This window comes from Pseudoalteromonas sp. PAST1 (genome assembly GCF_021532515.1).
Taxonomy (GTDB): Bacteria; Pseudomonadota; Gammaproteobacteria; order Enterobacterales; family Alteromonadaceae; genus Pseudoalteromonas; species Pseudoalteromonas simplex.
Genome location: NZ_JAKGBH010000005.1, coordinates 1 through 57671 on the forward strand (window position 1 = coordinate 1; position 57671 = coordinate 57671).

The following is a 57671-nucleotide window of genomic DNA, read 5'->3' on the forward strand; positions in this document are numbered from 1 at the left end:
CAAAACTGTATTTTCCCGCCTCAATTTACTCCTGTTTTTAGAGTAAATTCCTCAAAAACTGTTACCACTCTTTAAGTCAATAAATACGGGGTGGTAACAATTTTTCATTTGTCGAAAACGACATTATCTACACCCCAAGAGATATTGTTGAGCTAACAACCTCTTTGCTTTTCACCAACGAAGATGACCTAACCAGTTCGGGCCTAGTGCGCTCAATTTATGATCCTACCGCTGGTACAGGTGGCTTCTTATCAACGGGTATGGAGTATGTTCATAACCTTAATGAAAAAGCCTCGTTATCAGCGTTCGGGCAAGAGCTAAATCCTGAATCCTACGCAATCTGTAAAGCGGATATGCTTATCAAGGGGCAAAAGGTCGATAACATTAAGTTAGGTAATACGTTATCAAACGATCAGCTTCGTAATGAAAAGTTTGACTACATGCTGTCAAACCCACCGTTTGGTGTAGATTGGAAGAAAATACAAAAACACATTAATGACGAGCATAAAAACAAAGGCTATGAAGGCCGATTCGGCCCTGGTTTGCCAAGAGTCTCTGACGGCTCATTACTCTTTTTGATGCACCTTATTAGCAAAATGCGCCCAGAAAACGAAGGTGGTTCACGTATTGGTATCATCTTGAACGGTTCGCCACTCTTTACTGGTGGTGCAGGTAGCGGAGAAAGTGAAATTAGACGCTACATTCTCGAAAGTGATCTGCTAGAAGCCATCATCGCTTTACCAACCGATATGTTTTATAACACAGGTATTGCCACCTATGTTTGGGTGTTATCCAGCCATAAACAGGCCAATCGTAAAGGTAAGGTTCAGCTTATTAATGCCTCAAAAGAGCGAGCCAAATCAGGCGGTCGTGGTCGCAGTAGTGGCGGTGAAGTGGAAGGTGATGATGAGAACGTATTCTATGCAGCAATGCGTAAATCACTGGGTAGCAAACGTAAAGAACTGACAGAAGACGGCATCAAAGAAATAGTTAAAACCTATGGTCAGTTTGCTGAAAACGAATTTAGTAAAATCTTCGACTACAAAGAATTTGGTTACCGCCGAATTACGGTGGAGCGCCCGCTGCAATTAGCAATTTATCCTAAAGACGAACTGCGTCTTGAAGCCCTACAAGCCGATAACGCTTGGGCGAAAATGGATGAGACTACCCAGCAAACTATTTTGGATTCACTCTCTTCCTTTGAGCAAGATAAATACTTATCTCGTGACAAGTTCCTTAAGCAACTAAAAGTTAAAGTGGAGCGAGAAAGCGCAGAAAAAGCCGTTAAACTCAGCGCAGTTCAACTAAAACTTATCGTCAAACATCTTGGCGAGCACGATGACGAAGCAGAAGTATGCAAATCAAAAGACCAAATTGAAGCCAACCCAGATTTGCGTGATAACGAAAACGTGCCACTGACTGAAACGGTTACTGATTACTTTGCTCGTGAAGTGCTACCACATGTGCCGAATGCGTGGATTGATCAAAGCAAAACCGACCCTAAAGATGGCGAAGTAGGTATTATTGGTTATGAAATCCCATTCAACCGCCATTTCTATGTATACGAACCACCAAGAGCATTAGAAGAAATTGATGCGGATTTAGATGCAGTATCGGCTGAGATTATGCAGCTACTTAACGAGGTGCATTCATAATGACAGGTCGTTATAAAGCATATACAGAATATAAAGATCCTGACATCAAATTTGTGAGTGCTATTCCATCACATTGGATTACAACTAAAGTTAGACATATATCTGCCTTTGGCAGAGGTTTAGCAATAACAAAAGCCAACCTTCAAGATACCGGTATACCATGTGTTAGCTACGGTGAGGTTCATTCAACGTTTGGCTTTGAAGTTGACCCTAAGAAACACCCCCTCAAATGTGTAAGCGAAGAATACTTAGTTTCATCACCATATGCCTTGTTATCAAAAGGTGATTTCGTTTTTGCCGATACTTCTGAAGATATAGATGGTTCTGGTAACTTCACTCAGCTCGTTAGTAATGAAACTTTGTTTGCAGGATACCATACGGTTATCGTTCGCCCTTCGCCAGATAACTACTACAGGTTTGTGGCATACCTCTTCGACTCTCCTGAGTTTAGAACTCAGGTTCGAAATGCAGTTAAAGGTGTGAAAGTGTTTAGCGTAACTCAAGCTATTTTGAAGAACGCTAACGTGTGGCTCCCTTCATTTGAAGAACAACAAAAAATCGCCAATTTCCTCGAATACGAAACAGCTAAGATTGACACCTTAATCGCTAAACAAGAAAAGCTGATTGAGCTGCTAAAAGAAAAACGCCAGGCAGTGATTTCTCACGCAGTGACCAAAGGACTAAACCCAGATGCCCCCATGAAAGATTCTGGTGTGGAATGGTTAGGTGAAGTGCCAGAGCATTGGGTTGTTAGTCAACTGAAGCATCACGTAAATACAGTGAATGGATTTGGTTTTAGTTCAAATGACTTCCAAGATGAAGGCGTACCTTTCATTAGAGCTGGAAATATCAAGAACAAAACAATTGTTAAGCCTGACATACATCTACCTCAGTCGGTTGTAGACAAATATCAACGGGTAATTATGAATGCTGGTGAACTAGTCATCAGTATGGTTGGAAGTGATCCTAAAATCAAAGCCTCTGCGGTAGGACAGGTAGGTCTTGTCCCTTCGTCTTTGGCTGGCTCAGTACCGAATCAAAACGTGGTTATTCTTCGAGAAAAAAGCTCATTAATTAAACAGTTTCTCTTCTACGTTGTTTGTGGGACACCATATAGATATCATTTAGACGTATTTAGTCACAAGTTAGCAAATCAATCCATAATTAGTTCATCTCTGATTATCAATGCCCACTTCGCATTTCCGACATTAGAAGAACAAATGCAGGTTGTTGATTTTTTAGATACACAGCTAAAAAAATATGATGCTCTTGTAGAAAAGGCAATTAGTTCGATTGAGTTAATGAAAGAAGGAAAAACGGCTCTAATTTCAGCAGCAGTAACAGGCAAGATTGATGTGCGGGATTGGATAGCATCAGGTGAGGCAAATAATGGGTGAACCTAGAAAGATAGGTGCGGTTTCTACGTTTGTAACTGAAATTGCCAAAATAAAGCCAAGGAAGGGGTATTCACTATTCTTTCGTGGACAAACAAAGGAAAGTTATCAACCTATTCCTTCTGTCTTTCGTAATACCGACCCGAAAGATAAAAACAGCGCTTTGTTCTCTGAAAGAGAGCACATTATGTTTGAGCAGCTAGTCGCTTCATGCCCAAACGACTTTTTGAGCTGCCAATCAGCATTCGACCATCTTGTAAAAATGCAACATTACGGGCTTCCTACACGTTTACTTGATATCACAAGTAACCCACTTGTTGCACTCTACTTTGCGAGTAATGCTCACTCTGGTCGAGGAAAAGATAGTGCTGATGGTGAAGTTATTATTTACGAAATTAAAGATGAGCACATCAAGTTTCACGGCAGTGATACTGTCTCTGTTATCAGTAACCTAGCAAAAATGGATGAACAATTTGTTTACCCCAACGCAACCAAAGAAGAAAGAACGCGCGAAGAGAGCAATATGGTCGGTAAGCTATTACACTCCATTTATGCTGAAAAACCTTATTTCAAAGATGTGATTGTTCCTGAACACACTTCTTCGATTCAGGCAGTAAAACCCAAACTAGATAATCCCCGAGTAATACGTCAAAACGGTGCATTTTTGATATTTGGAATGGGCGATAATAAAGTAATGCCTTCGCAGGAAATATATAACTTGTACAAAGACGTAGAAGTCAGCTCTGGTTATTTCACTCATACGCAAGACCGTGGGTATGTTTTAAAAATTAATGCTGAAGAGAAAACTAAAATAATTCAATCCCTTGAAGGCTTAGGAGTATCAAAGGCCACTCTGTTTCCTGAAATTGATGAAGTTGCTCAACATATCAAATCTCAAACAGCAGATTACCTAAAGGACTAACCGATGGCAGACTCAACACAAGAAAAAATATTCCAAAATGATATCCTTGATCAAATGCAGTCTCACGGTTGGTTGCTGGGCGAGTCAAACAAGTACAACAAAGAACAGGCTCTTTACCCTGAAGATATAATTGCTTTTGTTAAGGCAACACAGCCTGAACAGTGGGATAAGCTAGCACAACATTTTCCTGCGACAGACCGTAACCCAAATGCAACGGCTGATGCTCTACTCAAGTCACTAGAACAAGAACTAAAAAACGAAGGTACATTATGGGTTTTGCGGAACAAACTCAATAACCGTGGTGCCAAGTTTGACCTGTGCAGCTTCAAGCCCGATCATGATTTAAACCCAACAGCAACAGCACGTTATCAGCAAAACATTTTGCGAGTTGTGCCAGAGCTGGTTTATTCCCCTAATGGCTATGATGGACGTTTAGATTTAACGTTATTCGTAAACGGAATTCCTGTTGCGACTTGTGAGCTTAAATCTGAGTTTAAACAGTCGGTTGATAATGCCAAAGTCCAGTACATGAAGGACAGACAGCCGAAAGATCCGAAAACTCGTAAACCAGAGCCGTTATTAACCTTTAAGCGTGGTGCATTGGTCCATTTTGCTGTGAGTCAGTATAACGTAGCGATGACAACTCGTTTAGCTGGCAAGAAGACCTTTTTCCTGCCGTTTGACCAAGGCACAAGTGAAGGTGGTAAAGGTAATGATGTTCCAGCCTCTTTATCTGCTGAAGGCTCTGACAGCTATGCCACGTCGTATCTTTGGAATGAGATTTTCCAAAAAGATAACCTGCTGCTCATCCTTAGCCGCTACATTCACCTTGAAGTGAAAGATGTTGAAAATCTAGACGGTTCCATCACTCAAAAAGAAACAATGATTTTCCCTCGCTATCACCAGTGGGCGGTAGTTTCTAAGCTCCTTAAAACAGTGGATAGCGAAGGCACAGGGCATAAATACCTTATTCAACACAGCGCTGGTTCAGGCAAATCAAACTCGATTGCCTGGCTATCTCACCAATTGGCTTCAAAGCATTACTACACCGATCACCCTGAGCTTCACAAACAAGCAGGAGATAAGGTTTTCGACTCTGTAATAGTGATCACGGACCGGACGGTTCTTGATAGCCAGTTACAAGACACGATTTACCAGTTTGATCATAATGAAGGGATGATTGCTCGTGTTAACCGAGAAGAAGCGCAAGGCTCTAAATCAGGGCAATTAGCTGGGGAGCTACGGGCCAGTACATCTATCATTATCGTGACTATTCAGACCTTCCCGCACGTTTTGGAGGCTATCCGGAAGGATTCCACACTAGCTGGCCGCAGCTTCGCAGTTATAGCGGATGAAGCGCACTCAAGCCAGACAGGAACGACTGCTCGCAAATTGCGTGAAGTGTTGATGGCGGAGCAGTTAGACGGTGATGAAGAGTTGGACAGTGAAGATATGCTGCGTTTATCACTAGAAGCCCGTAAAGGCTCAAACAAACTCAGCTACTTTGCCTTTACCGCTACACCAAAAGCTAAAACATTAGAGCTTTTTGGACGCAGACCAAACCTTGATGAACCTGCAAGCGACACCAACAAGCCACAGCCTTTCCATGTTTATTCAATGCGCCAAGCCATTGAAGAAGGGTTTATTCTGGATGTTCTACAAAACTACACCAGTTATCGTGTCGCTTATCAATTAGCCCATGAAAATCCTGATCTAGACCGAGAAGTGGACAGCAGAAAAGCCGCTTCAAAAATGGCAAAGTGGGTACGCTTACATCCGTATAACATTGCTCAGAAAGTGGAAACTATCATTGAGCACTTTAATGAAAAAATTAAACACTTGTTGGGCGGTGAAGCAAAAGCAATGGTTGTTACCAGTAGCCGGCTAGAAGCTGTACGTTACAAACTTGCCTTTGAAAAATACGTACAAGAAAAAGGCTATACCAACGTTAATGCAATGGTGGCGTTTTCCGGTGAAGTGAATGATCCTGATTTACCCGATCACCCATTTACAGAAAATAATATGAATCCGGGTCTGCGTGGCCGTGATATGCGTAAAGCATTTGATACCACCGATTATCAAGTGATGCTGGTTGCGAATAAGTTCCAGACGGGCTTTGACCAACCCAAATTGGTGGCGATGTATGTCGATAAACCATTAAAAGGCGTTGAGTGTATCCAAACCCTTTCGAGGCTAAACCGCACCTACAAAGGCAAAGATAAAACCTTTGTGCTCGACTTTGTGAATGACCCTGAAGAGATATTGGCTGAGTTTAAGGTTTACTTTCAAACCGCCGAATTAGCTGGTGTGTCTGATCCTAATATTGTTTATGAGCTAATGAAGAAGCTCGATAAAGTAGGTATTTACCAGTGGCGAGAGGTTGAGGCATTTGTTGAAACTTATAACAACAAACAAGCGAATCAAGCCAAGTTAGCCAATTTGTGTAAACCCGCTGTTGACCGTTTTTCCGTTCGTTATAAAGAAGCTACTCAGGTGCTTCAATCGGCACAGGCTGAATTGTCTAAAGCGAAGATTGAACAGAACGATAAGAAAATAAAGTTTGCCGAAAACAGCGTTAAACACGCAAAGGAAGCACGAGATATTCTGGAAGTGTTCAAGAAAGATTTAATGTCCTTCTATCGCTTCTACGAGTTTACGTCTCAAATCGTCAATTTTGATGATCTTGAGCTAGAGAAGCTAAGTATTTTCGCCAAACATCTTTACTCAATGCTTCGCCTTGATGTGGTGGAGGACGAGATTGATTTATCTGATGTGGTAATGACGCACTACCGTTTACACGAGCAGCGAGAGGCTGACTTGCAACTCGGTATCAAAATTGGTGAAGAACCAAAATCGTATTTGCCTGATGCAAAAGAAGGTTCTGGTGCGGTTCCGAAAGACCCTAAAACTGAACTTCTTAATGAGATCATTCAACGAATGAACGATTTGTTTATTGAAGATGGTTTATCTGAAAACGATATGCTCAATTATGCCAACACCATTGCAGGCAAAATTTCAGAAAATGAAGTCGTTATGGACCAGCTTCGCAGCAACACCAAAGAACAAGCGATGCTCGGTCAATTCCCAGAGTCAATCAACAACGCGATCATTGAAAGTATGGATGTACATAACGAAATGGCGATGAAACTTCTGTCGAATGAAGCAATCGCAAAAGGCTTTGCTGGATTGATGTTTGATGTATTGATGAAAGGGCTTGGTAAGTCTAATGAGGACGGCGCTCGCTAATTGAGCGCCGTGTAAGGAATGGGATAAGTTATTGCAACGAATTTAATTTAAACGCCTTAATTAAACTCCTGCTGAAAATTCATCTTAGATATAAGTTATGCTAAGTGTTTATCGACTATTATATTAAATTTTTCAGAATCTAATACGGATGAACATTCAAATTCAAATACTGAAAAAGGAATATATCTTTCGGACACTTTCCAGTGTGTATACATAACGAGCACTGCGGCTAAAGCTGCTTTAGGATCTAGAGGGTTTTTAGTTACTCTATCTCCCTCTAATTCAATTAGAGTTTCAATGATTAACTCAATTGGCATATCTTCAGGTATAGTTTCAAATTTAGATATATATTCATCAGAGATACTTACAACATTTTCTTCAACCCTTAAGAGTTTTTTTGCTTTAAACACCTAGCCTGTTTTGCCTTAATTTTAGATCTTTGTTTACGTTTTGTTTTATTACTCATTTTTAAATCCCAAATGCTTTAGGTTGTAGTGAGGTTAAAGTTATGGGTTTGCCTGAATAATATCCTATATAAGCATTTGATTGTCCATTAATTTAATTTTAAACGCATACTTAAATAAATTAGTTTGAATCATAAAAATTCTGTTAAATGCTCACTCCACCACTCCATCATCTCCCGTCTACGAGCTAAATATTGAGCTCGGTTATATGCTCGTCTAACCTCATTTTTATCAATGTGGGCCAGTGCGCTTTCAATTAAATCAGGGTCGAAACCCTTTTCATTTAGAATTGTGCTACCTAAGGCTCTTAAGCCATGAGCTACTAGAATGTTTTGAAAGCCCATTCTTTTTAATGCAGCATTTGCCGTTTGTGGATTGGTATGAGTTCTAGGATTTCGGTCCGCAGGAAATATATATTCTAAATGAGCACTTATTGGTTTCATAAGATCAAGCAAGTGTAGTGATTGCTTAGTTAAAGGAATTTTATGCTCCTTCCTTGCTTTCATTCTTTCTGCAGGAATAGTCCAAATTGCATTTTCAAAATCTATTTCAGACCACTTAGCACAAGCTGCTTCTGATGGCCTGCACAATGTGTGTAATTGCCACTCGATAAGGCATCGCGTTGTATATTTTATACTTGCACGATTTAATCGCTCTAATAATTCAGGTAATCTTTCTGGCTCAATGGTATTCATGTGATTACGTTTAGGAGACTGAAAGGCACTTTTAATTCCAGCTAATGGATTTGCATGGATAATTCCCGTATTGACGGCATACGTCATGATTTCATTTACACGTTGGCAAAGACGTCTTATTTGCTCATAAACTCCTCGGGCTGCTAAGGGTTGCATCACTTCAATAACCAAAGGAGCTGTTAAGTCTCTTATTGCTCTATCTCCTAGTCTAGGAAATAAGTGGTTTTCTAAAGAACTCCATAAATCCTCAGCATAGCCTTCTGTCACAGTAGTCTTTTTTATTTCGAACCACTTTTGAGCCACCAGCCTAAAAGTGTTTTGAGCTTCGCTTATTTCAAATGCCTCTGCCTGTTTTTTGTGCTCTTTTGGATCAATGTTTTTTGCAAGCAATGTGCGAGCTTCTTCTCTTAATTGCCTAGCTTCTTTTAAAGTAATTAGTGGGTAAGTACCAAAGCTAATATTTGTTCTTTTTTTGGTATAGGGAGGACTATATCGAAAGATCCAAGATTTAGTTCCTGATGTAAGAACTCTTAAAATTAAACCTTCGCCATCTGATAACTCATAATTTTTATCTGATGCTTTAGCTCTTTTTATTTGAGTATCATTTAATCGAGTTGCTACTTTAGGCATTGTCTGCACCTGCTGAATGTGGTCACTTTGAATTTATGGCCCATGGCTTTTGGCCTATCAATTTGGTGGGCCACTCTATGGTACATCGTAACCCGAAAAGTGCAAAACAACGTCGAACAGTACAGATACAAAAAACCCCTCAAACCTAGAAGATTTAAGGGGTTTCAGGTCGTCTTCGGTGGTAACCGAACACTATATTGGTGGAGCTGGGGGGATTTGAACCCCCGTCCGAAAAGCCTCGACCTTTGGTACTACATGCTTAGTATCGTCTTTTAGTTAACCTTATACAGCTCGGACGAACACGATCTGCAAAGGCGAGGCCGCTTAGTTTTAGCCCTTCAACCCCGGCCAGGGTTTCCGTAGCGAGTCCGTGTAGGGTGACACTTCAGAACCGGGTCCACAGACATACACCGGAGAAGTGCTAGCGGGCTATTATGCCGCTAGAGCGTAGTTATCGTCGTTTGCGATTACTTTAAATTGCGGCTTTTTTACGAGGCCAACCGCACCTCGACATGCACCTCGGGCGTCTTGAATTCCGTCGAATCCTAATCAGCCCCTGAATTTGGTATCTCATTCAGAGTGTTCGTGCAGTATAACTGAGTAGCCTGTTCAGACTCAAGGCATTAATCGGGAAATTTTTGCTAAGTGCCTTTGACTGCTGAAATTTCAAGCAGGAAAAGTCAGTTTTATACATATTTTCACATTTTAATCATACAAATCCTTAACATAGTACAAAAGTTGTGCTGAAATAGGAAACGTTGTTACCCTTCTCCAAAAATAACCTGTAACAACACATAACTATAATAACAGGCAGTTTTTTACAGGGCTTTTCAGATGTCGATGTTTTCATTCGATGAACAAAGTGGCTATGTCTCTTTGTGTGAGCATCCTAGGGATGCGGGTTTTCCTACTACGAGTTCTCAATTAATTGAATTACTTGAGCAGTCGCCTTATGCCAACTACGAATATATTGATGCCAATATAGGTAAGCTGTTCATACCTAGCAGCCAATATCAAAACCAATCTTTAGTGGTTGCTAAAGCCGTTGATGCTCACCTTGAAGTAAAAGTCGATGCTAAAAACATGGTGGTTGAAGCAAGCTTAACAACAGCCCGTGGCGGTAAAATTGTTAGCATGGATATGGCGCAAGAGGTGCTTGCAGAGGCGGGAGTGATTAAAGGCATTAGTTTACGTGCCCTTGATACTTTTTTAGGCCAACAATTTAAGCAACCACCCGGCGCCCATTACAGCGCAATTGTTGCCCATGGCAGAATGCCTAAAGAAGGCACTGATGCTAAATTTGTACGCTTATGCTCTACAGCACAAGACCGCGTTCTTAGCCCGCAAGCGACCTCTGGCGGTAAAGTCGACATGCGTAATTTAGGTGCCATTATTACCGTTAAACCCGGCACGCCATTAATGCAACGAGTGCCTGCAACACCCGGTGAAGATGGCTTTACGGTGTTTGGTGATGTGATGCCAGCTAAGTCCGGTAAAGACTTACCTCTTGAGCCATTTGAAGGAACGCGTATCGATCCAAACAATAGCAATATGTTAATTGCCGATGCTAAAGGCGTGCCTGTTGCCCTACCCCGCGGTATGCGCGTGGACGATGTATTGTGCTTTCATCATGTTGATGTAAGTACAGGCCATGTCGAATTTGATGGCAGTGTCATTATCAGCGGTGATGTAAAAGATGGTATGCGCGTCAAAGCAACGGGTGATATCACTGTATTAGGCTTTGTTGAATCAGCCACAATTGAAAGTAAAAGTGAAGTCACCGTGATGCTTGGGGCTGTTGGCAGAAAACGTGAAAACGTTGAAAACTTTACCTGTAACATCACGGCTTCGCGCACTATCTCTGTTGGTTATGCTCAGTACTGCCATATAAAAACAGAGCAAGATTTATTCATTGAACGTCAGGCTTTGCATTGTGATTTAAGTGCTCGCCGCCTTATTCGAGTCGGCAAAGCTAATAACCCGCGAGGCAAAATCATTGGTGGCAATATTTTAGATGCGATGCGAATTGAAACCGGTGAGCTTGGTGCGCCGTCAGGCACTAAAACACGGGTTTTCATTGCTCAGTACTGGCATGATTTACGCCAAAAGCAGCAGCAAATTAATGACTTTGAAAAACTATTAATGACGAAAGCAGCTGCCTTACAGCAAGCACGCAAAAAGGCCAATAAAATACCCGACCCAGCTCAACGGGCGCATTATATTAAAAAGATCACTGCCAGCGAGCAGCAGATTAAAATTAAAACAGCCAACACAAAGAAAAAGAAACACTTAGTGAAAATTAAGATTGCGCGCTTATTAGCAACAAGTCGCTTAAAAGTGAATGAATTAATGCATCCAGGGGTGGAGCTTAAGATAGCGCAAGAGAGTAAACAGTTTTCACGTATTTACCCTCCTAACATGGTGCGTTTTTTTGAAGGTAAGATCACTCAGTCGTTTTAACGGCTGAGTCTTGCTCCTCTTCTGTCGCTTCAGTTTCAGGCAATGGCCAACCGCCGAGTTGTTGCCAGCGATTAACGATTAAACAAAACAGTTCTGCTGTGCGCTCAGTATCATATAATGCTGAGTGAGCTTGTTTATTATCAAACTCAATCCCTGCCGCCCTACACGCTTTAGCTAATACTGTTTGCCCTAGTGCAAGGCCTGCCAATGATGTGGTATCAAAGCTAACAAATGGATGAAATGGCGTGCGCTTAATTTTACAACGCTCAATGGCGGCATTTAAAAAGCCGTGATCAAACGCTGCATTGTGTGCTACTACCACTGAACGCTGACAACCCGCTGCTTTTTGTGCCTTGCGCACAACCTTACAGATTTCTTTAATCGCTTCTTCTTCAGGCACTGCACCACGCAGCGCAGAAAAAGGATCAATACCATTAAACTCAATGGCCGCTTGTTCAATATTCGCGCCTTCAAATGGCTCAACATGAAAATGCACCGTATGATCAATACTTAACACGCCGTCGTCATCCATTTTAAGTACAGATGCAGCAATTTCTAATAACGCATCGGTCTCTTTGTTAAAACCTGCGGTTTCAACATCAATCACAACAGGAAAAAAGCCACGAAAGCGTTTTGCGAAAAGAGTTTGTTCAGTATTTTCCATAGTCTTCTTGGTTTGCCAGTGTAAGCTGGCTATTATGTCAAAAACCACGGCTACTCTGCTAGAGTAAATAGTGTGAAATCGCAGATTCTTACTGAGTTTTTAGGCACATTACTTGCTTTATATTAATCAGCTAGCCCTGTGTTTAGTATGCTGAAGCAATTAAACACAAAAATTGCCAATTATTTGGCATTGATGATTTGTTGGAGAATTACCGTGATGAAGCTTTCATTACTTCCTTTAAGCCTAGGCCTATTAACCTCAGTTGCAAGTATAAATGCGCATGCAGCCATGCGTGAGTATACCGCTAATGCTGATATGTCGAACTGGCAAATGGTTAAAACATCTCGTTTAGAATGCCAATTAAATCATGAAGTTCCTTACTATGGTGAAGCAATTTTCAGCACCACTGCCAGTAAAAATAAAGACGTAAACTTTAACCTTGATATGGTCGTACGCCCAGACAACTACAGTATTGCTGGTCTAAAAGCCGTACCACCTAGTTGGCGTGCAGGTATGCCTGCTCGCGACTTAGCAAACATGAAGCTATTACGTAAGTTTGACGGCGAGCTTGGTAACAAAACTGCTTGGGAAATGCTCACCGAACTAGAAAAAGGTTACCAACCGACATTTTATTACCAAGACTGGCAAAACAGTGCCGATAAAATTGCCGTTGGTTTATCGAGTGTCAACTTTAAGCAAGCCTATTGGGCGTTTTTACAGTGCCGAGATGCAATGCTGCCATACAGCTTTGAAGATATTTCGTTCACAGTGATGAACTATGAGCCTAATACCAGCAAACTGACTAAATCATCACAAAAACGCTTAGATAAAATTGGCGAATACTTAAAGTACGACACCAACATCGAATCTATTTCAATATCTTCTTACACCGACAGCTACGGTGGTCGCTGGAACAACCTCGAATTATCAAAAAAACGCGCTAAAGCGATTAAGGATTACATTGTTAGCTTAGGGGTCGATGAAAGCAAAGTAGATACCGATGGTTACGGTGAAAAGCGCCATGTTGCTAGCAACGACAACATTTTAGACCGAAAAAAAAACCGTCGTTTAGTCATTCAAATTGCAAAAATGTAGCCGCCGAAGCGGCTACTAGCCTTAACTCATTTCTACCGACTTCACACGTTTAAAGCGCTTAAGCCACTTATCGCCAAACTGAAAAAACGCGAGACTAATCATAATGATGATCGCGCCAACAATCAGAGCTTGGTCAATGGGCTCATCATTAAGCAAACCACCTAAAGCAATTGCAAAACTTGGTGTGATCAAGGTTGTTAATGCGACCGTGCTGGCGTTCAACTTTTGCAATACATGAAAATACGCCAGCGCACCAATTAATGATCCAAACACGCCTAAGTAAACAATTGAGTACAGTGATTTTGCACTCCACATCTGGCTATTAAGTTGGCCATCTACCAGCAACCAAGTAATAAAAAACAGCGGGGTTACAAAAACCAACGCACCAAATGTGGTGGCCATTGGATGAATAGCAATTCTTACCCGTTTGATCATCACACCGCTCAAACTAAAAAAGCACACTGCCATAAATACATATAACAGGCCACTAAGCTGCTCTACTCCCCCTTGAATATGGCGCTGGCTTACTAAAAATAAACCAATTAAGGCACAGCCAAGTGCGCCAAGCTTAATGGCGCTGAACTTAGGTTCGTTCAAGATCTTTTGCGCAAGTAAACCCGATAAAATTGGTGCAAGGCCAAACATTAATGATATTAACCCAGAAGGCACTGTTTTAGCGGCCATGTAACTTAATAACATACCGCCAAAAATACCTATGCTTGAATAGCCATAAAGGAATAAAGCTCGGCGATGCCAAGGCACTCGGATATTGGCAACAGCAACGACAAACGAAGCCAACACCAGCCCCACCAGCATGCGTAAAAACACAGCCAGGGTTGGTGCTACCGTTTCACTACTCCAAACAATACCCAGTGGTGTTGTTGACCAAATCACCACCATTAAAAAATATGAGGCTTTAACAGGCACTAGCTTATTCCTTTAAAAAGGCGAAAAAAGCGGAAGAAAATTTAAAAGGGAAATAACCAACCGCTTAGAACGCGGTTAGTAAAACTTACTTAATTAACCGCAGCAAATAACAGACCATGCGACTGATGAGGTCAGGCGCATACAATTGTTTGTTGGTCGTTGGTTTAGCTGCATCATGGTATTTAATAAAGTAAGTTGAAGAAGCTTAAGAATCCGCCTAAATGGTGATTTTGTCAACACGAATACTCATGCTATTTGGCAAAAAGTTTTTTGCTGATTTCAACAGCCTGTTTGCACATGTAAATCATAGGTTACATTTAATTTCTTTGATTTATAACAAAACTATTTAAGTTTTGTTAAACAAGTTATATCTTGCTTGCCTCTCACGAAGTTTAAGGGGCAAAAAGTGCTTAAAAATAAAACAATAGGTAGCATGTTAATTGTTGCTGGCACCACCATAGGTGCAGGGATGCTGGCATTGCCTATCGCCTCCGCAGGGCTTGGTTTCACAACAGCGTTATCACTTATCTTACTTACATGGGTTTTAATGACCTACACAGCATTACTGATGCTAGAGCTACATCAATATGCCGACAGAGATGCAACCCTCAATACGTTAGCTAAGTCATGGTTAGGTAAACGTGGGCAATGGGTCGCTAACTTTTCGGTGATGTTTTTGTTTTACGCATTATGCGCTGCGTATATCGCAGGTGGTGGTGCGCAATTACAAGAAAAGCTCAACAATGGTTTATCGCTTTCTTTAGCGCCGCAAGTTGGCTCAGTTATTCTGGCTGTTGTGATTGGTACTGTAGTGACACTCGGTACCAGCAAAGTCGATAAGCTTAACCGCGTACTGTTCACTATTAAAGTATGCGTACTAGCCAGCTTATTTTATATGCTTACACCTTATGTTCACGGTCAACACTTACTTGAAATGCCGATTGAACAAGGTCTGATTTTATCTGCAATCCCGGTGGTGTTTACCTCGTTTGGTTTTCATGGCTCTATTCCATCGATTGTGAAATACGTAGGTTTAGATATCAAAACACTTCGTAAAGTAATGGTGGCAGGTGCAGCATTGCCTTTAGTCATTTACATTTTTTGGCAATTACTTAGCCAAGGTATGATGAGTCAAAGTGACTTACTACAAAGCCAAGGGTTACCCGGTTTTGTAAGCAGTGTTGCTAGCATTGCTCACAGCCCACACGTTGCCACTGCTGTGAACATTTTTGCTGATTTAGCATTAGCCACGTCTTTCTTAGGGGTGAGTTTAGGTTTGTTCGACTTTTTTGCTGATGCATTTAAAAAAGGTGATGGCAGTAAAGATCGTATCAAAACAGCCTTGATCACCTTTATTCCACCGCTAGGCTTTGCGCTATTCTATCCACAAGGGTTTATTATGGCACTTGGCTACGCCGCCATTGCGCTGGTTATTTTAGCGGTATTTTTACCGGTTGCTATGGTCTATAAGCAACGAAGCAGCAAACCTGATGTGGGTTACCAAGTTAAAGGCGGTAATATTGGCTTAGCACTGGCCGCCCTGTTTGGTGTGCTTATTATTAGTGCTCAAGGTTTACAAATGGCGGGGCTTATTCCAGCGATTGGTTAAACAGCTCATCAAAAAAAGCACCCTCGGGTGCTTTTTTTTGTACCTGTGTTTAAGGTGTAATGCCAATTCGCTTAATTAAGTAGTCTATTTTGAGGCAAGAAAACCTTGTTGATAACAAGGCAAAAATTTCGTTATTTAGTTGTTCTAAATGAGAAATTTTTAACGCAGGTAGCGACAGGTTTAATCCCTCAAAATGATTAAGTATTATTGCGGATTGGTATAATTAAAACACCATCGCCTTACCTCGGCCTGATGCTTCAGAAGCTGCATCTAATTTACCGTCTTTATTGATGATCACATGCATATCACCAAAATGGCGTTCATCAAGTGTATAACCCATCTTCTCAAGCGCTTTAACAACCTTTGGTTCAAGACCTGTGTGGTATCTAATCACATTTTTAGGCCATAACTGGTGATGGAAGCGTGGGCTGTCTACCACTTGCTCTGCAGTCATATCAAATTCAACCGCATTTAAAATTGACTCATACACAGAGCTAATAATCGTGGTACCACCCGGAGAGCCAGTTACCATTTTAACTTTGTTATCCTGAAGTAGAATGGTGGGTGTCATTGAGCTCAACATGCGTTTATGAGGTTGGATTTCGTTAGCTTTACCACCAATTGCACCAAATACATTCATCACACCGGGTTTGGCACTAAAGTCATCCATTTCATCATTCAAAATGAACCCTGCACCCGATACAACCACGCCGCTACCGAAGCTTAAGTTGATGGTCGTGGTATTCGCAACGGCATTGCCCCACTTATCTAGAATAGAAAAATGCGTTGTTTGCTCACTTTCGTGTAAACCTGGTTTGATGTTCTCGGTAGTTGAAATGGCATCTGGGCGAATTGTACTTGCACGATTACTAAGATAATCATCTGCAAGTAGAGCTGTTTTTGGCACCTCATAAAAATCTGGGTCACCTAAATATTCAGCTCTGTCGGCAAATACGCGTTTACCTACTTCAGCCAAAATATGAACATAGGTGGTCGAGTTGTGCTCAAGCGTTCCTTTTGGCTTTGCCAAGTCGTACATTTTTAGCCATTGTAAAATAGCAATACCGCCTGAACTTGGCGGTGGCGATGTGAGCACTTCGTAACCGCGCCAATTACCTTTAATCGGTGTACGCGATTTAGCTTGATAAGCTTTTAAGTCTTGCTCAGTAATAATGCCGCCGTGCTGCTTCATAAATGACGCTATGATCTTTGCTGTCTCACCTTCGTAGAAACCAGCTTTACCTTGATCACGAATACGTTTCAATGTGGCGGCAAGTTCCGGCTGCTTAAATACCTTATTTGCTTTGGCATCGGCAAAGTAATCAGCAAAGTTAATGTTCACCGACTTTTTGGCCATTCGCGCAATGTAACGCTCGATACTCGCAGCTAACTTAGGGTGCACAATAAAGCCCTGTTCAGCTAATTTAACTGCAGGTTCTAGCAGAGTCTTCCACTCTAAGCTGCCGTGCTTTTGATGGGCAAGCCACATTCCAGCAACACTGCCCGGTACACCACTTGCGTGAATACCATACACAGACATGTTATCAATAACATCGCCTTTATCATCAAGGTACATATCGCGATGAGCTGCAGCAGGGGCTGTTTCGCGGTAATCAATAAAATCACCTTTACCATCTTTTTGGATCAGCATAAAGCCGCCACCACCAATGTTACCGGCTTCAGGTAAAGTAACCGCTAATACAAACTGTGCCGCAATTGCCGCATCAACGGCGTTACCGCCTTGCTCTAAAATAGCGCGCGCCGTATCACTGCTATAGCTATCTGGCATAGCGACGGCCGCTTGCTTTGCAAAGCTTGATGGATGAAAGAATATCGCGGTAACGATAAATAGATGTGCCGCGTATTTGACTAAACTTGCCATGGTACTTCCTTTTTCTTGATGTTATTTTAACCATTTAGACATGTGAAGCCCATAAGGTCAATTAGTTACGATTAACTTAGCTAAGCTGCTCTTTAGGACATGAATAAAGTACTGCAGGTAATTCACCTTGCTCATCTTGATGGGTATAGTTTTTTACAAACTTAAGGCCCAGCTTTTCCATCACCTTTATTGAGCCTAGGTTATCTTTAAGTGCTGTGGCACTGAGCGACTTTATTTCTTCTGGCTCGCTTACGGCTTTAGCAATGGCAAGTGCCGCCTCAGACGCATAGCCTTTGCCCCAGCTCATTCTTTTAAAGCGCCAGCCAATTTCTAAATCACTAAAATCAGGCTGTTCAAAAAAGCCCATAGGCCTGACTAATATCCAACCGATAAAGGTATTGCTCTCTATGATGTTTACTTGCCAAAGCCCCCACCCTTTTTGCTCATTTTTATAGGCATTCAAGCGTGGAATAAACACCTCTTTAATGGTCTGCATAGTGGATACTTTGCCACGAGTGAGATGTTTCATTACCTCAGGGTCATTATCGAGCTCATAAAGTAGCTCGGCATCATTTTCATCCATTAACCGAAAACTTAATCGTGCTGTTCTAGCTATATTCATTTTTTATTGCTTATACTGCTTAATAGTTAATTAACCATTAGAGAAAAATATGAACAAATTAGCAAGCTTAGTTTTATTAGGCTGTATTGCCTTAACAGGTTGTGATGACGCAGAGCAAGCCAAGAAAGATGCCAGCGAAGCAAAAGATGAAGTAAAGCAAGCGCTAAATGATGCTTGGAGCGACGTAAAAGACGCCACCAACGAGTTTAACGACGACTCACTGCAAGAGTTACTCGAAGAGAGTAAGAAAATGGGATTAAGCATGTATGACGACGGTAAAGAAATTGCTTTAGATGCATGGATTGAGAGTAAAGAAGCGGCTGGTGAGCTTTCTGAAAAAACCAAACAAAAAGCAAAAGAACTGGCTGAAGAATTAAGAGAAGCGCGCGAAAAACGCGAGCAAGAGAAAAATAATTAAAAAGAAAGGGCAAGTATTTACTTGCCCTTTTTTGTTAGTAATTAAAGCTCAAATTCTTTTTTGAATTTTAAGCCAAATTCACTGCGGTCATTGCTGCGCATTACGCCAACAAAACCAGATTGTTGTAAACGACCCACATCGTATACTTCGTTTAACACGTTCTCACCGTAAAGAGTCACTTCAAAGTCACCGTTCGGGTTTAAGTAAGAAATGTTGAAACCCACTAGCTCACGAGAGTCAATGTGTTCACTTTGGTTGTAAACTGATTGACCTTGCATATCGCTACGGTATGAGTAGTTAGCGTTTACTGCCACTGTGCCACCGTTACTTAAATCAATGAAATAAGAAGGTGCGACCATCACAGTCCAACGTGGTGTTAGTGCTGGTGAATCACCTTTACCAATACCTAATACGCCGTCATCTACTTCTGTGATTTCTGAATCTAGGTAACCAATTGCGCTACGAAGCGTAAAGTCATCTGTAAACGCAATTGTTGTTTCAAGCTCGATACCTTGTGCTTTAGACTCACCCGCATTTTCTACGATAGTAACGAAACCGCCACCTGCAGTTGGATCTGAGAATGGTAATGCTAGGTCTGTGTAGTCAGTAACAAACACCGCAAGCATCATAGATACGTCTTCGTGTACTTGACCTTTAAGGCCTAGCTCGTAGTTAATTGCTTTTGTTTCATCGAAAGAAACAAATTGATCAGGACCACCAAATGGACGCGGTGGGAAACCACCTGTTTGATAACCTTTTTGGATTTGGCCATACACGTTCATGTTATTACTAAGCTGGTACGACGCATTTAAATCCCATGTTACTGCATCAAAATCAGCACTTACGTATTTGCGTGTTGCAAACGTTGGGAATAAGGCATCGGCTTCTTTTTTATCTTTCGAATAACGCAGACCACCGCCCACTGTTAAATCGTCGATTAGGTCATAGCTTGCATTGATATAAGCTGCGTATGAATTAGTCTCTTGGTTGATATCAAAGTAACCATAATCACCAAAAGACGCTGTAGTACCATCATTCAAAAGGCCATCAGGTGTGTTGAATGGGCTAAATACAAACGGACCAGAACTTGTGAAGCCATCTTCATTAAAGAAGTATAAGCCAGACACAAAGTCCATATTATCGAAGCTACCATTTAACTGGATTTCGAATGAATATTGATCTGCACCGCCTTCTTCAGGGAACTCTGATAAGTTAAGGGCAACAGCGTCATCATCAAGACCCCCTTCGTATTCTGAGCTACGGTAGCTTGTGATAAACTTAGCTGTATAGGTGTTATTGATATCCCAATCAGCTGTTAATGAAGTACCCCAGCCTGAGTAAGCCGTCGACTCAATACCCGCTACCGTCGTTGCTAAATCATCAGGATCGCTCGGTAACATGTCTTCTGTAAGTAATGGGAAATCACCATTGAATGGGTCATTCGGGTCAAGTGGCGCCGTTAGCTCAATTGTGTATGGTGATTGGCCTGATTCGTTATCAACACCATCAATTGAGAACACAAAAGATAAATCGCTGTTTGCTTGCCATTTAAGCGCCATACGACCACTTAACTCTTGCTCTTCACCAATTTCTTTCTCTGGGTTAGCAAGGTTAATCGCTTCACCTACACCATCGCGTTGTTTATAAGATACGCTTGCCGACATGCTTACAGTGTCTGTAAGGCTGTTATTAAAGTAAACGTCACCGGCTAAACGACCACGGCTACCTACTTTTGCATTTGTAGTCACAATGCCTTCATCACCCGGTTGCTTAGTAATAATATTTACTGCACCACCTAATGTGTTGCGACCATACAAAGTACCTTGTGGACCACGTAATACCTCTACACGCTCAACATTTGGTAATGATAAGTTAGAGCCCATTTGGCGACCAAGGTAAACGCCATCTAAGTAAACACCTACACCCGGATCAGTTGTGATCACATGGTCTTGTAAACCAATACCACGAATGAATACAGATGCATGGGCCGCATTACCTACACCGTAACGAGTGATGTTTAGGTTAGGTACGTATTTACCGATGTCTTCTAGGTTACTCATGTTCGCTTTATCAATCAGGTTTTCACCGATTGATGTCACTGCTGTTGGCGACTCAAAAATGCTTTCTGTACGCTTACGCGCTGTTACTTCGATTTTTTCGAAAGCATCTTGTTTAGCAGTGGTTTTTTCTTGCTCAGCAAAAGCTGAAGTAGATAATGCAGCAACAATAGCTACAGTTAACTGTGAGAGGTGACGTAATTTCAATTAAAACTCCAAAGGATACCGTGTGTGTGTATTTTTACCCGTAAATTTCAGGCATAAAAAAAGACGCTTAGGTGTAAGCATCTTTCCTCTGGAGGGGTATTATATGTCAGTTTTGTGAAAATATGTATAATTTTTTTAATTTAATGCTGATTATATTAATTTAAACAATTAAATGTATGACAATTTGAATAATCTCTTCAATTAAATGACTATTGCAATTAAAATTATTGCGCAAATTCAAAGAGTAACATAACAGCAGTATAAATTTATCCTATTCCCACGCATTTAGTAGTAGTTAGATTATTCTATCGTAACACTTCAATTTGATTGAATTTTAAACAAGTAATAGTCTATGCTTTTATTTGACCCCATTTTGCAAGGAGCAAATTTTGAAATTACTCACCCCCTTACGTGCTGCAATTTTAATAGCAGTCGCTGCGGTCTCATTGACCGGATGCCAGCTTACTTCAAGCGAACTACCCGCAATCAGTGATTCAGGAACAAAAAACTCAGGTCACGTAGTATGGCATGATTTGATCACACCAAATTTGTCACAATCGAAAGCATTTTATAGCAGTGTGTTTGGTTGGCAGTTTCAAGCCGTTAACGACAGCTATACGCTGGCATCATTAGACGGAAAATTAATTGCAGGTATGGCAGAGCTTGATAATAAACAAAATGCCAGCCACTGGCTGAGCTTAATCAGTAGTAAAGACATCGCTGCCGTTAGTGAAAAAACTATCAAAGCCGGAGGAAAAGTCTTAGTAAGTAGTACCGAAATTAAAGGCCGTGGCACTATTGCTGTATTAGAAGATCCTCAAGGGGCTGTTTTTTCACTGATCAATACAGTTAGTGGTGACCCTGAAACTCGTCAAACCGATAACGGCTGGATTTGGCAAGAAGTATGGAGTGATAACCCAGAGCAGAGCAAAGCCTTTTACCAATCACTTGGTAATTATTCAGCACAAAATAAACCGCTTAATAATGGCAATTACAGTTACTTAGCTTTAAATGGCACACCTGCGATTGGCTTTGTAAAAAAACCAGATGCCGAGATAGGCAACACATGGGTGAACTACATTAAAGTAGCCGATGTTGACGCGACCCTATTAAAAGTAACCGCCGCAGGCGGCATAGTTCTAATGGCACCAAATGACAAAGTAAGAAGTGGCAGCGTCGCAATTATTCGTGATCCAGCGGGTGCTGGTATTGTAATTCAGGAGCAAATGTAATGAATAAAAAAATGATTCGCTTAGCTGCTCTTGCGGCCGCAATGTTAGCTTTAAATGCCTGCACCCCATATGCAAGCCTAGATATTAATGCGCCATTTAAAGTAGGTCCTGTGTACGTTAACCCAAGTATTGGCATTGGCGGTACACTTTAATCAATTTCAGGGCGCTGCGTTTTAAACAAAGCGCCCTATTCATTAGTGTTTTACTTTTAAGCGTTGCATCTGGGTCAGCACATCTTCAGCTTTGGCGCCTAGGTAAACGTAAATTGCTAGTGCAATCAACAGACCTACCACAGCAAACATCATCAATACAGCAGGTATAACGTACTCAGTTTGCCCGAGTGCTGCTTTAAACATGGTTAGTAAGGCTTCTATCGATACTGCAATCAAAATTGTTGAAATAAAACGTGTGATCGTACGTCTTGTTGAGCTGTGGCGAAAAATATCCTTATGCATGAGGATTTCTTCTTCTAGAATGGTTTTGCCTAAATCAAAAATGGCCAACGCTAAAGTAACAAAGATAATAATGGTAAATGGTTTAAGCGGATCTGACTGAGTGTCTTCGCTTATGACTAAATCCACCATTCCAGCAAACACTTTATATAACAGGTAAAGCACCAAACAGAACAAGCAAGCGACAATTAAGCCATAACCTACCTTAAAGTAAGGGGTCATTCTGGCTCGCTTGGTGTCTCCCATAATAAATTCAATCAGCTCTGTTAAACACACATCGATAACCAAAAACTGCTGTTCATCGTTGCCTGAAGGGATTGTTTTGATCACTGATATACAAAGGTGTTTAGTCGCAGTCGAAATATATGGCGAAGTAAAATGCGGCACGGGTGTTGACGAAGCGAGTAAAAAATAAGGCCGAGCACTTAAGTCCTGCCCAGCCCCAATATGACCCAGTTTCTTGTTGTACTGACGCTTAAAGCAGACATTGTCACCTTGCTGAATGCCTTGTTCATTCAAGCAATATTGCAATTCTAGAAATGGATATTGATTGACGAGCTGTTGGTAGGCTTGCTTGTTAGTCAATGATGCCTGAACGCTGGCAAGTATAGAAAGAAGCAGTTCATGAATAAGCTGTTGCTGCTCTTCATAGCGTTCTATAGCACTTAAATAACTCATTCTGGCCATCTTGCTTCCTCAAAGTAGTGATATCAACTCTAGTTAAGCAAGGAAGACTCCAATTTTTATTTCTATTAATAATCAATTAGTTAATTTCGTGCACGGGAATGACATTAGAATAAAAGCACTATAAAGGTGCGCATTTTGTTTTAGGAAGCACTAAAACGAAAAAAGCTGTAACTCAGTGAGTTACAGCTTTTTAATTTTGGTGCGGATGGGGGGACTTGAACCCCCACGGCCGAAGCCACCACCCCCTCAAGATGGCGTGTCTACCAATTCCACCACATCCGCATACAATTCTGTATGTTGTTAAGCTTTAAGTTTACTTGAGGAATGAAAACTGCTTAACGCTAATTAGCAAAGCTAATTAGTTAGGTACGTCAGACGTTTTATCTTCTGTCGCAGGCACATCAGATTGTGCTGGTGTTACAGTTTCAACAGCTGGCGCAGCTTCTAGGTTTTCCCACTCATCAGTCTTTTTGATTTGACCTGCAGTAAGGTTACCTAGAACAATACTTAGTACGAAGAAGATCGTCGCTAAGATTGTTGTTGTTTTAGTCATGAAGTTACCAGCACCTGATGAGCCAAACACGGTACCAGAAGCGCCAGCACCAAATGATGAACCCATATCTGCGCCTTTACCTTGTTGGATTAAAACCATACCAACTAATGCTAAAGCAACAATTAAATAAACTACTAATAAAATTTCGTACATCTTATACGGTCCCTTTTGCACTTTCACAGATAGCAGTAAATGAATCTGCTTTAAGACTGGCACCACCAATAAGGCCGCCGTCTATATCTGGTTGTGCAAATAATAATTCGCTATTTTTTTCATTTACGCTACCACCATATAAGATGGTTAACTGCTGTGCTACATCGCTATCCGAAGAAGCAATCTTCTCGCGGATAAACTTGTGCACAGCTTGCGCTTGCTCAGGAGAGGCAGTCTTACCTGTGCCAATGGCCCAAACGGGCTCGTATGCTACCACAGAATTCTTCAGTGCTGCTACACCTAATTTGCTAATTACAGCATCAATTTGAGCTGCAACCACTAATTCAGTTTCGTTTGCTTCACGTTGCTGCTCGCTTTCACCCACACATAGGATAGGAGTTAAGCCAACTTGCTGCGCTCGCGCAAACTTATCTGCAACAACGTCATCTGACTCACCGTAAATGCTACGACGTTCAGAATGGCCAACTAACGTATAAGCTGCGCCTAGGTCTTTGACTAGCTGAGCATCTACTTCACCCGTAAATGCGCCTGCTTGATTTTCAGAGACTGTTTGCGAACCAAACGTGACGTTTTGTTGCTGCAAAGAACTCAACAATGGGAATGGTGGAAACACCACTATATCCAGTTCATCCGTTTGAACATTTTTAATAGCAGTTGATAACTGTTCAACAAGCTCTAAAGAGCCGTTCATTTTCCAATTACCTGCGACCATCGGCTTACGTGTTGCCATTATTCCACTCCACATTTGAAAGCGGGCAAGATACTAACTCGACTTGCCCGAAGTTACAAGAGGTTATTGTTATGCCTCGGTTTGTTTGCTCACAGTTTCGACAACTTCAGCTATTTTACGTGCACTATCAAGCACAACTTTTTCCTGCTCAGCTTCAACCATTACTCGCACAACAGGCTCAGTTCCTGATTTACGAAGTAATACTCGGCCAGTATCACCTAACTGTTCTTCAACACGCGCTACCATATCAACTACAGCTTGATCTTGCGTCGGATCTGTACCTTGTGGGTAACGAACATTGATCATTTTCATTGGGTATTTTGTAAAACCAGCCCCTAAGTCTTGCAACGTTTTATTCTGTGCAACCATTGCTGCTAACACTTGCAAGCTTGAGATAATGCCATCACCCGTGCTGATTAAATCAAGATTTAATACGTGACCTGAGCTCTCACCGCCAATTTTCCAGCCATTTTCTTGCAGTAGTTCCATCACGTAACGATCGCCTACTTTACTGCGAGCAAAACCAATACCGCGCGCTTTTAAGGCATTTTCAAGGCCCATGTTTGACATCACAGTACCGACGACACCACCACCTAAAATATCGTCATTTGCAGCTTGGCAAGCAATGATATAAACAATGTCATCGCCATCAAATACACGACCATTGTGGTCAACCATCATCACTCGGTCACCATCGCCATCATAAGCAATACCAACATCAGCATTATGTTCTAATACTTTGCGTTTAAGCGTTTCAACATGGGTTGCACCACACTCTAGGTTGATATTTACCCCGTTTGGCTCACAAGCATGACAGATTACTTCAGCGCCTAACTCACGCATTACTGACGGTGCAATGTGGTATGTAGCACCATTTGCGCAATCGAGTACAATTTTTAAACCTTCAAGCGATAAGCCTTGTGGGAATTGGCTTTTACAAAATTCAATGTAACGACCATCAGCCGTTTCTAAACGACGCGCTTTACCAAGCTTGTCAGAGGCAACGCAGGTCATTGGCTCATCCATCATAGCTTCAATTTCAAGCTCAACATCATCTGGTAATTTTAAGCCTCTGCTTGAAAAGAATTTAATTCCGTTATCATGGTATGGATTATGAGATGCACTGATCACAATACCCGCTTCAGCACGGAACGTTTGCGTTAAATACGCAACCGCCGGCGTTGGCATTGGGCCTAACAAAACAACATCGATACCAGCGGCGATTAAGCCTGCCTCAAGTGATGTTTCAAGCATATAGCCAGAAATACGGGTATCTTTACCAATAATGACCTTTTTAGTGCCGATTTTTGATAATACACGACCTGCAGCCCAACCAAGCTTTAGCGCAAATTCTGGAGTGATTGGGTACTCACCAACCATGCCTCTTACACCGTCCGTGCCAAAATATTTTCTTGTTTTACTCATTTGTAATTCCTTTAGTACATGCTTGCCAAACGTTAAGCACATCAACTGTTTCTTGTACGTCATGAACGCGAATGACTTTAGCACCATTTTGTGCTGCAATCAGCGCGCCGGCAAGGCTTCCCGCTAAGCGTTCATGTGTGTCTCTATTTAATAAATTACCGATCATTGATTTACGAGATAACCCCGCAAGAACCGGTAATTTGAATTGGTTAAATACATCAAACTTATTTAAGATTTCGTAATTATGAGCCAGTGTTTTACCAAAGCCAAAACCTGGGTCTAAAATAATACGTTGTTGCTGAATGCCCGCTTGCTCACACGTGGCTAAACGCTCTGCAAAGAATTCGTTAATGTCAGCAAATAAATCATCATAATGTGGGTTACTTTGCATAGTGCGAGGCTGACCTTGCATATGCATTAAGCAAATTGCTACCTCTGGGTATTGTGCCAATACCTCTACCGCCCCTGGCTCCTGTAATGCTCTAACATCATTGATTATGTCAGCCCCTGCAATTATTGCTTGGCGCATTACTTCACTTTTGCTGGTATCAATCGAAATAATACAATCACTGCTTGCTCTAAGCGCTTTAACTAAAGGAATAACGCGTTCAAGTTCATCTTCAAGAGATACATCAGGTGCCCCTGGACGAGTTGACTCACCACCTATATCAATTATTTTTGCACCTTGATTTAATAACGTATGAGCTTGTTTGACAGCGCTGTCTAGTTGGCAGTAACTTCCACCATCAGAAAAAGAATCAGGAGTGACATTTAGAATCCCCATCACCACTGGGGAGTCGAGGTGTAAAATACGACCTCGGGGTAATTTAAGAGCGGTCATTTTTACCTTCAAACTTCCATGCATTTGCTCAACAAGGATAGTGAGCCAATTTTATGCTACAAAAAAGCCCCGGCATCCGGGGCTTTTGCTTTTTATATTTTAACGACTATTCAGGTTTGTCATCAAGGCTTGTTTCATCCTTTTTTACTGAATCATCCGCTTTTGTCTCATTAACAGCAGGCTCAGTCTTCGCACTAGGCTTTTTATCATCTGTGCGACGGTCATGAACATCACGTGGCTCACGTACAGGCTGACGTGCCATTAAGTCATCAATTTGACCCGCATCAATCGTCTCGTACTTCATAAGTGCATCTTTCATCGCATGTAAGATATCAATGTTATCTTTAAGGATTTGCTCTGCACGTTGATAGTTACGATCTGAGAATAAACGAACTTCTGTATCGATAACTTTTGCAGTTTCATCAGACATGCTCATAGCACGGCTACCGCCGCCACCCATGTACATTTCGTTTTGGTCTTCAGCATAAAGTAATGGACCTAGTTTTTCACTAAGACCCCATTGAGTAACCATTTTACGAGCAATATCGGTTGCACGTTCAATATCGTTACTTGCACCGGTTGTCACTTTATCTTCACCGTAGATTAGTGCTTCAGCAATACGACCACCGTAAAGACTAGAGATCATTGACTCTAAAAGCTCTTTTGAGTGGCTCACACGGTCTTGCTCAGGCAAGTACATAGTGACACCAAGCGCACGTCCACGAGGGATGATAGACACTTTATAAACTGGATCATGTTCAGGCACCATGCGACCAACAATCGCGTGACCCGCTTCATGGTAAGCAGTCATTTCTTTTTCCTGCTCACTCATCACCATGGTCTTGCGCTCTGCACCCATCATGATTTTATCTTTTGCAGCGTCAAACTCTGCCATACTAACAACGCGTTTGTTACCACGAGCTGCATATAACGCGGCTTCGTTAACTAAGTTTGCAAGGTCAGCACCAGAGAAACCAGGCGTACCACGTGCAATTACCGCAGCTTCTACGTTGTCGCCTAGTGGCACTTTACGCATGTGAACTTTAAGAATTTGTTCACGACCACGAATATCAGGAAGTCCAACAACAACTTGACGGTCAAAGCGACCAGGACGTAATAACGCAGGGTCTAATACATCTGGGCGGTTCGTTGCAGCGATAACGATAATACCTTCGTTACCTTCAAAGCCGTCCATTTCTACAAGCATTTGGTTAAGTGTTTGCTCACGCTCATCGTGACCACCACCCATACCTGCGCCACGTTTACGGCCTACTGCATCGATTTCATCAATAAAGATAATACAAGGTGCTGCTTTTTTCGCTTGCTCGAACATATCACGTACACGTGATGCACCAACACCTACAAACATTTCTACGAAATCAGAACCTGAAATTGTGAAAAACGGCACTTTAGCTTCACCAGCTACCGCTTTAGCTAGTAACGTTTTACCTGTACCAGGAGGACCAACCATCAACACACCTTTCGGGATGCTACCACCTAGCTTTTGGAATTTTGATGGGTCACGTAAGAAGTCTACAAGTTCAGTTACATCTTCTTTCGCTTCGTCACAACCAGCAACATCAGCAAACGTTGTTTTAACTTGGTCTTCACTCATCAGGCGCGCTTTACTCTTACCGAAAGACATCGCGCCTTTACCGCCACCGCCTTGCATTTGACGCATGAAGAAAATCCACACACCAATAAGCAGTAACATCGGGAACCAAGAGATTAAAATGCTGGCGAGGAATGACTGCTCTTCTGGCTTAACGCCTTTTACATTAACGTTGCTTTTTAAAAGATCATTCAAGATGTCTTTATCATACATAGGCATGATGGTTTGAAAGCGCTCACCATTTGTTTTAGTACCAGTAATCGTACCAGTGGTGCTTTCAATTGAGACTTCTTGGATAGCGCCACTGCGAGCGTCGCTAACAAATTGAGTGTAACTTGTTTGGCGATCTGCCTGATCACCACCATTAAAGCTCTGGAACACTGACATTAGCACTACTGCAATGACCAGCCAGAGTATTAGATTTTTCGCCATATCGCTCAAGGAGTTAACCTCTTGTATCCAATTAATTTAAATTCAACTTAACGCAGCACAACTGTACTACAGTTTGTAACCTGTCGCCACTATATATACTTCCCGAGAGCGGGCACGTGACGCATCGGGCTTTCTAATTTTCACTGCTTTAAAGCTATTACGTACTTCTTGTAAGTATTGATCAAATCCTTCACCTTGGAAGACTTTGACACAAAACGCACCATTTTTCTTTAAAACTTGGTGGCACATATCTAATGCTAATTCGACTAAATACATACTACCCGCTTGGTCCACTGATGTATTACCACTCATATTGGGTGCCATATCAGAAAAAACTACATCAACATTTTTTCCGTCAATACGTGTTAATAGTGCATCAAGTACCGCTTCTTCACGAAAGTCACCTTGCAAGAAATCAACACCTGCTAAGGAATCCATAGGCAAGATATCACAAGCAATAACCTGACCTTTATCACCAACCTTTTCAGCTAAATACTGTGACCAACTTCCTGGCGCAGCACCTAAATCAACCACCGTCATCGATGGTTTGATTAATTTATCTTTGTTTTGAATTTCGTCTAATTTGAATACCGCACGAGAGCGCCAACCTTTCTTTTGCGCTTCGTGAACATAAGGATCGTCGAAATGTTCCTTCAGCCAACGCTTAGAACTGGCTGAATGTTTTTTATTTGCCATAAAATTAATACGTAACTAATTAGTAATATTCTCTAGATGGCGTTAGAATACCCTTAATTCAAGCCATATTCAGCAAAATTTGTAACATGATGAAATTATCGAACAAACAAAAGCAGTTTTTAAAAGGCCAAGCGCACAGTTTAAAACCTGTTGTATTACTTGGTGCAAACGGATTAACCGAAGGCGTTTTAGTTGAAATCGAAAGCGCTCTAGAAATTCATGAGCTAATCAAAGTTAAAGTTCCTACAGATGAACGTGAAACTAAAACATTGATTTTTGACGCAATTGTTCGCGAGACAGGCGCAACAAAACTACAAACAATTGGCCATACAATTGTATTGTATCGCCAAAGCGAAGAGAAAAAGATTCAATTACCGCGCGGTTAATCCTGCCTTGTGGAGTTTCGAATCAGAAAAAGCCAGCAAATTTGCTGGCTTTTTTGTAGGCAAAAATAATTTTCCATTAATTTGTAACTAAACTTTTTTACCTAAGCTATTTTTGCTCTCGCGTGAATTTAAGAACCCGATTGATAAACTCGGTAGTAAGCTCGTTAATTAACCCAGTTTCGGCATTAAGAACTAAGCTAAACCCGATGTTTAGATGCGGAAATACAACAATATCGCTGCGATAACCTTGTACCCAACCGCTATGGTAGTAAAGCACTTCATCATCATAATTATAAACACGCCAACCTAATCCATAATAAGCATCTTTTACATGTTCACGCCAAACCCTACGACGAGTTTCTTTTTTAGTATGTGTGTAAGGGCGGGTTTGTTTGATCAATGCCTCGAGTGGTAATACGTCAGGGTATTGCCCTAACTGTGCATTCAACCAAATCGCCATGTCATTTGCGCTGGCGTTCACTCCTGCAGCCGCAGGCACTTTATAATAGTTTTTCTTCAAGCGTGATGTATACCATCGTTTTCTGCCGCGCACATGAGGGTGAGCATAATTATCATCTTTCACCATCCCCTCAAAACCAACACTCGCATCCGCCATTTTTAATGGTGCAAAAATATACTCCGAAATCCAGTGTGAGTAATCCATCTGTGTTGATTGATAAATCACAGAATCAATCAAGCTAAACATCACATTTTGATAACCGTAACATTCACTTGGTTTGCAGATAGGCTCAACAGTCAATAGCCGCTCGACAATATCTGGGTAGCTCATACGCGACTCAATTAGGTTATCGTATGCGTTAGGTACCAAGCCACTAGAGTGACTCAATATGTGATAAATTTTTAAGTCATCTTTATAAGCAGTATTAGCAAAAGCAGGAATAAACTTACTGATAGGGTCATCAATATTAAACTCCCCTTGTGCTGCCAGTTTTGCGGTTAATGAACCCGCAAAGGTTTTTGAGACGGATGCCAATCGAAAGCGGGTATGTTTATCGACTCTGCGGCCTTTTTCTATTTTTGTTCGACCAATACCGTTAATAAAATCATCATGACCAATATTTACAATTGCCAATGAGCCACCTGGGATCCCTTTACTTTTTAGTTTTCGGGTGAGGTGTTTATTATAATCAGCAACGAATGTTTGCCATTGCTTATCACTCGAAGCAGCTTCACCACTAACAAAAAGCAGTGTTAAAGAAAAAAGAAAGGAAATTAAAAATAAGCTGTACTTCATTATTTATTTTTTTAAGTCTGTTTAGGAAGTTTCTTATAACATAATATCATGAACTTTTGCCTCGACTAACGTACAATACGCTTAATCTTAATTATTTATGGGTAGATTATTTTTTATGCGCTTATTCGTGCTTTTATTTTTTGTTTTAATTTCAGTCGGTTGCGCCCTTAAACCAGAGCCAGCGCCGTTACTTACAATGCCAAAAAAACCGAGCTTACAGAGCCAGCGTTTTCAAGTTGAGTATCAAACAGAGCATGCATCACCTAAAGTAAAATCGGTACAGCTACCAGCTCATACAGTAAGTAAAAATCAAACCGTCATGATAGTTGCCGACAAAACCAGTGTCACAGATACACTGTACTCTCAACTAACTGAGGCACTTACAGCTAAGCAGTTAAAAGTCGTAGCCGAAGGCGCACAAGCAGATTATACCCTATCTATCCATCAGCTTGATCTTGAGCTTATTGAAGAAACAGAATACCAATTGGTGAAACCCAAAAAGCCACTTTCTTTATTCGATGAAGTCGCCAAGCAATACCCTGTTCAACAATGTGCGACTATTTTAGGCCAAGTAAGTATGCGCCTAACTCATAAAAAAACAGGTGACGTTGTCTGGTTTGCAAAATCGTCAATTGATAGCGCAAGCTTTCACCGCGAGCCGCTAATCTACAGCTTTGAGCAACAACAACTAATAAAGAATGAACTTGAAGTAGCCAGTTTTGTGCATGAGCAAAATTCAGAGCAAGCACGTATGGCACGTGTGAATAAAGACGTGACGATACCTGAGTATCAGACCATTACACGCATGGACATGTTAAAAAAAGAACAAGGCCCGTGTACCCGTACTGAAGTTAGTGCTCTTACGCCTATGATGCAATACTATCTTAGCAGTATCTTAATCGATAAAATCAAAGTTCAATAAGTTACTTTCGCTGTTTGTCTGCCCATAGGCAAACAGCGCCCTTCACTATCTCCTCAACATCATTTCATTCGTCTGTTGCTACATTTTTTTACAGATTACAGGAACTCATTAACAATATACTATATGCTATTACCCTTTCTTACAGACAGACAAGGAAGCCACGTTGCGAGCTCAAAGTACCCTATTTTTAATATGTTTAACCTTGCTAAGTACCCCAAGCCTAGCAAGTAATCGCTATTATGCCGACAATACACTAGAGCCTAGCCAAGGGTTCGCGTGGGATTGGGGCATAGGCGCTGGGTATTACATTGAAGACTCGTATCTAATAGGCATGGACTCTTACAATGATGGCTTTGAACCAGATATTCACCTTGCCGTTACTTACAACAATTTTTACCTTGATTATGATCAAAGCCAACTTAGTGGTGGTTTGACTCTGGGTTATAGTGTTATCGACAAATTTGAATGGGGCTTAGACCTAGTAGGCACAAATGTTCAATCTGGTTTTGATGATACAGGCTTAACTTTTTACGGTGACGAAGTCATCGCAGAACTCGAAGGTATAAAAAGCCGTAATTATGATTTTGATGTTGGCCTTCGCCTATCACGCCGTTTCGAAAGCTCACAAATCTCATTTGAGTATTTACATGATGTTTCTGGTACCCACAACGGCTGGGTGATGAATTCATTTTTTAGTCAGATTATCCCTTGGCGAAATTGGGAGTTCCGCTCTGGTGTTGGCTTAAGTGCTTACTCTAATGATTTTACTGACTATTACTTTGGAATTTCACCATCAGAATCTTTATTAACACGCCCTGTCTATGATCCTGATACCTCGTACAGTTTAATTTTTGAATTCCATGCTGAATACCCTATAAATAGGCATTGGGTGTTTCTAACTGGCTGGCTTTCAACCTGGTTTTCTAAAGACATTCATCAAAGCCCAATTATTTCGCAAGAGTATCAGCATAAAGCCAAGGTAGGCGTGCGTTATGTTTTTTAAGTATTGTGTAACGTTAACAATATTATTTGCAAAACCCGTGTTTGCCCAAGATCAAGCAAATACAGATAATGCGTTAGTTGCATTGCCTGATACATGCGTAGCCTTACGTGAAGGTAGAAATTGCTTTGCCGAGGTGGATATAACCTGGCAACAACATAATACTGGCAATTACTGCTTACGCAACGCTCAAAGTAAGCACATCATGCAATGCTGGTTAATGCAACAAAAAGGGCTATTTAGATACCAGTTTGATTCTGCTGAAAGTATTGGTTTCGAGCTAATAAATAGTAATAACGGTAAAGTTGTCGCAAGCACAGAAATACAATTGCAATGGGTCTATAAAAATCGTCAGAAGAAACGACGCTGGCGATTGTTTTAACTAGGAGTGAATAATGGAACATTATGGGACCATCTTATTGGTTGAAGATGATATATCTCTTGCCAACTGGGTTGCAGAATATTTAATCGAACAAGGCTACCAAACAACACTATGTCAACGCGGTGACCAAGTTGTTGAGCAAGTACGTAAAACAAACCCAGACTTGGTTTTGTTAGATATTATGCTACCAGGACAAGACGGTATTAGTGTGTGCCGTGACTTAAGGCAGTTTTATCAAGCCCCAATTATTATGCTAACCGCTCGTGATGATGAAATGGATGAAGTGATTGGCCTTGAAGTGGGTGCAAGCGATTATATGATGAAGCCCGTTCGTCCCCGTGCATTATTAGCACGTATTAAAGCGGCACTGCGCTCTAAAACTGATACGCAAGAGTCAACAGCCAACTCTGAACTAATAAATGTGGGTAAGTTATCAATTAATACTGAATCACGTACCGTTTACTTGGCAGACGAAGAAGTTCATATTTCAAGTGCTGAATACCTTCTACTCCATTACTTAGCAAGTAATGCAGGCCAAGTTGTATCCCGCGACTCTGTGTTTAAAGCGACGAAAGGTCGAGAGTATGATGGCTTAGACAGAAGTGTGGATGTGCTCATTTCATCGTTACGTAAAAAATTTAATGATGACCCACAACACCCTGAAAAAATTAAAACCATCTGGGGCAAAGGCTATTTACTTGTTGCCACGGCATGGCAATAGCATTGAGCGCCTGTGAAAAAGTTTTATCTTTCGTTACTTGGTAGTGCTTTACTTTCAATCATTGTTTTGGGTTGGCTAATTGATGCTTTTAGCCAACAAACCCAAGCACCTCAGGATGTGTTTTCTAGCGAAACACAAATGATTAAAGGGTTTGCAAAGCAACTCGCTAAGCTTGACGCTAAACAGCGCGAGCAAGCTATCACGGATATTAATCAAGACTTTGCAGTGCAATTAGAGTACCGCCCGACGCAATCGCTTGCGCTACCTCATTCATTGTTAGCACAAATGACCCAACCTAGCGGTCTGATCCTCGAAGATCAACAAGGCTACTATTTACTTTATAGTGAAGCCGCTTTAAGCACGCACCACTTAAAAATGCGTTTAGATAAAGACTTAACACACGAACAAGGCAACGATGTGTTACTCACCTTGTTGTTCTACGCTGGGTTATGCGTATTTATGGGCTTTATCATTGCGCCACTAGCCAAGCGTTTAACCGTTTTAAACGAAGCAGCAAAACGCTTTGCCAAAGGCGATTTAAAAAGTCGTATTCACTTATCTCATTTTACCTATATCAAAGATGTTGAGCTAACATTCAACCGTATGGCTAGCCAAATCGAAAAACTGCTTGATGAGAATAAGTTGATGGCATCGAGTTTATCTCACGATATTCGCACACCTATCGCCTGCTTGCGGTTTGGTCTTGAAGCAGCGCAAGATTGTAGTAGTGAAGAAAAGCGCCTTGAGTATCTTGCTCGCATGGAAAACGACTTAGATCAAATGGAGTCAATGCTAAAGAGTTATCTGGCATTTGCTACCCTTGAGCAAAAAGCGAATCAATTGACCTTCAATCATTCTGATTTAGAAACCTACATCCTTACACTCATTCATCAAATTGAACCTAAAGTAGAACAACATGGCTTACGCATTAATCACCGCGTTGAAGGCGATGATATTTGTGCTGATTTGCACTGGTTAGCTCGGGCCATTGTTAATTTATTAAGTAATGCTTGCGACTTTGCTGAATCTGAAATTTTACTCAGTGCAACCAGTACCAGTGAACTCGTTACCATAAAGATTGAAGATGACGGCCCGGGTGTTAGCGAGCAAAACTGGCAAAAAGTATTTAGTCCATTTTTCCAAGAACAAACACATCGAAATCGGGATGGAGAAAGCTATGGGCTTGGCCTTGCTATCGCTGCGAAAGTGGTTGATTGGCATCATGGCACGGTCGAAGTATCAAAAAGTAAGCAGCTAGGTGGCGCGTGTTTTACTTTATGTATACCCAAACCACCTCAAGGTGCGAGTTTCAGTTGGAATTAAAAGCGATTTAGGCAAGGCATTGATTGCAAGTAATAGGAGTTCTATTGTTAAAATCAATTGCACGAAATCTAAGCTGACAACTCGCACATATCGAAGAACAACGAAAATGCGGATGATTAACCCTTTTTATTTAGCGTTAATTAAAGTAGATTGTCAGCGCCGTCACAAATAGAGAAGTAACAACAATATGAGCGCATCACGTGGGGAGTTCAGCTCCCGCTTTGGATTTATTATGGCTGCAGCAGGCTCTGCTGTTGGCTTAGGAAATATTTGGGGTTTCCCAACACAAACTGCAAGTAATGGCGGTGCCGCATTTTTAGTGGCTTATTTAGTGTTAGCATTTTGTCTTGCTTATCCTGCTTTAATGGCTGAGTTAGTGATTGGTCGTCATGGTCAAGCTAATGCAGTTACTTCACTTCGAAAAGTAACAAATCAAGCATGGCAAAAAAAGTTTGCCTTCATAGTTGGCTTTGGCGGTATTATTTGTGCAGGCCTAATCCTAAGCTTCTATGCGATAGTGGCTGGCTGGATGCTGAGCGCTACACTTGAACCCGCAGCACAATTAGTGGGGCAAGAGCAAGCTAGCACTTGGCTTAGTGAGCAGTCACTATCAAGAAACCTTATATTTACTGCTACATTTATTATTTTAACCGTTGCGATTATCTCTAAAGGCGTCGAAAACGGCATTGAAAAATGGTCGAAGCGCTTAATGCCTGCCCTGTTAGGTATTTTGTTTATGCTGATCATCTATGTAATGACTCAAGATGGCGCAATGGCAGGCCTAAAAGCGTATTTAGTGCCAGACTTTTCATCGATTTTAAACCCTGAGTTATTAGTAAATGCGTTAGGGCAAGCATTTTTCTCACTATCGCTTGGTACCAGCGTAATGATCATCTACGGCTCATACATCAGCAAAAAGGAGAACTTAGTATCGTTAGGCGCTTATGTGACTTTAATCGATGTGTTCATTGCATTTGTTGCCGGTTTACTTATTATTCCTGCGATGTATGTAGCCCAGGCACAAGGTGTTGAGATTTTCTCTGCAGAAGGTGCACTACTTTCAGAAGATACCTTAGTATTCCAAGTGTTACCGGCGCTTTTCACCAGCATGGGTGATGTGGGTATTTTTGTTGGTTTTGCTTTTTTCGCGTTAATGAGTATTGCAGCATTAACGTCATCAATTTCGATGCTAGAAGCACCTGTTTCTTATGCTGTTGAACGTTTTGCGCTAAAGCGAGTGCAAGCGACTTGGATCATTGGCGGTATTATTGCCCTTATCAGTTTTACAATTGTCTTTAACCTAGGCACCTTATTTGGCTTTGTGATCACCTTAACAACTAAGATTGGTCAACCTATTCTAGGCTTAATGTGTTGTATTTTTGTTGGTTGGATTTGGCATCGCGGGTCGTTACTAAAAGAAATTCAACAAGGGTGCCCAGAAGCTGCTAGTAGTTTCTTTTGGAAAGTATGGCCATGGTATATCAAGTTTATTTGCCCACTCGCCATTGCACTCGTATTCGCGAACTCTTTGTTAAGCTAGTAAGCATTTATGTTTGAAGTGGCCCCATAGGCTACTTCAAACACATATCCTGATGTGGAATACCATCTTCTAAGTAATCATTCCCCACATTTTCAAAACCAAATTGCTGATAAAACCCTGTTAGGTAACACTGAGCACCAATCATAATCGCTTTATCAGGCCAATGCCTCTTACATGTATCAATCGCGGTTTGCACTAGCTTGGTTGCGAGTCCTTCACCACGAAATTGCTCTGCAACCAGTACTCGACCAAATGCGCTAAATTGCTCATTCTTTTTATAACATCGTGCATAGGCTGCCACCTGCAGGTCTTTGAACAAGAACACATGTTGGGTCAGTTCATTGTTATCCACTTCGTCAATTTCTGGGTAAGGGCAAGTTTGCTCTACCACAAATACATCAACCCGCGCCCGTAAAATGGCAAATAACTCATCTTTACTGAGTTCGTTATAACTTTTAATAGAAAACATAATGCTCCTTAATGAAGACAAAAAACCCAGCCGTAGCTGGGTTTTAACTCGCTATTCAGTCGTTAATCTTTAAGCAAATAATCGCTCTAGCTGATCACACAGCTGCGACAGGTTTACATGATCATGCTCAATCGTTAAATCGACATAACCGTCCCCCCTAAAGGCACGGTCAAGCTCGATTAATACATGAGTTTTATGTGCTTCAGGCACAAACGACAACTCAATCTCTTGTAAGCCAAATAGGCTTCGGCTATTTGGGCGATATTCAAGTTCTTGATAACAGCCTGAATGCGATTGAAAAGTAGGTGCTTTTAAATAACCCTTTTCTACATCTGCTTTCACTAAGCTAAAACCAAGTCTATCCATCGCTTCCATTAACGTGCTTACAGCGTCATTAGGATAAATGTGTAATGCATCACGGTCAGTTGGATCAAGGGCTAGATCAATGTCTAAGCCTGTTTCAAGCCAAACATGCGATTGGTTATAACCAGCGTTAATTTCAGTGATCGGGGTTTCAGAATGTAGGCGAGCTTCGAATGGGATATGCTTTTCAGCGCCCGCTGCAATCATGCCAATATCTGTAATTCGCCATTTTTCTATCACATGGTTTGTAAAATACTCACCATCATCACTTTCAACTTTCACACGGGTCATAAGTGCTAGGTCTAAACCCGAAATTTCTTGATCAACATCACCACCTTTGATGACTATCACGGCATTAAATTTTTGACCAGGTTGTAAATGCTCTGTCTCAAGTACAGTGTCAACTTTTGCTGCACCAATACCTACTGATGCAAGGATTTTCTTAAACATCTATTCTCCTTAAGCCAGCTTCTTAGTTATGGCTTAAATTCCTTTGTTAATGCATCTTAACCACAATTAAAAGCTATTGTCAGCGAAAAAATGTTGCTTTTGGCGGATTAATCAATAAATCATGGATAAGTGCTTATTTTTTGAACTCTTCTTGCTCGATATTGTTTTCCAATAACGAATATTTCGCTACACTGCTAGCAAATGAAGCTAAAAGAACAATTATGGAACTTATCTACTTTGCTACCGCTTTCGTGTTTGGCTTTGCCATTTATCAATTAAAGCTACCTCCTCTCATCGGCTTTTTATTAGCAGGCTTTGCGCTTAATCTTTATGGCTATAAAACAACCGAACTACTAAATACATTAGCAAACCTCGGTGTAACACTATTACTTTTTAGCATAGGTCTAAAACTTAAAGTGTCTAATTTAATGAAACCGCAAGTGTGGGCGCCTGCCTCAATGCACATTGTTCTGAGCAGCACGCTGTTTAGTGGTTTTATGTTACTGCTAGGTGCCCTTGCACTGCCTTTATTTAGTGAACTTACTTGGCAAAGTGCATTGTTAGTCGGCTTTGCTTTTAGCTTTTCAAGTACCGTATTTGCCGTAAAAGTATTGGAAGAGCGCGGTGAGATGGCAAGCCTGCATGGTAAAATCGCCATTGGCATTCTAGTTATGCAAGATATCTTCGCTGTTATCTTCTTAGCCATCAGTACAGGTAAAGCACCGAACATGTGGGCACTGGCATTATTAGTGGGATTGCCTATTTTACGTCCAGTGATGTTTTGGGTATTAAATCGCTCAAAACACGGTGAACTATTACCTTTATTCGGGTTTTTCTTTGCACTAGTTTTAGGTTACCAAGCATTTGAATTTGCAGGTCTTAAAGGTGATTTAGGTGCGTTGATTATCGGTATGATGTTCGCATCACACAAAAAAGCAGGTGAGTTATCAAAGTCATTACTGAATTTAAAAGATGTGTTACTGGTTGGCTTTTTCTTAAATATTGGTTTGAATGCCGAACTGACAAGTCACGCAGTGATTGTTGCACTTATCATTATACTCGTCTTGCCACTAAAAGTTGCACTTTATTATGTACTGACAAACGCATTTAAGTTACGTGCTCGTACTTCGTTATTAAGTGCATTTAGCTTAGCCAATTACAGTGAGTTTGGCCTGATCGTTTGCGCAGTTGCAGCTACCAGCAATTTAATTACTTCTGAATGGCTGGCAGTTATGGCTATTGCAGTTTCAATCACATTTGTTTTAGCCTCGCCTCTTAACAAACGATCAAATGAGATTTATGTCAAAATCGAACATTGGCTACTTAAATTTGAAAGTGACAGCCGTCTTGCTGAGGAACTACCTGTTAATTTAAATGATACTAAAATCGTGATATTTGGCATGGGCCGTATTGGCACGGGTGCTTATGAAACGATTAGCCAAACCCATCCAAATCTTGTCGCGGGTATTGATATCAAACCTGATGTAGTAGAAAAGCACATCAAACGCGGTCGTCGGGTATTACTCGCTGATGCAACAGACCCTGATTTTTGGCAACGTGTAAATCATTCACATGTAGGTATGGTAATGCTCGCTATGCCTAAACATATGCAGAATATTTTTGCTTTGGAGCAACTACGAGCCTCAGGTTATCAAGGACAAGTTACTGCAATTGCCAATTATCCAGATCAGCAAAAAGAACTAGAAGATATGGGCGTTGACTCTACTTATAACTTTTATTTAGAGGCAGGAAGTGGTTTTGCAGAGCATGTAAAGCAAAAACTTTTTTCTTAGCACCTAAAATAATTATTGGTACTTAAGGATGGTGCCAATAATTATCTCTAAAATTTTCAGCAAGTTGCATAGTCAGGTTAAAATCACCTGTTTTTTAGTTCCCTTTATTAGGTCAACTCTATTTACAAAGCTTTACATGTAGATTAGCAATCACCAATAAAAAAAGAGTAGAATCCTAAGAGTACTAATAGCTTAGTATCTATTTTTAACACAAAGAAGTGACACAGTATAAGCATATTACGACTAGCATATGCGTAACTGTAAACTGATTAGGGTTGTTTAAATGAAGAATAAGTTTACCAACGAAGTTTTGGCAGACACGGATGATGCGCGTTCTGGGAAACTTTCAGACATTCAGCAGCAGCTTGATGAATTACAACAAAATGGCATGACCCCAATGGATATAAGGGCGGTGCTTTTTAACAAGATGCTCGATATCTATCAGGTACCTAATGATCACTTTCTGAGAGATGCAGAAACACCAGAAAGAATTGATGATCCGTCTATTGCATTGCAATTGCAACAGCTCGGTTTTTCAAAAAAACCTCGATATCAATTACACTAACTACTAGGCATTACTCTAGTAGTATCTATTCTGAGGGCCTACCTCCCTCACTAAATAGGCTGTTTCTTGCCCGTCACAGCCTATTTTCTCTCTTATTTTTACCGTATCATCTAACTTTAAAGTTTCTTTGAGATAAAGATGGATACAGCTGAACTCAAACGTGCCATAAATACTAAGATGCCATTTGGAAAGTATGCTGGCCGTCCTTTATTGTTACTCCCTGAGCCTTATTTAGTTTGGTTTAAACAGCAAGGATTTCCAGACTCTAAATTAGGAGCACAACTGGCGATGATGTATGAAGTGAAGCTAAATGGCCTAGAAAAAATGCTCATGCCATTATTAAATGAAAATAATTAAACTTTTTACGAACTTTTATAAATTGGTGCGGTCTATTACTTTGCTACTTGTTTATTTTTGGTTTTAATCTTTAAAAAGCGCCCTAGGCGCTTTTTTTATGCCTGTAATTTAAAGCGAGTTACTTTTAAATAAATGAATAGTAAATTTAGCTCCACCTAATGGTGAATCACACACCTCAGACTGCCCTTGATGCCAACTAACAATTTTAGCAACAATCGCAAGGCCTAAGCCAAAGCCGCCAGTTTTCTTGTCACGGCTTTTATCTAGACGAGTAAATGGCTTAAAAATACTTTGCCACTCAGACTTAGCTATCCCTGGGCCGTCGTCTTCAACACTTATTTGTATTGAATCACCCAACTCTTCAAGGCTGACATGAATTTTATGGTTTGCGTATTTTTGTGCATTGCCTAATAAATTTTGAATACAACGCGCCATAAAATGCTCGTCACACTCATAGTAAAGCTGCCTAGGCGCACTCACTGCTACATCGATATCAGTAGCAAATTCGAGCTTATTCACGACACTGTTAATAAGCGCTGTAAGGTCACACGAACGTGGCTTTAAGCTTGGTTGATGCGAATCAAGTCGTGCGTATTCAAGCATCTCAGACACTAGCGCTTCAAGCTCAGCAATATCAGCCTGCATATTATCTATATAACTATAAGATTTCTCATTTTCAATTTGCTCTTCAAGCATAGCAACGGCAAACTTTAAACGCGCCAACGGCGTTCTAAACTCATGAGAAACAGAAGAAGTCAGTTCTTGCTGCGCAGCTAGTAGGTACTGAATACGCTCTTGCATAGCATTAAGCGTGCCTGTAATTGGCAAAAAAAATGATTTAGATGCATCACGCAATTCGAAATCTTGCGAGCCGCCTACCGCCTCACAAGCTAAAGTGAGTTTGTTAAAGTCTCGCCAAAGTAACAAGCTCCAAAGACCAATAGGAAGACCAATAATGGCTAGTAATAAAAAATAGGGCCAAACAGAGCTAAAGTTAGGATTTGATATTGAGAGTGGACCAACTTGTAATAGCTGAGTCTCATTAATAGTAATGTACCAAATTACCTTCTGCTGCTGATTAAAAAGATACAAGTAGTGATCATTTTGTAATTGTGTTTTGAGGTCTGTTGGTAGAGCGAGATCAGTTAAATCAATTAGCTCGCTATTAAACTCTTGCTGTAATTTAGCTAAGCCATTATCAGTTTGACTTAATAGCCATAATGATTTACCAAACTCTTGATCTAGAGCGATTTGTTGCTGTGTGTCTTCATAGGGCCATAACTGCTCTATGACCCCACTAACAAGAAACAGAGAAACTATTATGTAAAGATATAAGCTAGCAAACAGTTTCCCCATTAATGATTACATATCCCATGCATCAGAAACGAACAGGTAACCTTGCCCCCAAACTGTTTTAATTCGGTATGGTTTATCACTGTTATCACCTAATTTCTTACGGATACGCGATACACGTACGTCAACGGTTCGGTCTAAACCATCATATTGACGACCAATCATATGTTGATGAACATGCTCACGACTTAACACTTCACCTGCATTTGAAGCAAGCAACCAAAGCAGCTCAAACTCATGAGAAGTCAGTGTAATTTCACTGCCTTTAAGTGTAACAATGCGGCTAGTTTTATCAATGGTTAAATCGCCAAAGCTAAGCTCTTCTGGTGCTTTGTTTGTAGCTTGACCACGGCGTAACAATGCGTTGATGCGCGCTAATAATACGCGTGGTTCTGCAGGCTTAATAACATAATCGTCTGCACCTAGTTCAAGCCCAATTACTTGATCAAAGTCTTCACCTTTTGCTGTAAGCATTAGAATTGGTAAGTTGAATTTATCGCGTACCTGACGGCAAACACTAAAGCCATCTTTACCCGGTAACATGACATCTAAAATCATTAAATCAACTGGATTGTTCTCAAGGTATTCGAAAACTTCATCGCCGCGTTCAAGGACCGCAACATCCAATCCATTATGCTGAAGGTAATCGCGTGTTAACTGCTGTAAGCCGAGATCATCTTCAACAAGTAAAATCTTTGCCATTGGTTGCTCCTGATTTAAAAAAAGCTCCACGGTGAACGTAACCTACGCCTCGTTGTTTTTGCTTCAGTGCTTTGCACTTCGACTTTTGTGGTCGCAACTTTGCTCCCCGTGTGCGGATTGACTAAGGAGTATATTGTTTCAACCTGAACCCGCGCTTTATGGCTATAAAGCCCATTATTACTATCAGTCCAGCATTGAATTTGCTGGTTATTTTGGTATAAACACAGATCTTGAGGTTGAGCAGTTTTCCAGCTAATTTTTAATTCAAGATCACAAAATTCGTGCTGTTGTAATACAACACACACTTTTGGTGTGATATCAAACTGAGTCGCTTGTGCATAGCTTGGGGGAGCCCAAATAACAGCAACAAACACACACAGACTAAAAACAAAATACTTCATATTAAAAAATATGATTGAATCCTATAAAAGCAGTCATCGAATACGTGTGTTCAAAAAGCGGACTGTCATCCACGGCTGAGTAGTCATAATATGCTAAATGAAAACGAAGAGAGTTAGACTCACCTAGAGGCCAACGGGCGTCGATTTTAGCATAAGGTTGCCAGCTACTGCCAACCTCTATTTCTCCGTATGATGATTCTTCGGCCGATAAACCATAAAAATAATCATTTAATTCGTTCGATTTATACCAAACACCTAAGCTCGGTGCGATACTTAAACGACCTAACTGATGGTGAGATTGCCATTGTAAGGCACTGCGAGCCCCTTTATAAACCCCGGAGACATCAGCTAGAACCTGAACAGAGAATACATGATTACTGCGGATATAGTGATAACTCAAGCCCGCATCTAAAGCCCAGCGTCTTTTTTTTACGTCATTTGTTGTGACAACAGACTTTTCAACTAATTCATCACTACTCGTTGATTCAACAACGAAGCTATTTGACGTTTGCAAGGCAAATACATTACTAGGATGAAAATCTATAAAAAAACGGGTCTCGGGGTTAAATTCAGTGACAATGTTAACAACATGTGTGTCGCTTTCATGAAGGGAATAGCCTAAGCGACCATTATCAAAAAACCATTGTTCACCATAAAAAGCAACCTCTGGTAGCAGTATTAAAGGTAAATTGTCACCTCCATGCAATGGGTTTGTAATTACCCCAGCCCCAGTATTAACACTTAAGTGCCACTGCTCAGTATCAATTTGTTGAGTTGCCATACGGCTTTCACGTTCAGTGCGAGTAGAATCATCAGCATACGCTTGACCCACACATACTAGCGCCAAAGCATAGAAAACTACGCAGAACCTGATCGTTAGAAACTTCATTATTATTTTACGACCAAAGAAAATTTTGCAATGTCAGCATAATATCAAGATGTGAACAAACTGTCCTCAGCAGGTTACAAGTATTCACAAATTTGATACATATTTCGATTAAGTTTGTTACTCCTCGACAATCTCTATGCGATTGCGACCATGTTCTTTAGCTAAGTAAAGCGCCTTATCAGCTTTAGCAATGAGCTGTTCAGGGTTACTATTTTTAGCTTTTATCGCAATACCAAAACTAGCCGTTACTTGACTCAACACCTTATCAGAATTTGGCTTCTTGATTTGTAATTTAGCGATAGTTTGGCGAAGTAGCTGTGTGAAATTAGTCATATCACTAATACTTGCAAATTGGGCCGTAAAGCAAAACTCTTCACCACCGTAACGATAGACTTGGCCAATACTGGAAACATGCTTTAATAGCTTAGCAGACACTGCTCGTAAAACTTGGTCCCCTTTTTGATGTCCAAAGTTATCATTAAATGATTTGAAATGATCAATATCTATCATGGTTAATACTGATACTTGAGCTAATTCATTGTTTTTACAAAAACGCTTTATATCCTCATCAAACTTGCCACGATTCAATAACCCTGTTAATGGATCTCTTTGCGCTTTATCCTTAGATCTAATCAACTCTTGTTTTAAGTCGGTAATTTCTGCATAAGCTTGTGCTAGTTGATTTTGAAAGTCCTGTGCCCTACTTTGTAAGGTCGCTGACTCGTCACTTAGACGTTCTACACAATCAAGTACATCATCAAAGCCTGTTTCTTGGCTGATATCTGCATTTTTTAGTTTCAAATGGCATTCTTGAAGCGTTTGGTTAAACTCTGTTGAGTAATTTATTGCTTCATTGATGTCTTGATGTACCTTTCCAACAACATCATTAAAACCACCTGATAACTGATAAAACAATGCTAAATCATCACTAGATAGAAACTGGTTGAACAGCGATTTAGCATGCTCGTGGCTGCACGTTTTAAATGCATCAATAATTTTATCTAAAGCATCATTAAGTTCGGGGGTTTTATTGCTGACATACGCATACCAAATCGCATAATTTAGCGGTGTTATTGGCATCTTATACTTAACCATGAGAGGAATAGCTTGTTTTAAACAGTGACTTGAATAACTTAGTGAGTGCTCGGCTTGCGCAGAAAGTATCATGATTCTAGGCCATGAAAATTTTATTATTTTAAATTACGTTAACAACACCTTGAAAAAAAGCAATAAAAATGGATTTTATCCATTTAAAACCAGTAAAAAACACGAAAAATAAATGCAAAAACCAATACTAAATAACTATCAAAAATTAAACCTTTTATACCAACATCAAATCGTTAACGCTAAATAGCTTGCTGAGTAAGTGATTGAGCAATGCTCCAGATAGCATTGAGCGCAGGATCATGGCGCTCTTTATTCAAAACAGCTAAACCAATTTCGAAACCAGCAACAGTCTGCTCAGCATCACTTACGATTTGCACTTTATCTTTAAGCGGACTGTTGTCCAAAACTATCTTTGGCACCATGGCAATACCTAAACCTAAGCTCACCATAGACACCATCGCTTCATGGCCTGCAACCTGAGCGTAAATTCGGCCGTGAATATTCTTTTTACGCCACCACTGCTCAAGACGTTGCCTTGATAACCCTTGCTCAGCAACAATAAACTCTAAATCTGACCAATCAATTTGTTCACTGGCAGAAAGCTTTTCGCTGATCGGGCACGCTATTTTTGGTGCTATCAATACTAATGGTGAGTACCCGACACTGGTAAAGGCAATTTGCCCAGGTAGCTTTAAAGGTTTTGCGGCAATTGCCATATCTTCATGGCCATCTAAAACTCGGTTTATTGCAAGAGCGGGATCACCGGTATTAAGGGTAATTTCAATATATGGATGTTGCATTCGCAATTGCTCGAGTATTTGATGTAAAAAACTATATGAGGCAGTTACAGAACAATAAATACTGACATTGCCATAAACATGCTGTTGCGGCTCTTGCACATTAGCCTTAAAACGATGCCAGTTAGCCAGCGTCGCATTTGCGTACTCAATGAATGACTCACCTTCGCGAGTTAATTTGACAGTGCGATTATCCCGATTAAACAACACCACCCCAACCTCTTCTTCGAGCTGTTTAATATTACGGCTCAAAGTTGGCGCACTGATATGGCAAAGCTCACTCGCTCTGGCAAAGTGTAGCGTCTTGGCTAACGCTAAAAAGTAATTAAGATGTTTGTGATCCATACCGCCACCATTTCATTTTATGAAATACTTTAATTCAAATATATCATTTTACGCAAGGTAAGAAATTGCATAGTGTTAATACATACAAAGAACACCATGTCGGTTCTTTGATTTTCTAACAAAATTGTATTTATAGGACACTAACAATGGCGAATTATTTTAATACTCTTCCTTTGAGAGAGCAGTTAGCGCAATTAGCGCAGTGTGAATTTATGGACCCAGCAGAGTTTGCTGATGGTGTAGACGCTTTAAAAGGGAAAAAACTCGTTATTGTCGGTTGTGGCGCACAAGGCCTTAACCAAGGTTTAAATTTACGTGACTCAGGCTTAGATGTTTCTTATACATTACGTGAATCAGCAATTACTGAGCGCCGTCAATCTTTCTTAAACGCATCTGAAAACGGTTTTACTGTAGGCACGTATGAAGAGCTTATTCCAACAGCAGATGTAGTTTTAAACTTAACACCTGATAAACAACATACGGCTGTTGTTAATGCCATCATGCCATTAATGAAACAAGGTGCAACACTTGCTTATTCACACGGCTTCAACATTGTTGAAGAAGGCATGCAAATCCGTGAAGATCTAACTGTTATTATGGTTGCACCTAAGTGCCCTGGTTCAGAAGTACGTGAAGAGTACAAACGTGGCTTTGGCGTACCAACATTAATCGCGGTTCACCCAGAAAACGACCCTCAAGGCCATGGTTTAGCGCAAGCTAAAGCGTATGCAGCAGGTACCGGTGGTCATCGTGCGGGTGTACTAAAATCATCATTCATTGCAGAAGTTAAATCTGACTTAATGGGTGAGCAGACGATTCTATGTGGCATGTTACAAACTGGTTCACTACTTTGCTTCGATAAAATGGTCGAAAAAGGCATTGATGCAAGTTACGCGTCAAAACTAATCCAATATGGTTGGGAAGTGATCACTGAAGCACTTAAGTATGGTGGTGTAACTAACATGCTTGACCGCTTATCAAACCCAGCAAAAGTGAAAGCATTTGAATTAAGTGAAGAGCTTAAAACAATCATGCGCCCACTTTATAACAAGCATATGGACGATATCATCAGCGGCGAATTCTCACGCGGTATGATGGCTGATTGGGCTGAAGATGACGCAAAATTACTCTCATGGCGCGCAGAAACTGCCGAAACTGCATTCGAAAAGCAACAAAATACCGACCAAGAAATCAGCGAGCAAGCATTCTTCGACCAAGGAATTTTAATGGTTGCAATGGTTAAAGCAGGTGTTGAGCTTGCCTTCGAAACCATGACTGCAGCAGGTATCATCGCAGAATCTGCTTACTATGAATCACTACACGAAACGCCGCTTATCGCAAACACTATTGCTCGTAAGAAGCTTTTCGAAATGAACCGAACTATTTCAGATACTGCAGAGTATGGCTGTTACTTATACAACCACGCGTGTTTACCACTTTTACAAGACTTTATGAAAGACATCGATACAGATGTGATTGGTAAAGGCCTTGATAGTGCAAGCAACCAAGTCGATAACCAAACCTTGATTGCCGTGAATAAAGCACTACGCGAGCACCCGGTTGAAATCATTGGTAGCAAACTACGTGGTTACATGTCAGCAATGAAGAAAATTGTTTAACCCTGGAAAGTAAGTTTCGCTTGTTAGAAACCAAGCCCAATTGCTTATATGCTTTGGGCTTTTTTTTTGTCCCTACATTGATTCGTCATCTGTAAAGTGTATGCTAAAATTACTGACTTAAATGTTGTAAACTAAGACACTTTCATGGCGTTAAATCAATTCACCATCACTAAAAAAATTACCCTACTTGGCAGTTCTATCGCCCTCATTGTTGCTGCGTTAATCGGCGCAACAGCGATATACAGTGCAAAACAAATCATTGAACAGCGAATGATTGAATCGGAACTACCGAGCAAACTACAAGCAATTGATAATTATATTACTCACGATATAAATCAAATGATCAGTGCTGCTGAGCAACTCTCCAGTAACGAGTTTGTATTAGAGTGGGCTAACTCTGGCAATACAGATGATAAAACACTGCTAAAAGAGCTTAACCGCCTTGTTACCCAGTACGATCTAGCAACGGCTTCTTGGGCTAACCGTGAAACAGCACAATATTGGAACCAAGACGGTTTCTTGCGCGTTTTAACTAAAGAGCAAGATGGTTGGTTTTTCGCGTTTACTAACACCGCACAACCCTTTTCGATCAGTATCTATCAAGAGTCACCGACTGATGTAAAAATGTTTGTGAACCACCAGCAAACTAATGGCATTGGTTTAGCAGGCCTTGCAAAAAGTATCGACGATATGCAGGGCATGCTTAAACGCTTTCAAATAGAAGAAACCGGTTTTGTATTTGTTGCAGATAAAAACGGCCTAATTCAGCTGCATAAAGACGAAAACAAAGTCGCTAAAGCTAAGTTGGATGACGTTTACAAAACGGACATCACACGGGCTCTACTAACGCAAAGCGACTTCAATTTACAAGAAATCAACCTTAATGGTGAAGCAACCTTAGTGGCGGCCAGCCCAATTAAAAACACTGATTTGTTTGTTATTGCCCAAGTGCCAAAGCACGAAGTGTTTTCGAGCATTCAAGTTTTACAATGGCAAATCATCAGCTTTGCGATTGTGATTGCGTTGATTGCAAGCTTTGCAGGTTTAGTACTGGCACGTACGCTTTCATCGCCGCTGTCGAAAATGGCTGAGTTGTTCACCCGTTTAGGCTCTGGTGATGCTAATTTAGCGTATAGACTTCCTGACTCTGAGCAACCTGAACTTGCAAACTTATCAGCGGGCTTTAACCAATTTATCTCTAAGATTGAAACTGCAATTAGCCAAGTTGCTCAAGAAAGTAGTGAAATTAGACAAAGCGCCGATCATGTGTTTCAGCAAGCACAAAAGAACTCAGTGGCGCTTGATAATCAAAAAGAGCAAACTATCTCGGTTGCTGCGGCGATTAATGAAATGGGTGCAACAGTGCAAGAAATTGCCTCAAGCGCAGCGAACACGGCTAAGCTCACTGAGAATAGCAAGCAGAACACTGAACAAAGCCATACTCAGGTAACGCAAAGTAAAGAAGCAATAATTGAATTGGCATGTGATATCGATAATATCACCGAGCAAGTAAACGAGCTGGCAAACAAAACACAAGCGATTGCCAGTATTGTCGACTCTATCAGAGGGATTTCGGAGCAAACCAACCTATTAGCACTTAATGCGGCAATTGAGTCTGCTCGTGCGGGTGAGCACGGTCGAGGCTTTGCTGTTGTAGCTGATGAAGTTAGAGCGCTTGCAAATCGCACGTCGCAATCAACAACTGAAATTCAAACCATGATCAGTGAACTAACAAATACGTCTGATTTAGTGGTTAATCATATCAATCATTCGAAATCACAAGCTCAATTGAGCGTTGATGCAATGCAGAGTTCTGTTGAATTACTTAATGCCATTAACGATGCTGCCAATGAAATAAACGATATGGCAACCTTAATCGCAACTGCAACTGAAGAGCAAAGTAATGTAGTGGCAGATGTCGGTCGTAACATTGAGCAAATAAGTGACATTAGTGATAACGTTATGCGTGAACAAATTGATAGTGAACAAGCAATCAAAGACTTAGCAAACAGTGCGCAAACCCTTGATGACCTTGTTGCAACTTTTGATAAACACTGACACGTTTTGTAACAGTTAACCCTGACCCTTTTTCATTCACGGCCTATACTTTAATGGTATTAGGCCAAGAATTAAGAGGGTCAAATGAAATTACCTAGCATTGTTTTCGCCTCAAGCTTTTGCTTATTAACAGCGTGTAGTAGTACAGAAAATAACACCGCCCCACCACCACTTGCTTTGGTGCAAAGTAATACGTTTACCCAAACCTCAGTTGAAACCCAACAAGAAATTTTTGCATTAAGCAAACATGTCAAACAACAACTTGACAGTACTTTTCCCAAAGATGGTCGATCATTGCAAAGCACTAAAGGCTTACTCAGGTTTCTATTGCAAAATGGCGATGCGTCTTTATCTTATCAATCTGGTGCGACCTTAACGGCCAATCAAGCCTACGAAAATTTAAATGCTAACTGTTTATCGTTATCGATTTTAGCCTACAGCCTAGCTGACTACCTTGGCCTCGAAGGGCAATTTCAAAAAGTGCATATCCCAGAGTATTGGGCGCTGGATAATGGTTTTAACTTACTCACAGGGCATATCAATTTGAAAGTGAGTGAATCAACAAAACAAGTGTTAAATCGTAAAGTTATATACCCTCAAGAGCGCTCTTTGGTGATAGACTTTGACCCTAACAGTCGCCAAGAGGCGTTGAAAACCAGCAACATCAACAAAGCCCGCATCACAGCGATGTTTTATAACAATAAGGGCGCAGCTGCGATGTTAAAACATGATTACGACACTGCTTTTAGCTATTACAAAGCAGCAGTTGATATTGATAGCAACTACTCAGGTGCATGGGGCAACCTTGGGGTATTATTCAGATTAACGAGTGACTACCAAAGTGCTGAAACAGCCTATCAGTATGCGATTAGTTTAGATCCTGACAACAACACCGCGCTAGGCAATTTAGCAAGACTCTATAACCTGACCGATCGTAAAGAGCAAGGCCAAGCTATATTAGCCATGCTTGACAAGAAACGCCAAGCAAACCCTTATTACCATATTTCTTTAGGTAATGATGCCTATACGACCAGCCGTTACCAAGATGCCATAAAACACTACAAAAAAGCCCGTGACTTAAATTCAACCCTGCATGATACTGATTTTGGTTTAGCCAGAACCTATTATCAATTGGGTGACTTAAAACTGGCTAAAAAGTATTTAACTATGGCAAACAATAAAGCTGACTTTGATCATGATAAACAGCGTTACGAAAGTAAATTACAAGCGCTTCGCTCGCATACTGCAAAACTTATTGATTATCGCTAGTGCTGCACTGATAAGCACAGGGCATGCTTTTGCCAATACAAACTTAGTACAAGACGTTATAACGCTAACATCGCCTCAATTTGCTGGGCGGAAAACGAATACCGAGGGCGCTAAATTAGCCGCCGATTTCATAGCAGAGCGCTTTGTCGCTCTTGGCTATTCAGTAAATGAACAAATTTTTACTTATCAATCAGGTTTCTTTAGTGAGGCGGTTGGGAGAAACATTGTTGCGATAAAAAATAGCCCTTGTGAAAAGTGTAAAAAAATTATTTTTACAGCCCATTACGACCACCTTGGGCAACAAGGCAGTCGGCTTTACCCGGGTGCCAATGATAACGCCAGCGGCGTTGCAGCTTTACTTTATTTAGCTGACCACTTTGCACAAAGCCCTCAGCGCTATCAGTTAGTGTTTGTTGCAACCGATGCCGAAGAAAGTGGCCTACATGGTAGCGATTACTTGGTATCGACACTTAATACAGACAAAATAAAACTTAACATTAATTTAGATATGCTTGTTGTGAACCCACGTAGACCTCGTATCTATGCATTTTTAGATAAGCAATCATTAGCGCACTATAAAGATGACATTAAAGCTTTGTCTGATGAGCAGCTAACCTTTATGGCAACTAGCTCGTCGGCGAGGCTGAATCGATTATTTGATCTCAAAGTTGATTGGCGCAGAGCAAGCGACCACTATTCATTCGCTAAAGCGAAGATCCCATACATTTACTTTGGTATCGGGCACGATAAACATCATCATCAAACTACCGATACAACAGAACATATCAACTTTATTTTATTTGAAGCTGCGATGAAGAAAATAGCTCTATTTATTGAAAAGCTTGCAAGTTAGCTACTTTGGTAGCTCAGAGGTTAAAACAAACTGCCTTTTTTGCGCTTTGCTAAGCTTTTTTACGCTTATTTCAAGTTTAGTTGCTTCACTACGGTTACCCACTTGCTGTTGATAGATAAGTGTTAAAGGCCCCTTGCCTTTGAGGTTTTTAGCCCCTTTTCCCGCTTGATGCTGCATAAATCGCTTTTCAACATTGGTGGTGATCCCCGTATACCAATGACCCAAACGTGTTTGCACTATGTACAAATGCCACAGACTCTCTGAATTATCATTGTTTTTTATAGGCTGCTGTAAACTTTCTGGGTTTGCTGTGGTCAAATTTGTGCCTCTTGATTGTTAATCGCATTTGTGTAAAAACAATTACTGAAAAGGGTTTTACCTTCAGTGACTAATCGGTATCATGCAGTGTATAAAAAATAAGGATTCAAACAAATAATGCAGTCGTTTAAAACTTTTTCTTTTTGGTTAGTACTTACCCTTACTTTAAGTGCTACAGCAGGGTGTTCAAGCTGGGTTTACCGAATCAACATTCCTCAAGGTAACTTCTTAGAGCAATCAGATGTAGATAAGCTACGTGTTAATATGACGCGCGAGCAAGTACTGTATGTACTGGGCAAGCCAGTCGCTGAAGACTCATTTGATAAAAATACCTGGCACTACCTTTACGTATTCAATCTTGGTCGTAGCAACGAGCAACGTAAATCACTCACTATTAACTTCGAAAACGATAAGCTTGTTTCGTTATCGGGTGACTATGAACAACCTAGCGAATTTAATACGCCGCTTGAACAAGAGTAATAGCAGCGCAAATTATTAAGGGTAGCCTAGGCTACCCTTTTTTATGCCTTATTAAGCGGACGCCCGCCTGTAATTTTATTAGCTCGGCCCTCTTCTTTGGCTTTTTCAGCACGGCGCCTGCGTGCATCCTTTGGATCAGCAATAAGAGGTCGATAAATCTCAATACGATCGCCATCTTTTACTTCTTGATTCAGTTTGCAAGTACGATTCCAAATCCCAAGCGTTAAATTATTTGCGTCTATTTCTGGGCACTTCTCGATAATGCCCGACTTAATCACCGCTTGCTCAGCGGTAGTACCTACAGGCACTTCGACCAGTAAACTGGTTGCTGTTGTTGGTAAGGCGAAAACCACTTCAACAGTGATCATGGGCGAACTCCATATACAGTTTTAGCGCGTTGAGTAAATGCATTAACCATATTCTTAGCGACTTCGTTAAATACTTTTCCGAAAGCCAGCTCAATAAGCTTACTAGCAAATTCAAACTCAAGATGCAGTTGCACTTTACAAGCTTTATCGTCCAGCGGTAAGAAATGCCATTTACCCTGTAGCTTTTTGAATGGGCCATCAACTAGGCGTAGCGCAACCGTTTGCTCATCAATAAAGATATTTTCGGTAGTGAACCACTTTTTTAAACCTGCTTTCGATATTTCTAGACTAGCTGTCATACCACTGGCTTGTTGTGTAATGATTTTAGCATCAGAGCAATGTGGTAAAAACTCTGGATATGCATCTACATCATTCACTAAATCAAACATTTCTTTGCTGCTGTACATTACCAGCGCACTTTTTTCTATTTGCGGCATATTCACTCCCAACTTTGTCGGCGAATTTTAGCAAGCTTTGACTATTTACCCAAATATTAGTGACGCGAAAATTTCTGCAAAGCCTTAAAAAAGCGATGTAAAAACGCTGTTTTTACGTATAATATGAGCCACTATGGCTAAGAAAAAATCATCTAAATCGACAAGTAATACCATCGCGCTAAACAAAAAAGCGCGTCATGAGTATTTTTTACACGATAAGTTCGAAGCAGGGGTTGAACTACAGGGCTGGGAAGTAAAAAGTATCCGAGCTGGTAAAGTAAACATCTCTGAGACTTATATTCACATTAAAAACGGCGAAGCATTTTTACTTGGCAGTCAAATTCAGCCTCTCAACAGTGCTTCTACTCACGTAATTTGCGATCCTTTAAGGTATCGTAAGTTACTTTTAAATAAGCGCGAAATCGATCGTCTTATCGGTGCTACAGAACGCGAAGGTTTTTCATTAATCGCAACTGCAATGTACTGGAAAAAATGCTGGGTGAAGTTGGAGTTCCACCTTGCTAAAGGTAAAAAGATGCACGACAAACGTGAAGACGGAAAAAATAAAGATTGGGCGCGTGAAAAAGAACGCCTGATGAAACATAAAGCTTAATTTTCCTAAATGAGCCTAACCTTTTTGTTAGGCTCGTACCCCCTACCAGTCCTGACTTCCAAACAAAATTACCCTAACCTTTTAAAAAACCCATCCTTTTTTGCTATTTCATTCACTTGCGTTTACATGGTATCAATCTTTACTGTGATTAATTCACAACACTTTCACAATTAAGCAAGGATTGAATTATATGAACAGCAACCACCGCTTTATACAGCGACCTTTATATGCATTTACCATTGCAGCATTAGCAGGCACCAGCTTTATGTCTGTTGCTGCACAAGAAGATGGAGCTGAAAAGGTCGAACGTATTGAGGTTACCGGTTCACGGATTAAGCGCTCAGATATCGAAGGGCCCTCTCCAGTACAGTCTATTAGTCGTGCAGATATCGACAACATGGGCTACGATAACTTACAACAATTATTAGAACGTATGCCTGTTGCAGGTAATGGTACATTTTCTACTCGCGGTAATAACCAAGACTCCACAGCCAATGGTGCTGCAGCTGTTAGCCTTAGAGGTTTAGGCTCTGATGCTACATTAGTACTAATTAATGGCCGTCGTGTATCTATTAGCGCTTTTGCTGAGAGCATTACCAATTCATTTGTTGATATCAACTCGATTCCAGTCTCTGCGATTGAACGTATTGATATTTTAAAAGATGGTGCATCTGCTATTTATGGTTCTGATGCAGTTGCAGGTGTAGTTAATATCATCTTAAAGAAAGATATTAATGGCCTAGAAGTGAACCTTGGTTATGGCGGTACTGATGGTCCTAACTACGAAGAAAAAACAGCAAGTTTAGTATGGGGTACCAGTACAGAGAAAAGCAGCGCATCAATTATTATTGATTACTTTAACAACACAGCACTCTCATCTGATGAAATGGGCCGCCTAGGCACAGCCAACCAAGAACCATACGGTGGTATGGATTTTCGCTCATCGCGTGGCTTCCCGGGCTACTTCTATGTAGATGGTGAAAAAACCATTGATCCAGCCTGCCCAGCAGAAAATGCAACCGCAAGTGGCAGCTGCTTATTTGACTACGGCCCGTATGGTTACGTAACCCCAGCATCTGAGCGTGTCGGTGCTATCTCACAATTTGAATATAACTTCGACAATGGTATTTCAGCTTTCTTAGAGGTTGCAGTACAACATAATACGTCGCAAGCAGCAGGTGCACCGACCCCGCTTGATGAAGATGCAGGCCTTACAGTACCTGCAAGCCATCCTAACAACCCGTTTGGCCAAGATATCGAAATTGGTCGCTACAGAACCGTAGATGCCGGCCCTCGCCAATGGGATATTGAATCTGATACGCTTCGCTTTGTTGCCGGTCTAAAAGGTGAAATAAATGACTGGAGCTGGGAAGCAGCTGTTCAAAAAGGTCGCAGTGAATCAATGCAAACAGGTAATAGAAGCCAAGGTTGGGTGCGCACTGATTTCCTACAACAAGAAATCGATGCAGGTAACTATAATCCATTTGGTGGCACCTATAATGACCAGGCAGTGATTGACCGTATCACGACAAGCTTAGTGCGCCGTGGTGAGTCTCATATGACCTCATTTGATGCAAATATTAGTGGTGAAGCATTCAGCTTTGGCGATGATGTAGTAATGATGGCTGCAGGTATTGAATACCGTGAAGAAGATGTGAGCGATATTCCAGACGACCAATTCCAGCGTGGTTTAATTTTTGGTACTGAGTCTGTATCAGCCGCTGCTGAACGCGACCAATACGCAGCTTACATTGAGTTTTCAATTCCGCTGGCTGATAACCTAGAGCTGCAACTAGCTGGTCGATACGATGACTACAGCGATTTTGGCTCAACTACAAACCCTAAAGTAGCTGTTCGCTGGGCACCAACTGATTCAATCACTGTTCGTGGTTCGTGGGCTCAAGGTTTCCGCGCGCCTTCACTGGCACAAATTGGTTTAGGTCCGTCGGAAGAAAGTCAATTCTTTGTAGATACTTACCGCTGTCAGGCAACAGGGCTTGACTGTAACGCTCTAGATTACAATATCCAATTTGCAGGTAACCCAAACCTTGAAGCTGAGGAGTCAGAGTCATGGAATGTTGGCTTTATCTGGGCACCAACCGCTGAATTTGGTTTTGGAATCGATGTATGGAGCATTACACAAGATAATAAGATTGACGAGCAAGAGTTCGGCCCTATCTATGATGAAAACTGTAATGATCAAAACAGCACAGTCTGCGTGCGTTTAGCACCACAAAATGGTCAAAGCTTAGGTGTGATCCAAAAAGTTTATAGCACCTTTGAAAACGTCTCATCACAAGAAGTATCAGGTGTCGATGTATCGGCTAACTACACACATGCGATGAACGATTACGGCTTCTTAAAATTCAATTTAGAATGGGCTTACCAAAACGAATTTAAGAAAGATGGCCGCGATTACACTGGCGAATATCGTTATCCTGAAAACCGTTGGATTTTCTCAACAAATTGGGAAATGGGTGACTTCAACACGAATGTGAACGTTAGTTACACGGGCGAGTTTGAAGATACGCCAGATATCGACTTTGACGGTAATTTAGACTTTGATAGCAACACATCACGTATGGTTGATTCACAAACGCTGGTTGATTTACAAACAGCGTATAACTTCTCAGAGAAAATTAAACTTTCTGTGGGTGTGAATAACGTGTTTGATGAAGATCCTCCGTTTGCAATCGGTGATGGTGATGGCGACTTATATGGCTATGTATCAAGCGTACATAACCCACGTGGTCGT

Annotated in this window: 52 protein-coding genes, 1 tRNA gene, 1 other RNA gene and 1 pseudogene (1 of these 55 running past the window's edge); 27 read left to right on the plus strand and 28 right to left on the minus strand. The window is 41.0% G+C overall.

Annotated features, from left to right (window positions below; translation table 11 throughout):
- Positions 1-128: 128 nt before the first annotated feature.
- From L1272_RS03275 to L1272_RS03290, 4 genes and pseudogenes are all read left to right on the plus strand, one after another.
- A pseudogene (locus L1272_RS03275) lies at positions 129-1655 on the plus strand (HsdM family class I SAM-dependent methyltransferase); the annotation flags it as partial.
- Positions 1655-3052 carry a restriction endonuclease subunit S gene (locus L1272_RS03280; RefSeq protein ID WP_235372737.1) on the plus strand — a complete coding sequence of 466 codons (1398 nt, stop codon included), beginning with the start codon at positions 1655-1657 and terminating at the stop codon, positions 3050-3052. The pseudogene L1272_RS03275 and the gene L1272_RS03280, both read left to right, overlap by 1 nt.
- Entirely contained in the window at positions 3045-3971 is a 927-nt protein-coding gene (locus L1272_RS03285) for an FRG domain-containing protein (RefSeq protein WP_235372738.1), read from the plus strand. The genes L1272_RS03280 and L1272_RS03285 overlap by 8 nt, the downstream gene beginning before the upstream one ends.
- Before the next feature lie 3 nt (positions 3972-3974).
- Entirely contained in the window at positions 3975-7217 is a 3243-nt protein-coding gene (locus L1272_RS03290) for a type I restriction endonuclease subunit R (protein WP_235372739.1), read from the plus strand.
- Positions 7218-7312: 95 nt separating this feature from the next.
- Here the strand turns inward: L1272_RS03290 and L1272_RS03295 are convergent, their stop codons facing one another.
- From L1272_RS03295 to ssrA, 3 genes are all read right to left on the minus strand, one after another.
- Entirely contained in the window at positions 7313-7627 is a 315-nt protein-coding gene (locus tag L1272_RS03295; RefSeq protein ID WP_235372740.1) for a hypothetical protein, read from the minus strand.
- Positions 7628-7812: 185 nt separating this feature from the next.
- Positions 7813-9006, minus strand: coding sequence for an integrase domain-containing protein (locus L1272_RS03300; RefSeq protein WP_235372741.1), 1194 nt, complete (start codon positions 9004-9006; stop codon positions 7813-7815).
- A gap of 198 nt (positions 9007-9204) precedes the next feature.
- Positions 9205-9563, minus strand: a transfer-messenger RNA (tmRNA) gene (ssrA, locus tag L1272_RS03305).
- Positions 9564-9840: 277 nt separating this feature from the next.
- On the opposite strand from ssrA, the gene L1272_RS03310 reads away from it, so the two are divergent.
- Positions 9841-11466, plus strand: coding sequence for a FapA family protein (locus L1272_RS03310; RefSeq protein ID WP_235372742.1), 1626 nt, complete (start codon positions 9841-9843; stop codon positions 11464-11466).
- Here the strand turns inward: L1272_RS03310 and rnt are convergent.
- A complete protein-coding gene (gene rnt, locus L1272_RS03315) occupies positions 11450-12130 on the minus strand; it encodes a ribonuclease T (protein ID WP_138601594.1) in 681 nt (226 codons plus the stop codon). The genes L1272_RS03310 and rnt overlap by 17 nt on opposite strands.
- 216 nt (positions 12131-12346) lie before the next feature.
- Here rnt and L1272_RS03320 point away from each other — a divergent pair, with 216 nt between their 5' ends.
- Entirely contained in the window at positions 12347-13225 is an 879-nt protein-coding gene (locus L1272_RS03320) for a flagellar protein MotY (RefSeq protein ID WP_235372789.1), read from the plus strand.
- Positions 13226-13246: 21 nt separating this feature from the next.
- Here L1272_RS03320 and L1272_RS03325 read toward each other — a convergent pair whose 3' ends face one another.
- Complete coding sequence (locus L1272_RS03325) at positions 13247-14152, minus strand: DMT family transporter (protein WP_235372743.1); 906 nt, start codon at positions 14150-14152, stop codon at positions 13247-13249.
- Between the two features lie 406 nt (positions 14153-14558).
- On the opposite strand from L1272_RS03325, the gene L1272_RS03330 reads away from it, so the two are divergent.
- Positions 14559-15761 carry an aromatic amino acid transport family protein gene (locus L1272_RS03330; RefSeq protein ID WP_235372744.1) on the plus strand — a complete coding sequence of 401 codons (1203 nt, stop codon included), beginning with the start codon at positions 14559-14561 and terminating at the stop codon, positions 15759-15761.
- 223 nt (positions 15762-15984) lie between these two features.
- Here L1272_RS03330 and ggt read toward each other — a convergent pair whose 3' ends face one another.
- Together ggt and L1272_RS03340 are read right to left on the minus strand one after the other, a co-directional pair.
- Entirely contained in the window at positions 15985-17643 is a 1659-nt protein-coding gene (gene ggt, locus L1272_RS03335; RefSeq protein WP_166338966.1) for a gamma-glutamyltransferase, read from the minus strand.
- A 76-nt stretch (positions 17644-17719) separates the two neighbouring features.
- Positions 17720-18265 (minus strand): GNAT family N-acetyltransferase, encoded by a 546-nt coding sequence (locus L1272_RS03340; RefSeq protein ID WP_235372745.1) that lies wholly within the window; start codon positions 18263-18265, stop codon positions 17720-17722.
- Between the two features lie 49 nt (positions 18266-18314).
- On the opposite strand from L1272_RS03340, the gene L1272_RS03345 reads away from it, so the two are divergent.
- On the plus strand, positions 18315-18683 hold the full coding sequence (locus tag L1272_RS03345) for a hypothetical protein (RefSeq protein WP_054561854.1): 369 nt from the start codon (positions 18315-18317) through the stop codon (positions 18681-18683).
- Positions 18684-18724: 41 nt separating this feature from the next.
- On the opposite strand, the gene L1272_RS03350 is transcribed toward L1272_RS03345, so the two are convergent.
- Positions 18725-20947, minus strand: a complete 2223-nt coding sequence (locus tag L1272_RS03350; RefSeq protein WP_235372746.1) for a TonB-dependent receptor — start codon at positions 20945-20947, stop codon at positions 18725-18727.
- A 389-nt stretch (positions 20948-21336) separates the two neighbouring features.
- Here L1272_RS03350 and L1272_RS03355 point away from each other — a divergent pair, with 389 nt between their 5' ends.
- Together L1272_RS03355 and L1272_RS03360 are read left to right on the plus strand one after the other, a co-directional pair.
- Positions 21337-22179 (plus strand): VOC family protein, encoded by an 843-nt coding sequence (locus L1272_RS03355; RefSeq protein ID WP_235372747.1) that lies wholly within the window; start codon positions 21337-21339, stop codon positions 22177-22179.
- The gene (locus L1272_RS03360) at positions 22179-22331 is read left to right on the plus strand and encodes a hypothetical protein (protein WP_167350228.1); all 153 of its coding nucleotides are present in this window, start codon (positions 22179-22181) and stop codon (positions 22329-22331) included. Before L1272_RS03355 ends, L1272_RS03360 begins: the two co-directional genes overlap by 1 nt.
- Before the next feature lie 42 nt (positions 22332-22373).
- On the opposite strand, the gene L1272_RS03365 is transcribed toward L1272_RS03360, so the two are convergent.
- From L1272_RS03365 to rlmE, 8 genes are all read right to left on the minus strand, one after another.
- Positions 22374-23318 carry a general glycosylation pathway protein gene (locus tag L1272_RS03365; protein WP_235372748.1) on the minus strand — a complete coding sequence of 315 codons (945 nt, stop codon included), beginning with the start codon at positions 23316-23318 and terminating at the stop codon, positions 22374-22376.
- 197 nt (positions 23319-23515) lie between these two features.
- Positions 23516-23600, minus strand: a tRNA-Leu gene (locus tag L1272_RS03370).
- 76 nt (positions 23601-23676) lie between these two features.
- Complete coding sequence (gene secG, locus L1272_RS03375; RefSeq protein ID WP_054551698.1) at positions 23677-24024, minus strand: preprotein translocase subunit SecG; 348 nt, start codon at positions 24022-24024, stop codon at positions 23677-23679.
- Between the two features lies 1 nt (position 24025).
- A complete protein-coding gene (tpiA, locus tag L1272_RS03380) occupies positions 24026-24775 on the minus strand; it encodes a triose-phosphate isomerase (RefSeq protein ID WP_054551699.1) in 750 nt (249 codons plus the stop codon).
- A 69-nt stretch (positions 24776-24844) separates the two neighbouring features.
- Positions 24845-26200: a phosphoglucosamine mutase gene (gene glmM / locus L1272_RS03385; RefSeq protein ID WP_235372749.1), complete on the minus strand. Its 1356-nt coding sequence runs from the start codon at positions 26198-26200 to the stop codon at positions 24845-24847.
- Entirely contained in the window at positions 26193-27041 is an 849-nt protein-coding gene (gene folP / locus L1272_RS03390; protein ID WP_235372750.1) for a dihydropteroate synthase, read from the minus strand. The genes glmM and folP overlap by 8 nt, the downstream gene beginning before the upstream one ends.
- 106 nt (positions 27042-27147) lie before the next feature.
- Positions 27148-29085: an ATP-dependent zinc metalloprotease FtsH gene (gene ftsH / locus L1272_RS03395; protein ID WP_235372751.1), complete on the minus strand. Its 1938-nt coding sequence runs from the start codon at positions 29083-29085 to the stop codon at positions 27148-27150.
- A gap of 66 nt (positions 29086-29151) precedes the next feature.
- A complete protein-coding gene (gene rlmE, locus L1272_RS03400; RefSeq protein ID WP_054551703.1) occupies positions 29152-29781 on the minus strand; it encodes a 23S rRNA (uridine(2552)-2'-O)-methyltransferase RlmE in 630 nt (209 codons plus the stop codon).
- Between the two features lie 89 nt (positions 29782-29870).
- On the opposite strand from rlmE, the gene yhbY reads away from it, so the two are divergent.
- A complete protein-coding gene (gene yhbY, locus L1272_RS03405; protein WP_054551950.1) occupies positions 29871-30167 on the plus strand; it encodes a ribosome assembly RNA-binding protein YhbY in 297 nt (98 codons plus the stop codon).
- A 106-nt stretch (positions 30168-30273) separates the two neighbouring features.
- On the opposite strand, the gene L1272_RS03410 is transcribed toward yhbY, so the two are convergent.
- Positions 30274-31422: a serine hydrolase domain-containing protein gene (locus L1272_RS03410; RefSeq protein WP_138601574.1), complete on the minus strand. Its 1149-nt coding sequence runs from the start codon at positions 31420-31422 to the stop codon at positions 30274-30276.
- Positions 31423-31537: 115 nt separating this feature from the next.
- On the opposite strand from L1272_RS03410, the gene L1272_RS03415 reads away from it, so the two are divergent.
- The 6 genes from L1272_RS03415 (at position 31538) to L1272_RS03440 (ending at position 37310) form a co-directional block, all read left to right on the plus strand.
- Positions 31538-32344 carry a hypothetical protein gene (locus L1272_RS03415; protein ID WP_166338987.1) on the plus strand — a complete coding sequence of 269 codons (807 nt, stop codon included), beginning with the start codon at positions 31538-31540 and terminating at the stop codon, positions 32342-32344.
- A gap of 163 nt (positions 32345-32507) precedes the next feature.
- Positions 32508-33347, plus strand: coding sequence for a MipA/OmpV family protein (locus L1272_RS03420; RefSeq protein ID WP_235372752.1), 840 nt, complete (start codon positions 32508-32510; stop codon positions 33345-33347).
- On the plus strand, positions 33337-33726 hold the full coding sequence (locus L1272_RS03425) for a DUF3019 domain-containing protein (protein ID WP_054551707.1): 390 nt from the start codon (positions 33337-33339) through the stop codon (positions 33724-33726). The genes L1272_RS03420 and L1272_RS03425 overlap by 11 nt, the downstream gene beginning before the upstream one ends.
- Before the next feature lie 13 nt (positions 33727-33739).
- Positions 33740-34447 carry a response regulator transcription factor gene (locus L1272_RS03430; RefSeq protein WP_054551708.1) on the plus strand — a complete coding sequence of 236 codons (708 nt, stop codon included), beginning with the start codon at positions 33740-33742 and terminating at the stop codon, positions 34445-34447.
- A gap of 12 nt (positions 34448-34459) precedes the next feature.
- Positions 34460-35770 carry a sensor histidine kinase gene (locus L1272_RS03435; RefSeq protein WP_235372753.1) on the plus strand — a complete coding sequence of 437 codons (1311 nt, stop codon included), beginning with the start codon at positions 34460-34462 and terminating at the stop codon, positions 35768-35770.
- Positions 35771-35957: 187 nt separating this feature from the next.
- Complete coding sequence (locus L1272_RS03440) at positions 35958-37310, plus strand: sodium-dependent transporter (protein ID WP_166338993.1); 1353 nt, start codon at positions 35958-35960, stop codon at positions 37308-37310.
- Between the two features lie 31 nt (positions 37311-37341).
- On the opposite strand, the gene L1272_RS03445 is transcribed toward L1272_RS03440, so the two are convergent.
- Positions 37342-37782, minus strand: a complete 441-nt coding sequence (locus L1272_RS03445) for a GNAT family N-acetyltransferase (RefSeq protein ID WP_442961812.1) — start codon at positions 37780-37782, stop codon at positions 37342-37344.
- Positions 37783-37848: 66 nt separating this feature from the next.
- Entirely contained in the window at positions 37849-38592 is a 744-nt protein-coding gene (locus tag L1272_RS03450; protein WP_054551711.1) for a sporulation protein, read from the minus strand.
- A 221-nt stretch (positions 38593-38813) separates the two neighbouring features.
- Here L1272_RS03450 and L1272_RS03455 point away from each other — a divergent pair, with 221 nt between their 5' ends.
- From L1272_RS03455 to L1272_RS03465, 3 genes are all read left to right on the plus strand, one after another.
- Positions 38814-40385, plus strand: coding sequence for a cation:proton antiporter family protein (locus L1272_RS03455; protein WP_054551712.1), 1572 nt, complete (start codon positions 38814-38816; stop codon positions 40383-40385).
- Positions 40386-40668: 283 nt separating this feature from the next.
- The gene (locus L1272_RS03460; RefSeq protein WP_054551713.1) at positions 40669-40950 is read left to right on the plus strand and encodes a hypothetical protein; all 282 of its coding nucleotides are present in this window, start codon (positions 40669-40671) and stop codon (positions 40948-40950) included.
- Positions 40951-41088: 138 nt separating this feature from the next.
- On the plus strand, positions 41089-41307 hold the full coding sequence (locus tag L1272_RS03465; protein ID WP_054551714.1) for a DUF3820 family protein: 219 nt from the start codon (positions 41089-41091) through the stop codon (positions 41305-41307).
- Between the two features lie 108 nt (positions 41308-41415).
- Here L1272_RS03465 and L1272_RS03470 read toward each other — a convergent pair whose 3' ends face one another.
- The 6 genes from L1272_RS03470 to ilvY all read right to left on the minus strand — a co-directional run bounded on the left by L1272_RS03470 (position 41416) and on the right by ilvY (position 46901).
- Entirely contained in the window at positions 41416-42663 is a 1248-nt protein-coding gene (locus L1272_RS03470) for an ATP-binding protein (protein WP_235372755.1), read from the minus strand.
- Positions 42664-42669: 6 nt separating this feature from the next.
- Positions 42670-43362 (minus strand): response regulator, encoded by a 693-nt coding sequence (locus L1272_RS03475; RefSeq protein WP_054551952.1) that lies wholly within the window; start codon positions 43360-43362, stop codon positions 42670-42672.
- Positions 43363-43376: 14 nt separating this feature from the next.
- Complete coding sequence (locus tag L1272_RS03480) at positions 43377-43763, minus strand: DUF3019 domain-containing protein (protein WP_054551716.1); 387 nt, start codon at positions 43761-43763, stop codon at positions 43377-43379.
- A 1-nt stretch (position 43764) separates the two neighbouring features.
- Positions 43765-44544, minus strand: coding sequence for a MipA/OmpV family protein (locus tag L1272_RS03485; RefSeq protein WP_235372790.1), 780 nt, complete (start codon positions 44542-44544; stop codon positions 43765-43767).
- A gap of 225 nt (positions 44545-44769) precedes the next feature.
- A complete protein-coding gene (locus L1272_RS03490) occupies positions 44770-45819 on the minus strand; it encodes a GGDEF domain-containing protein (protein WP_235372756.1) in 1050 nt (349 codons plus the stop codon).
- Positions 45820-45998: 179 nt separating this feature from the next.
- Positions 45999-46901 carry an HTH-type transcriptional activator IlvY gene (ilvY, locus tag L1272_RS03495; RefSeq protein ID WP_054551718.1) on the minus strand — a complete coding sequence of 301 codons (903 nt, stop codon included), beginning with the start codon at positions 46899-46901 and terminating at the stop codon, positions 45999-46001.
- 146 nt (positions 46902-47047) lie between these two features.
- Between ilvY and ilvC the strand changes: the two genes are divergently transcribed.
- The 4 genes from ilvC to L1272_RS03515 all read left to right on the plus strand — a co-directional run bounded on the left by ilvC (position 47048) and on the right by L1272_RS03515 (position 52700).
- A complete protein-coding gene (gene ilvC, locus L1272_RS03500) occupies positions 47048-48520 on the plus strand; it encodes a ketol-acid reductoisomerase (RefSeq protein WP_138601558.1) in 1473 nt (490 codons plus the stop codon).
- Between the two features lie 144 nt (positions 48521-48664).
- Positions 48665-50578: a methyl-accepting chemotaxis protein gene (locus L1272_RS03505; protein ID WP_235372757.1), complete on the plus strand. Its 1914-nt coding sequence runs from the start codon at positions 48665-48667 to the stop codon at positions 50576-50578.
- Between the two features lie 84 nt (positions 50579-50662).
- Positions 50663-51847 carry a tetratricopeptide repeat protein gene (locus L1272_RS03510; protein WP_235372758.1) on the plus strand — a complete coding sequence of 395 codons (1185 nt, stop codon included), beginning with the start codon at positions 50663-50665 and terminating at the stop codon, positions 51845-51847.
- The gene (locus L1272_RS03515; protein ID WP_166339005.1) at positions 51834-52700 is read left to right on the plus strand and encodes a M20/M25/M40 family metallo-hydrolase; all 867 of its coding nucleotides are present in this window, start codon (positions 51834-51836) and stop codon (positions 52698-52700) included. Before L1272_RS03510 ends, L1272_RS03515 begins: the two co-directional genes overlap by 14 nt.
- On the opposite strand, the gene L1272_RS03520 is transcribed toward L1272_RS03515, so the two are convergent.
- Positions 52701-53018 (minus strand): GIY-YIG nuclease family protein, encoded by a 318-nt coding sequence (locus L1272_RS03520; protein WP_054551723.1) that lies wholly within the window; start codon positions 53016-53018, stop codon positions 52701-52703. It lies immediately after the preceding gene.
- A gap of 117 nt (positions 53019-53135) precedes the next feature.
- Here L1272_RS03520 and L1272_RS03525 point away from each other — a divergent pair, with 117 nt between their 5' ends.
- Positions 53136-53498 (plus strand): outer membrane protein assembly factor BamE, encoded by a 363-nt coding sequence (locus tag L1272_RS03525; protein WP_054551724.1) that lies wholly within the window; start codon positions 53136-53138, stop codon positions 53496-53498.
- Positions 53499-53539: 41 nt separating this feature from the next.
- On the opposite strand, the gene L1272_RS03530 is transcribed toward L1272_RS03525, so the two are convergent.
- Together L1272_RS03530 and L1272_RS03535 are read right to left on the minus strand one after the other, a co-directional pair.
- A complete protein-coding gene (locus L1272_RS03530) occupies positions 53540-53866 on the minus strand; it encodes an RnfH family protein (RefSeq protein ID WP_138601550.1) in 327 nt (108 codons plus the stop codon).
- Positions 53863-54303 (minus strand): type II toxin-antitoxin system RatA family toxin, encoded by a 441-nt coding sequence (locus tag L1272_RS03535; RefSeq protein ID WP_235372759.1) that lies wholly within the window; start codon positions 54301-54303, stop codon positions 53863-53865. Before L1272_RS03535 ends, L1272_RS03530 begins: the two co-directional genes overlap by 4 nt.
- A gap of 133 nt (positions 54304-54436) precedes the next feature.
- Here L1272_RS03535 and smpB point away from each other — a divergent pair, with 133 nt between their 5' ends.
- Positions 54437-54916 (plus strand): SsrA-binding protein SmpB, encoded by a 480-nt coding sequence (gene smpB / locus L1272_RS03540; RefSeq protein ID WP_054551727.1) that lies wholly within the window; start codon positions 54437-54439, stop codon positions 54914-54916.
- A gap of 265 nt (positions 54917-55181) precedes the next feature.
- Positions 55182-57671: the 5' portion of a TonB-dependent receptor gene (locus tag L1272_RS03545; RefSeq protein ID WP_228482563.1), read on the plus strand. 36 nt of this gene lie beyond the right edge of the window; only the first 2490 of its 2526 coding nucleotides appear in the window; its start codon is at positions 55182-55184; its stop codon lies beyond the right edge, outside the window.

Excerpts from the sequence above, each read along its gene's own strand:
- L1272_RS03280 (WP_235372737.1), top strand. The coding sequence starts at position 1,655 with ATGACAGGTCGTTATAAAGCATATACAGAATATAAAGATCCTGACATC.
- L1272_RS03285 (WP_235372738.1), top strand. The coding sequence starts at position 3,045 with ATGGGTGAACCTAGAAAGATAGGTGCGGTTTCTACGTTTGTAACTGAA.
- L1272_RS03290 (WP_235372739.1), top strand. The coding sequence starts at position 3,975 with ATGGCAGACTCAACACAAGAAAAAATATTCCAAAATGATATCCTTGAT.
- L1272_RS03300 (WP_235372741.1), bottom strand. The coding sequence starts at position 9,006 with ATGCCTAAAGTAGCAACTCGATTAAATGATACTCAAATAAAAAGAGCT.
- L1272_RS03310 (WP_235372742.1), top strand. The coding sequence starts at position 9,841 with ATGTCGATGTTTTCATTCGATGAACAAAGTGGCTATGTCTCTTTGTGT.
- rnt (WP_138601594.1), bottom strand. The coding sequence starts at position 12,130 with ATGGAAAATACTGAACAAACTCTTTTCGCAAAACGCTTTCGTGGCTTT.
- L1272_RS03320 (WP_235372789.1), top strand. The coding sequence starts at position 12,347 with ATGAAGCTTTCATTACTTCCTTTAAGCCTAGGCCTATTAACCTCAGTT.
- ggt (WP_166338966.1), bottom strand. The coding sequence starts at position 17,643 with ATGGCAAGTTTAGTCAAATACGCGGCACATCTATTTATCGTTACCGCG.
- L1272_RS03340 (WP_235372745.1), bottom strand. The coding sequence starts at position 18,265 with ATGAATATAGCTAGAACAGCACGATTAAGTTTTCGGTTAATGGATGAA.
- L1272_RS03345 (WP_054561854.1), top strand. The coding sequence starts at position 18,315 with ATGAACAAATTAGCAAGCTTAGTTTTATTAGGCTGTATTGCCTTAACA.
- L1272_RS03360 (WP_167350228.1), top strand. The coding sequence starts at position 22,179 with ATGAATAAAAAAATGATTCGCTTAGCTGCTCTTGCGGCCGCAATGTTA.
- L1272_RS03365 (WP_235372748.1), bottom strand. The coding sequence starts at position 23,318 with ATGGCCAGAATGAGTTATTTAAGTGCTATAGAACGCTATGAAGAGCAG.
- secG (WP_054551698.1), bottom strand. The coding sequence starts at position 24,024 with ATGTACGAAATTTTATTAGTAGTTTATTTAATTGTTGCTTTAGCATTA.
- tpiA (WP_054551699.1), bottom strand. The coding sequence starts at position 24,775 with ATGGCAACACGTAAGCCGATGGTCGCAGGTAATTGGAAAATGAACGGC.
- glmM (WP_235372749.1), bottom strand. The coding sequence starts at position 26,200 with ATGAGTAAAACAAGAAAATATTTTGGCACGGACGGTGTAAGAGGCATG.
- folP (WP_235372750.1), bottom strand. The coding sequence starts at position 27,041 with ATGACCGCTCTTAAATTACCCCGAGGTCGTATTTTACACCTCGACTCC.
- ftsH (WP_235372751.1), bottom strand. The coding sequence starts at position 29,085 with ATGGCGAAAAATCTAATACTCTGGCTGGTCATTGCAGTAGTGCTAATG.
- rlmE (WP_054551703.1), bottom strand. The coding sequence starts at position 29,781 with ATGGCAAATAAAAAACATTCAGCCAGTTCTAAGCGTTGGCTGAAGGAA.
- yhbY (WP_054551950.1), top strand. The coding sequence starts at position 29,871 with ATGAAATTATCGAACAAACAAAAGCAGTTTTTAAAAGGCCAAGCGCAC.
- L1272_RS03410 (WP_138601574.1), bottom strand. The coding sequence starts at position 31,422 with ATGAAGTACAGCTTATTTTTAATTTCCTTTCTTTTTTCTTTAACACTG.
- L1272_RS03415 (WP_166338987.1), top strand. The coding sequence starts at position 31,538 with ATGCGCTTATTCGTGCTTTTATTTTTTGTTTTAATTTCAGTCGGTTGC.
- L1272_RS03425 (WP_054551707.1), top strand. The coding sequence starts at position 33,337 with ATGTTTTTTAAGTATTGTGTAACGTTAACAATATTATTTGCAAAACCC.
- L1272_RS03430 (WP_054551708.1), top strand. The coding sequence starts at position 33,740 with ATGGAACATTATGGGACCATCTTATTGGTTGAAGATGATATATCTCTT.
- L1272_RS03440 (WP_166338993.1), top strand. The coding sequence starts at position 35,958 with ATGAGCGCATCACGTGGGGAGTTCAGCTCCCGCTTTGGATTTATTATG.
- L1272_RS03450 (WP_054551711.1), bottom strand. The coding sequence starts at position 38,592 with ATGTTTAAGAAAATCCTTGCATCAGTAGGTATTGGTGCAGCAAAAGTT.
- L1272_RS03455 (WP_054551712.1), top strand. The coding sequence starts at position 38,814 with ATGGAACTTATCTACTTTGCTACCGCTTTCGTGTTTGGCTTTGCCATT.
- L1272_RS03460 (WP_054551713.1), top strand. The coding sequence starts at position 40,669 with ATGAAGAATAAGTTTACCAACGAAGTTTTGGCAGACACGGATGATGCG.
- L1272_RS03465 (WP_054551714.1), top strand. The coding sequence starts at position 41,089 with ATGGATACAGCTGAACTCAAACGTGCCATAAATACTAAGATGCCATTT.
- L1272_RS03470 (WP_235372755.1), bottom strand. The coding sequence starts at position 42,663 with ATGGGGAAACTGTTTGCTAGCTTATATCTTTACATAATAGTTTCTCTG.
- L1272_RS03475 (WP_054551952.1), bottom strand. The coding sequence starts at position 43,362 with ATGGCAAAGATTTTACTTGTTGAAGATGATCTCGGCTTACAGCAGTTA.
- L1272_RS03480 (WP_054551716.1), bottom strand. The coding sequence starts at position 43,763 with ATGAAGTATTTTGTTTTTAGTCTGTGTGTGTTTGTTGCTGTTATTTGG.
- L1272_RS03485 (WP_235372790.1), bottom strand. The coding sequence starts at position 44,544 with ATGGCAACTCAACAAATTGATACTGAGCAGTGGCACTTAAGTGTTAAT.
- L1272_RS03490 (WP_235372756.1), bottom strand. The coding sequence starts at position 45,819 with ATGATACTTTCTGCGCAAGCCGAGCACTCACTAAGTTATTCAAGTCAC.
- ilvY (WP_054551718.1), bottom strand. The coding sequence starts at position 46,901 with ATGGATCACAAACATCTTAATTACTTTTTAGCGTTAGCCAAGACGCTA.
- ilvC (WP_138601558.1), top strand. The coding sequence starts at position 47,048 with ATGGCGAATTATTTTAATACTCTTCCTTTGAGAGAGCAGTTAGCGCAA.
- L1272_RS03505 (WP_235372757.1), top strand. The coding sequence starts at position 48,665 with ATGGCGTTAAATCAATTCACCATCACTAAAAAAATTACCCTACTTGGC.
- L1272_RS03510 (WP_235372758.1), top strand. The coding sequence starts at position 50,663 with ATGAAATTACCTAGCATTGTTTTCGCCTCAAGCTTTTGCTTATTAACA.
- L1272_RS03525 (WP_054551724.1), top strand. The coding sequence starts at position 53,136 with ATGCAGTCGTTTAAAACTTTTTCTTTTTGGTTAGTACTTACCCTTACT.
- L1272_RS03530 (WP_138601550.1), bottom strand. The coding sequence starts at position 53,866 with ATGATCACTGTTGAAGTGGTTTTCGCCTTACCAACAACAGCAACCAGT.
- L1272_RS03535 (WP_235372759.1), bottom strand. The coding sequence starts at position 54,303 with ATGCCGCAAATAGAAAAAAGTGCGCTGGTAATGTACAGCAGCAAAGAA.
- smpB (WP_054551727.1), top strand. The coding sequence starts at position 54,437 with ATGGCTAAGAAAAAATCATCTAAATCGACAAGTAATACCATCGCGCTA.